The sequence below is a fragment of the Sporosarcina siberiensis genome, from assembly GCF_042681925.1.
Lineage (GTDB): Bacteria > Bacillota > Bacilli > Bacillales_A > Planococcaceae > Sporosarcina > Sporosarcina siberiensis.
The window spans coordinates 57,672-115,342 of record NZ_JBHUGI010000004.1 but is presented as its reverse complement, the minus strand read 5'-3'; the positions used below and the strand labels follow the sequence as shown (position 1 = coordinate 115,342).

Genomic DNA, 57,671 nt, shown 5'->3' with positions numbered 1-57,671 from the left:
GGGTATATGAAACCATTGATGCGAAATACAAAGCAATGGCAAAAGAAGTTGCCAAACGACATAAAACAGGGCAACCCGTTTTAGTTGGAACAACATCCATTTTACAATCCGAAAAAGTAGTTCAATATTTGGATGAATACAAACTGGACTATAATCTACTCAATGCAAAAAGTGTTGAACAAGAGATTCACCTTATTTCACAAGCAGGACAACGTGATCATATTACCGTCGCAACAAATATGGCAGGTCGTGGAACAGACATCGTTTTAGGTGAAGGTGTTGCAGAAAACGGTGGATTATTCGTTCTTGGAACTGAAAAACACGAAAGTCGTCGTATCGATAACCAGCTTCGTGGACGTTCAGGCCGTCAAGGCGATCCCGGAGAAAGCCAGTTTTTCTTATCTCTTGAAGACGATATGTACAAACGTTTTGCGAAGGAAGATATGGAGAAATTCAAGAAAAAAGTAAAATTAGACGAAGATAAACTAGTCCTCAATACAGAAATTGACGATTTAACCGAACGTACACAACGCATCGTTGAAGGTATTCATTATTCTATGAGGGAATACAATTTGAAACTTGACGACGTCATCAATGACCAACGTAAAGTTGTTTACTCTCTTCGTGATGATATATTAGATGATGGAGATTTGCTCAATAAATTGAAAGTGATGTTGGATGAAACAGTCGAATTCGTAGTTCTTGAAAGTTGTCCACAAAACGAAAGTACAGATAACTGGGATTTCGACCAAATTGAGCGCACAATGAATGCACTTCTTCTAAAACCAATTCAAGTTTCACACGACTCAGATAAAACATCGAATATCTTAAAATCCTTCGAAGAACCTGTTTCTGAATTGCTAACGTATATAGATACATTCGCGGATAATGAGCAAGTATTACAATTGATTCCACAAGTAATGCTTTCACATATTGATATGATGTGGGTGAAACATCTTGAAGTGATGACCCGCTTAAAAGAAGGTATTGGTTTAAGATCGTATTCACAAGAAGACCCAATGCGGATTTATCAACGTGAGGGGCTTCAATTATTCGGTAAACATTACCAAAAACTACGTCGGGATATTGCTTCAGAAGTGATTGGTTTTATGAAGCTTATTACTGAACAACAGGAGGCACAATAATGAATCTCTTCTCATTTTTTAAGAAAGCCGAAAAAACCGGTACAGAAAGCACAATTGATTCGAAAGAAATCGTTGAAGATGTTCAAGCTTCAAACGTAGAAAGCGATATTGAAACGACGCTATCCTTTCATCCAGAGTGGAATATTCCGCAAGAACAAGAATACGTCTTTAGATTTCTATCCAATGAACTTGAACCACTGAAACCGAACCAAATTTCGTTATCAGGTATCGATATCGATGTTGAACCTGCAAACGGTAGTTGGCTCGTAAAAGCATTCTTACGTTCTTCTATGGACCAACAAATTTCAGTTGGCGAAGTCGAACTAATGCTTCTTGATGAAGAAGGAAACACACTTGCTTCAGATGAATTCGACCTAAAAGAACTCGGTGATCTCCCAGCACGCAGCGCGCGACCATGGGTATTCGTCTTTGCAAAAGACAATGTGTTTGCAGAAACACCACCTAAAGAAAATTGGAAACTCGCATTCAATGTGCAATCTATGGTTCCTCATAAACTAGAACTTGAACAAGCATGGGAAGACGGTTTATCCGATGAACAAAAAGATGGTCTCGCGAAAGTAGTTGAAGGTCTCCCTAAACTAAAACCACGCGAAGTAAACATCAGCGGATTCCAAGTAAAAGAACAGGAAGACGGCGGAATTGCAGCATCTGTTTTCATTCGAAACGGTCACTCAAAACAAATCAACATCGAAAAGCTTCCACTTGAACTGATTGACGCAACCGGCGATCTTGTAGCAACAGGATCATTCAGTCTCGCTCCCCTTTCAGTGAAAGCAAACACAACAAAACCTTGGACGTTCATCTATCCAAAGGAAATGATTCAAAAAGAAACACCAGACCTATCCAGATGGACCGTCCGCGTTCCAGAACAACAATAATCATTTTAAAAGGTGCATTCCGATCATCGGGATACACCTTTTTTGATTTACTTATCAATAACTGATAACACTCCCCCTAAAATGAACAACCCTAGAGCAGAAGCGTCAAGAATGAGCCGATGCAAGGAAATCGGCAGTGCACTTCTGTCGAGCTCCTTGCGTAAGGCCATCGCAAGCGACAAGCGGTATTGTAAACCACTCACCATTAGAAGCCTCAAAAAACAACTCCCCCTATCTTCATTACCAAAACCGGTTTACAATACCACAGAAAGGGAATACATAAATTAATACAAATTTCAGGAAGGAAGTAGTTACCATGAAGAAGGACGATCGTTTTACGACACATAAAAAGATAGTTAATCCCAACAGTTGGACGGAAACTGCCGCTCATCTTGACCATGCCGCAGGCGAATACGAACCCCTTTCCACTTCCGACTACACAGAACCTGAAAACTCTATCGATCTCGTAAGCAACAATGAAAAAGTTCCAGAAAAATCATTAATGCCTATCGAAAATGAAAATGAAGAGGAATTTCGACAAGAAAAGTCTGCTAAAAAAAGAAACGATGAAATCGAAGACATTCGTTCCTCCTATGACGCACTCGGCCACGATCTCCCTTAAGTAAACAAGACACCATTACAATATAAAAAAATCCCGCACTCTATTCTACTAGTTGTAGAGAGTGCGGGTTTTCTGTCTTTAACTAATGTCTAAATCCGTAATTACGATTACATCATTATGATGAAGAAGTTTTGTAATAGGCCAATCAATCGAAACTTTTCCTTCGAGAAGCTTCGTAATTGCCGCACGTTTCTTTTCACCAAACGCAATCATAATGAGTTTTTTAGCATCCGTAATCGAACTAATGCCCATTGTTAAAGCCGTGTTTGGTATTTTTTCGTCATTCTCAAAGTACTGGCTGTTAACATTCAATGTAGAATCCGTTAGCTTCGCTACATGGGTTACTGATTCAAAAGCTGTGCCGGGTTCATTGAATGCAATATGTCCATTCTCCCCTACCCCTAGCAATTGAATATCCAGTGGATTCTTTTGTAGAAGGGATTCATAACGTGCACATTCATCCTCCAAATCTTCTGCCACACCATTAAGAATATGTGTTTTCTTAAACTTCTTTTTACTAAAAAGATGATCTTCCATAAAAAAGGCATAGCTATTTGGGCTCGAAGCAGGAACACCTACATATTCATCCAAGTTAAACGTTACAACATTTTGAAAGTCAAGATCTGATTCCGTCCATTTATTATAAATAGGAATCATTGTACTTCCAGTTGCAAGTCCCAATACATGAAGTTGGTTGTGCTCTAGTTCATCTTTGATAATTTCAAGTACTTTTTCAGCACCTTCATCGGCACTCTTTACTTTCAGTAACTTAATCGTATTCATCTTATCAACCGACTTTCAATAGATTTAATCTTAATTTTATTGTAGTTTCTAACATCCATAGGGTCAACTATTAGACTTAAATTTCTTACTGACCAAATAAAAACCTTAGAACTGAATTATCATTATTTTTGTCTAACCTAGCAATACTTTGTGAAGAACTTGTGAACTTATCACTAGATATGAACGACATAGGGTTTTCCCTTATTCCTTTAGTATATCTTTTGTTTATGCTTAAGGTAACAGGCATTCACAGCCACTGAAAGGAAGTGATCATATGGGGACTAAAAAACAAAACACAAATCAACCCGATAAGCATGATACATCAGTCAGCTTTAAAGGTACTTTTATAGCAGTTATGTTATTGGGTGTGTTCATCCTCATCGCATGGTTTGGTTCGTACGTATTGTTTCTATCAAGATAAATCAATTGGATTGGAGGAATAACTTTGAATTTGCATAAGTATGAAAAAATTTGGTTGACGTTAGGTTCAGCTTCACTGGTATTATTTTTATTAATTATAGGGTTTGCAGCTTTTTGGAAAGGCACACATCCACAAAGTCATATCGAGACAATCGATCCACAGAACGTTGAAGCTCATGAAGCATTTCAACCGGAAAATCTCGGTTTAACTGAAGTAGAAGATGGAAAATTCATCGTCAATATGGTTGCTTCGGCATTCATGTATGATTTCGGAAAAGACGCAGACGGCAAGCAAGTAGAACGCATTCGTGTACCAAAAGGTTCTACGGTTCTTTATCAAATCACTTCTAAAGATGTCGTTCACGGTTTTCAAGTTGCAGGAACAAACGTCAATATGATGGTTGAACCCGGACATATTAGTCGCTATGAGACTGTTATGAAAAACGTAGGAGAGTTTACGGTTGTCTGTAACGAGTATTGCGGCATCGGACATCATTTAATGTACGGAACAGTGGAGGTGTATGAAGAATGACGTCAAAATTATTTTCATTTTCTAAAAAAGAATCTAGACTCTATATGTCCTTTATGTATGTCACATTTATCTCACTGTTCATTGGTGGTTTAATGGGACTGTTGCAGACGTTCGTACGATCTGGTAAATATACTTTGCCATTCGGAATCGATTATTACACAATTCTTACCGTTCACGGAGTTATTCTTGGTTTAGTTCTAACTACATTCTTTATTATCGGATTCCAATTTTCTCTTTTAGGAAAAACAGTTGGTATTTCGGATAAACAAATTATGGTTGGTTGGATTTCATTCTGGGTAATGCTCATTGGTACAGTTATGGCATCTATTACGATACTTGTTGGCCAGGCTTCTGTACTTTACACATTTTACGCCCCACTTCGGGCACATCCGGCATTCTATATCGGACTTGCACTTGTAATTGTAGGAAGCTGGATTGCGGCATTTGTAAACTTCCGTCAGCTGTATGTATGGAAGAAAGCTCATAAAGGTGAAAAATCACCACTTCTTGCATTCATGGTAACGATCAATATGATTATGTGGGTCATTGCATCTCTTGGAGTTGCAGTATCTGTACTTGTTCTATTCATCCCATGGTCACTTGGTTATGCAGAAACAATTAACGTGCTACTGAGTCGTACATTGTTCTGGTATTTCGGTCACCCACTTGTTTATTTCTGGTTGCTCCCTGCCTATATGGCTTGGTATGCAATTATCCCGAAATTTGTTGGCGGGAAAATATTCAGTGATTCATTGGCACGACTTGCTTTCATCTTATTACTCATGTTCTCTATTCCTGTTGGGTTCCATCACCAACTTACAGAGCCAGGAATTGATCCCACTTGGAAATTCATTCAAGTTGTTCTTACATTCATGGTTGTAATACCGTCTCTAATGACCGCTTTCTCGATTTTCGGCTCATTCGAAGCAGCAGGTCGTAGAAAAGGCTTTACAAGCTTGTTCGGTTGGATTAAGAACCTTCCTTGGAAAGATGTACGATTCCTTGCACCGTTTATAGGAATGGTTGCATTCATCCCAGGCGGTGCAGGTGGAATCATTAACGCATCTCACCAAATGAACGCACTTGTTCATAACACAATTTGGATCACAGGTCACTTCCATTTAACTGCAGCAACGACAGTTATTCTAACGTTCTTTGGAATAACGTATTGGCTTGTGCCACATCTTACAAGTCGACGTTTAACTCCTAAGTTGAATAAACTTGGACTTATTCAAACATGGATTTGGACAATTGGTATGGTTATTATGTCCGGTTCAATGCATATTCAAGGTCTCCTGGGTGGGCCCCGTCGTTCTAGTTTCTCAGAATACGCTGGCGGCGAACAAGTTGCTACTTGGATTAATTACCAAATTGCTCAGGCAGTCGGAGGAACGATCCTCTTTGTAGGGATTATTCTAATGGTTTACATCTTCATACAGCTGTCATTTTTCGCACCAAAGGGTGTAGAGGAATATCCTATTGCTGAAGAAGAGCCAGATGCAGAAAAAACACCTAAATTCCTTGAGAATTGGTATTTATGGATAGGGATTACGATTGCGCTTATATTATTCGCATATACAATTCCAATGATTGATATTATGAAACACTCACCACCAGGTTCCCCGCCATTTGATTGGCCGATTGGTAAATAAATGAATTAGAACTGCTCTGTGTTAGGACATTCTTTGTCTAACTGCAGAGTAGTTTTTTTGTTTACATCGAATAACTGTCGAAATTTTCATTTCACTGTATAATGAAAATAGTATATAATACATATCATTTGCTGGGAGCTGTACCTTTAATGTCACTTCAGAAAAACGCTGTAATCGGACTTATGTTATTCGCACTTTTCCTCGGTGCAGGGAATATTATCTTCCCACCACTGCTTGGTCAAATGGCAGGGGAAAACCTTTTTCCTGCTATGGCTGGATTTTTAATTACAGGGGTCGGCTTACCACTTCTTGCTGTAATTTCTATTGCTAATGCGGGCGGCGGATTGCAAACAATCGCAAGCAGAGTCCATCCCCTGTTCGGTATTATTTTCACTCTCATCCTTTATATAACAATCGGACCCTTTTTCGGTATTCCGAGAACCGCGACCGTTTCATATGAAATTGCTGTTATTCCATTTCTTACGGAAAACCTATTGGACGCCAAATGGATATTGGCTGTTTTCACGCTATTCTTTTTCATTATAACCATAGTTCTTGCTTTGAATCCTGCAAAACTTGTCGACCGAATCGGTAAAATCCTAACACCTATACTCTTTAGTGTTATTGCAGCTTTAGCTTTAAAGAGTATTTTTACGCCGATGGGTACGATCGGTCCAGCAATAGGCGACTACGAAACACAACCATTTTTCCGGAGTTTTATAGAAGGATATTTAACGATGGATGTTCTAGCAGCACTTGTTTTTGCTATCGTCATCATTAATATACTTCGTGATGAAGGGATTACAAAAAAAGGCCCAGTGTTGAAGGCCATGACTATCGCCGGACTTATTGCTGCTGTAGGTCTATCCATTGTCTATATCTCACTTGGCTATATCGGAGCTACGAGTTTAGATGTAATTGGATTACAAAGTAATGGGGGTGCCGTACTCGCTCTCGCTTCGAAGGTATTGTACGGATCTTCAGGAACAGCAATACTGGCAGTTACGATTATATTTGCTTGTCTCACAACATCCATCGGACTTGTCTCAGCGTGCGCACAATATTTTAACGAAGTCTTCCCGAAGCACTCTTATAAGACATATGTGTTTATTATAGCGGGCTTTAGTGCACTCATTTCAAACGTTGGATTAGCCAAACTTATTACAATTTCGCTCCCCGTTCTTATGATGATTTATCCGCTCGCAATCGTTTTGATGCTTCTTTCGTTTATCGACAAATTATTCGATCGAAAACCGATTGTGTATTCATTAGCACTCCTTGCAACGGCGGTCGTAAGCATTTTTGACAGCCTTTCAAATGCAGACATTCATTTTGCAACAGTCGATTCACTATTTTCCTATCTCCCTTTTTATGAGCAGCGAATAGGATGGATTGTTCCAGCTATTGTTGGGGGAATCATTGGTTTTGTACTCACCTTTTTTACTAAAAAAAGAAACTAATGCTATAATGAATACTAATTCATTATTTAGGGGGAAAGCTTTATGACACTGAACTTTGACGAAATGGAAATGACTGCAATTTGGAATGAAATCAATTCAAAATTGAACGAAGAACCCGGTCCTATCGAAGAAATCCATACATCTTATTCTTTTGACCTGTCAGGTGATGACGGTGGATTATTCGGATTAAGGATTGCAGACGGGAAAGCTGAAACACTTATCGGCGATCCTGGTGAAGTTGATTGTGCTCTTTCAATGAGCGTAAAAGATTTTAAAAAATTATTAGCCGGAAACTTAAATTCCACTGCTTCTTATATGCTTGGGAAACTTAAAGTAAAAGGTAATCTCGGACATGCACTTAAACTCGAAAGTTTATTGAAGAAATATACGTTTTAAATTAAATTAGACCGCCAATTCGAATATGAATTGGCGGTTTTTAAATTAAACTTATTCACTGTATATATACAACCGAAGAACAATTTCCAAGTACATTGAAGTAGGAACGAATTAGATTTGTTTCAATAAATTCGCCATTTCTATTGCAGCACTTCCAGCATCCCACCCTTTATTACCAGCCTTCGTACCTGCACGTTCAATTGCTTGTTCGATTGTATCTGTAGTCAATACGCCGAAAATCACTGGGATACCTTCTGACATATTTATTGCGGAAACGCCTTTTGCAACTTCGCTGCAAACATAGTCAAAATGCGGTGTTGCACCACGGATTACTGTACCAAGTGTAATGACTGCATCATATTTTTTAGATGAGGCCATTTTCTTAGCTACAAGTGGGATTTCGTATGCACCCGGTACCCAAGCGATGTCTACATTATTATTATCTACACCGTGGCGACGTAGCGCATCCTCAGCACCACTTAATAATTTCCCTGTAATAAATTCATTAAATCTAGAAACTACAATTCCTATTTTCAAATCCGTTCCTACTAAATGTCCTTCATACACGTTACCCATCTAAATTCCCCCTCAACTATGCAATAAATGCCCAAGCTTATTTTTCTTCGTTTCCATATAACTCTTATTCTCAACTTTCACCGGCATTTCAATTCGAATTCGTTCGGTTATTTCAAGTCCATATCCCGCAAGTCCAGCTACTTTTCGCGGATTGTTTGTCAGAAGATGGATTGATGTTAAACCTAAATCTTGTAAAATTTGCGCGCCGATTCCGTATTCTCTTAAATCGTCTGGAAATCCTAATTTCTCATTCGCTTCAACGGTGTCGTATCCTTCTTGTTGCAATTTGTATGCTTTCATTTTATTAACAAGGCCAATGCCTCGCCCTTCCTGACGCATATACAATAGGACCCCTTTACCCGCTTCTTCAATTTGCGCAAGTGCTGCTTGAAGCTGTGGACCGCAATCACATCGATGTGAACCGAATACATCCCCCGTTAAACATTCTGAATGCACTCGAACAAGAATATTCTCTGAAGACTCAATATCTCCTTTTACTAAAGCAATATGTTCCCGTCCAGTAAGCTTTTCAGTATAGGTAACTGCATTGAATCGCCCGAAATCTGTTGGAAGATCTACTTCAACAACACGTTCAACAAGAATTTCATTTTTCCTGCGATACTCAATTAAGTCTTGAATTGTCAAAATGACTAAGTCCAAACGGTTCGCGATTTCTGTTAATTCCGGACCTCTCGCCATCGTGCCATCGGCGTTCATAATCTCGCATATGACTCCGACAGGTTCAGCACCGGACAATATAGCCAGGTCGACTGCTGCCTCTGTATGGCCAGCCCGCTTCAGAACGCCACCAGATTTCGCGATTAACGGAAAAATGTGACCCGGCCTTCTAAAATCAGAAGGACTGACATTTTCCTCGAGCATTTTCAACACCGTTTCCGAACGTTCAAATGCTGAAATTCCCGTATGGCATTCCGCATGATCAATACTAATCGTGAATGCCGTACCGTGAACATCACTATTGTTTTCAGTCATAAGCCCAAGCCCCAATAGTCTTGATTTCTCCTCATCTATCGGTACACAAATAAGTCCTCGTCCTTCAATTGCCATAAAATTGATCATTTCAGGAGTTGCGTATTTACCAAGTGCAATGAAATCTCCCTCGTTTTCACGATTCTCATCATCCACAACGATAATGGCCTTCCCTTTCTTCAATTCTTCAATTGCTTTTTCTACTGACGCATACATCTACTTCGTCTCCTTAGTCGAGAAATCCACTTTCGACAAGCTTATCCATTGATAAACTGCCAGATGAACTCCCTTTATCGGGTTCCATTAGTCGTTCAATATATTTTGCAAGCATATCGCATTCAACATTCACTTGGTCTCCAATACGTTTTCGACCGATTATAGAATCATCCTGCGTAACCGGGATTAGCGATATAGTGAAACTTTTATCCGTCACACCAAAGACCGTTAGAGAAGTTCCATCTACAGTAACCGAGCCTTTCATAATAAAGTACTTTAGAAAATTCGAAGCAATTCCAATTTCCATATAGATTGCATTTTCTTTTTTCCCGACTGAAACAATTTCTCCGATACAGTCCACATGTCCACTCACAAAGTGGCCACCGAAACGGCCATTCGCACGCATTGCACGCTCCAAATTGACACGACTTCCCGTTCGAAGCGATTGCATTGTTGTTGCTTTCACAGTTTCAGGCATGACGTCAACCGTAAAATGGTTCCTTGAATAATCCGAAACAGTTAAACAAACACCATTTACTGCGATACTATCGCCTTTTTCAACATTCTCAAGAACTTTATCACAACGCAACAATATTCTAAGCGAGTTTGAACCTTGCTGAATCGTTGTCACTGTTCCAATTTCTTCTACAATTCCAGTGAACAAGATCAATCATTCCTCCTATCAATTGCGCCTCGGCGTAATTGCGTCCAGATTTTTTCGAGTTGGCTCGAAAAGCTCACCTAAAAATCTGTGACATCCGCCGGAGGCTTTAACTTAATTCAGCCTCGGTTTGACTTCCGGCTGAATTAAGTTAAAAAGCGCGCATGCAAACGGATATCTTCACCGATTTGGCGCACATCTATAAAGTTTAGGGATTCACTTTCTGACATGAAGTTGCGATCTTTATTTATAAATAGAAGCTTGCCATTACCAATCAGTTTTGGAGCCATGTACAAATAAAGTTCATTTGCAAGACCCGCGTCAATAAAACTCGAATGAATTTGACTGCCGCCTTCTACAAACAACGTCATAATTCCCTTTTTTGCAAGACGACCTAAAACTTCCTCCAAAAAATTCACTTCATTAGAAATCGACTCAACAGTTACGAGTGGAAAATCTAAAAAAGCCGTTTCCGCATTATCGGAATCGTGTGTAAAAATAATGGTTTCTACAGCACCATCAGTGATGACATTTGCTGTTTTTGGCGTCCTTAGATGCCGGTCTAAAATAATACGTTTTGGGTTCTTTCCACCATGGGGCAAACGGGTGGTGAGGAAAGGATTATCATGAAGTACGGTTTGTACGCCGACCAAAATTGCGTCATGGATATGGCGGAGGTGATGGACATCGGTTCTTGCAGCTTCCGAAGTAATCCATTTGCTGTCCCCAGTTCGCGTTGAAAGCCGACCGTCTAGTGTTGCGGCTGCTTTCAAGGTGACGTATGGTTTCCCGTAGTGAATAAAATGAAAAAATGCTCGATTTAACTGCTCTGCCTCGGCTTGTAAAATACCGGTAATCACTTCAATACCGGCAGCTTTAAGAAGCTTGATTCCTTTTCCATTTACAGCAGGAAACGGATCAATAGACGCAACGAAAACACGGCGAATGCCACTCGAAATTATAATATCTGTACACGGCGGTGTTTTCCCGCTATGGGCACATGGTTCGAGTGTCACATAGAGATCTGCACCTACAGATTTCGAGCCTGCCATCATTAGTGCATGAACTTCAGCATGAGGTGACCCGGCTTTTAAATGGGCACCCGTTCCAATGATTTCGTTATCTCTCACACAAACTGCTCCGACTAGTGGATTCGGCGACGTTTGTCCTTCAGCACTGCGTGCCAGTTCAAGAGCAAGTTTCATATAAATTTTAGGTTCCATAACGATTCCCCCTTTCAGGTAGAGGGCAGAGCCTACGAACATAGCATGAATAACCAAACAACTTCTCCCATCCAGACTTTAACTGTCGGTGCTAGATTTACACTAGCTCCACCGTCTTCCAAAAAGGAAGGCCGGGTCACGGACTAACGAGCCATTGCTCGATCACCGTCGGTAAGGAATTTCACCTTGCCCCGAAGAGTTTGTTTATACATACCGATTTAAAGTTACCACATTACTTGGAACATATCAAAAATCATTTTACGAACCGACGAAATACTTCATAAAAGAAATTATTTTTTGAATATTGTAACGATGCTCTTAAAATGCTACTATATACATAGAATCATTTGTTGAAGAAAGGGGAAAATAGATGAATAAGCTTATTATTTCATTCGCTTTAACAATTTCTTTGACAGCATTTCTCATAGTTGGACCTGCAAAGGCAAACACTGAGTTTCACACTGTCCAATTAGGCGATACGCTGTGGAAAATTGCTACAAAGTATAATGTAACGGTGGATGAATTAAAGAATGCGAATGCCCTCGTTTCCGATACCATTCGTTTGGATCAGAAACTGAATATTTCTATGCAAACATCTACTACGCCGAAAGTTCAAATTCCAGTAAAAAGTTCTATTACGGCTTTTCAAGCAGGGAAAAAGGTGACACTACCCGCTCCTGAAAAAGTATTTTCTAAGCCAGTAGCAAATATTTTCACTACACCGACAAAGCCTCTTTCCGGATCATCTCAGGACACTTTCGACAAGGTTATTGAGTTGTCTCATGCCCTATTAGATACACCTTACAAATGGGCTGGTGTGACTGCAGACGGTTTTGATTGCAGCGGTTTCATCTATTATGTTTATAAAGAAGCGGGACTTGACGTTAAGCGATTCGATACGATTGCATTGCATGCTAATTCTATCAATGTCGAAGAACCCGTACCTGGTGATTTACTCTTTTTTGAAAATACATATCGCAGTGGCATTTCACATGCCGGTATTTATATTGGCGATGGACAATTCATTCATGCCGGTTCAAAAAAAGTTGAAATATCTTCTATTAAATCGGGTTATTGGAAAGATAAATTTACAGAATCCAAACGTCTCAATAGTTTTCTAAAATAAGAGAACCTGCCACTAACCACTGTTTTCCGTTCCGAGCGGACGCGTTCCACTAGCGAAGAATATAAACCATTCTTCTTAGGGCCGGGCGGTAAGCCACATCGGAGTGTTTGAGCCGTGGTCAACAGGATGTTGATTATGCAGTCGTTGCGACAGGACGTCGCGTACTTAGACTGCCTCTGCACTCCAATCAGCTATAAAGCCTGGTAAATATAAGTTAGGTGAAAATAGAAAACAAGTAAGATTCTATTTAGAAAACTAGTCGTGCAAAATTATTATACCTTAGGAAAGAAACGGGGTTTTTGGACCAGAAAATTTAAAAAAACAGGAAGTTGTGGATTGATCCACAACTTCCTGTTTTTTTAATACCAGTCTTTTATTAACGTGCTGAGTAGCCACCGTCGATTACAAGCTCTGCGCCTGTGATGTATGAAGCTTCATCAGAAGCTAAGAACAATACTGCATTGACAACGTCAACAGGTTGTCCAAGACGCTGGAGTGGTGTCATTTTAATAAGACCCGCAACCACGTCTTTTGAAGACTCCAGACCTTTTGTCATAGGTGTTTCGATAATTCCAGGGAAAACTGTGTTTACACGAATTCCATGTTTCCCGAAATCTGCTGCGGCTGCACGTGAAATTGCACGAACGGCACCTTTAGATGCTGAGTAAGGATTAAGACCCATTCCAATTAATGCTGTGTATGAGGAAATGTTAACAATTGAACCCTTTTTCACTTTTTCCATATGTGGTGAAACGTGCTTCATTCCAAGGAAAGGTCCAAAACTGTTGATGTCTGAAAGTCTGCGCCAATCTTCTATTGTAATATCATTAATTCCTTTTTCAGTGGAAATTCCTGCGTTATTTACTAATATATCAATTTTTCCGAGCTCAGTGATTGTTTTTTCTACCGCTGCTTGCCAGTCTTCATCTGATGTAACATTTAGTTTTACGATGGATACTTGTTCATTTTTGCCCCACTTTTCTTCAAGTGCTGCTTCGTTAATGTCTGCTGCGATAACCTTTGCACCTTGTGCTGCAAACATTTCAACCATTAATTCTCCCATTCCAGATGCTCCACCTGTAACAAATGCTACTTGATCTTGAAACTTTTTCATATAAAACTCTCCTTCATAAATATACTTTGACGTCTAAATAGTATACCCGTTTACTACTTAATGCAAACCATTTGTATTACATCCTAAACTTATATCATCTTGTAGATTTATCACTTTATTGATATACTATAGGTAGGAAGTTACAAAAAATCTATATATATCTTGAGCGGAGTGAAAATTGTATGTTCAAGGACAACCGATATCTTAATTATAATGCTGCTGGATTCCAAAAGGATCTAATCGCAGGTATCACTGTCGGTATTGTAGCCATTCCTCTGGGGATGGCTTTTGCGATTGCGTCTGGAGTCAAGCCGGAATATGGACTTTATTCAACTATAGTTGCTGGCTTACTGGTAGCACTGTTTGGAGGATCACGTTTCCAAATTGCCGGTCCTACCGGAGCCTTTATCCCAATACTACTGGCTATCGTTTTACAATACGGATATGAAGATTTATTAATCGCAGGATTTCTTGCAGGTGTTTTTCTCATTATTATGAGTCTTGCAGGTATTAGTAGTTTAATACATTTTGTTCCCAGGTCTGTAACCATTGGTTTTACAACTGGGATTGCAGTTATTATTTTTACAGGTCAATTGGGGAACTTTCTTGGTTTGACCGGAACTAAGCAAAATGAATTTTTTCATGAAAACATGATTGGCCTCACACAACAATTTCATACAATAAACTTTTACAGTATTGCAATCGCCCTTATTGGTTTGGCCGTTATTATATTTCTTCCAAAGATTGCACCACGAATTCCTATACTGCTCGTTGCGCTTTTAATACCTACAATTGTTTCAGTGCTTGTATTCCCTGGAAAATTGGAAACGATTGGCACAGCATTTGGTGGGATACCTAATTCGTTTCCGCCATTCAAAATTCCTGAATTTACTTTCACAAAAATATTGAACTTATGGCAACCCGCGCTTATTATAGCGTCACTCGGCGCCATTGAATCTCTTTTATCAGCGGTCGTTGCAGACAGCATGAATGAAGGCGAAAAACACAATTCAAAACGTGAATTAATGGGTCAAGGGATTGCAAACTTAATTACCCCTTTATTTGGCGGAATACCTGCAACAGGCGCCATTGCCAGAACAGCGACAAATATTAGATCTGGTGCAGTCAGTCCAGTTTCTGGTGTTGTACAAAGTGTTTTTGTGCTTGCTTTCCTATTACTTTTCGCGCCGTATGCTTCCTATATCCCACTGGCAGCGATGGCTCCAATTCTAATGTTTGTGGCATGGAATATGAGTGCACGAAAAGCCTTTACACATATTCTATCAATTCGTACTGGAGATTCTCTTGTTCTTCTCATAACATTTCTACTCACAATTTTTGTAAACTTAACCGTTGCGGTTCAAGTTGGACTTCTAATATCCGCTCTATCATTCCTTCGTAAAATGAGTGGTAAACTTTCACTATCTGAAGCAAAACCCTCAGAAGTTGAAATTGTAAAAGTTGCTTTTGGTAATAAAGATTTGTTGGATAAATATATAATCGAAGGTCCGTTGTTCTTCGGGACTGCCAAAGTTTTTGAAGATAAATATCCAAAAATCTTTACAACAAATGCAACAAAAATCATACTAGATATGGAGCATTTATCTGTCCTAGATGCAACAGGTGAAGCAGTTTTGTTCACACTATTAGAGGATGCAGATAAATCCGGAATTCAAATCATTATAAAACGACTACCAAAAAGCAAAATAGCATTGTTCAAGAGTAGTGGGCTGTATGATAAAATCGGAGAAGAAAACTTTTTCATGTAAAATAATCTGTGTAAACAAAAAGGAAGGTTGCCAGTACAGGCGACCTTCCTTTTGTTGTTTAGTATGAAACTCTGAGACGCTTCTCGGCAATCTCTTTACTATCGTCTTTTCTTCTACTTTGTACAAACAATATGAGCAGCACAAATCCAAGTCCGACTCCACCTGAAAGGAGTCCTGGAATAATCAACATCATTCCAGCTCCAAAGAGTATTAAACGTTCCCAAACTCTTGAAGTTCGAATAAAGTATCCAATTACCGCACTACTAACCGCAACCATTCCAAGGATAGCTGTAGAAACACCAAGTATTAGTTTAATCGGTGTCGCATCTACCATGACAAGGATTGGATTGTAAATAAAGACATATGGGATAATGAAGGCCGCAATGGCAAGCTTAACCGCTGTGACCCCAGTCTTAAACGGATTGGCTTTGGCTATCCCCGCCCCAGCATAAGCAGCTAAACAAACAGGCGGTGTGATATCCGCTACAATTCCAAAATAGAACACAAACATATGAGCAGCAAGTGGAGCTACACCAAAATCATTGATAAGAGCCGGTGCAGCAATTGTTGCAGTTACAACATAGTTTGCCGTCGTAGGTAATCCCATACCTAGAATAATACAGGCAATCATCGTAAAGAAGAGTGCCAATATGAGATGACCGTTTGCTAAAGCGATAATTCCAGCAGCAAATTTTGAACCGAGACCGGTTATACTTACAACACCTGCGATAATTCCAGCTGTCGCAACAGCTGAAATAACTGGAAGCGCTACTCGAGCACCTTGTTCTAACACATTGATGACTTGACGGAAGTTCATCCGTGATTCTTTACGAACGTACGACACTAAAAATGCAGATAAAATACCAAACAATGCTGCACGTTGAGGTGTGTATCCAATCATAATCGTTCCAATTATAACGAATAAAGGAATCAGCATATATCCATTTTGAATCATCAATTTCCTGAAAATAGGAAGTGATTCTTTTGGCATTCCTAGAATTCCAAGTCTTTTCGCTTCAAAATGCGTTCCAATGAAAATTCCAGTAAAATATAGAAGTGCTGGTATCAACGCTGCAAGCATTATTGTACCGTAAGAAACACCTAAATATTCCATCATGATGAAAGCTGCTGCTCCCATCATTGGTGGCATAATTTGACCACCTGTTGATGCCGATGCTTCGGTAGCTCCTGCAAATTCTGGTGTAAACCCAGCTTTTTTCATCATCGGGATTGTAAATGAACCCGAAGCAACTGTGTTACCAACAGAACTACCGGATACGGATCCTTGAAGAGCACTTGCGACAACTGCCGCTTTAGCTGTTCCTCCAGTGAAGCGTCCTGTTAAAGAGAAGGCGATATCATTAAAGAACTTACCAATTGGCGTGTTAATGAGAATAACTCCGAAGAATAAGAACAGATAAATGAATTTCGCCGATATTTGAATTGGTGTTCCAAATACTCCACTTTCTCTAAACCATAAATTTGGTCCCAGTCGATCAATCGCAAAACCAGGATGCGAAAGTATTTGTGTTGGAATAAAATTACCAAAAATAGCATATAAGATTGCAGCACTCGCAACGAGTACGATTGGTAAACCAACCGTTCGACGAGTCGCTTCCAAAACGAGTATGACTCCGAGTATGGAAACAATTATATCAATTGTGCTGTAACCTGAAATTCGGCTTTGCAATATTGAATCGAAAAAAAATATTTTATGGTACGTCACATACATCGCCGTTATAGCAAGAAGGACATCATACCAGGGTACTGTCTTTTGCGTTCTCATCCATTCTCTTTTTGCAGGGTATAAAAGAAATACAATTCCAAGCGCAGTCCCAAGGTGAACTGCACCTTGTTTCTGCGTTGGAAGTGTACCAAAGTAGCCTGTATAAAGATGAAACAATGTAAGTGAGACGCCTAGAAACATGACAACCCAAGTCCACTTCCCTATTTGAGTGCGGAATTGGTTTTCCTTATCATACTTTTCTAGTATCGCTTGTGCATCTAAATCTTTATTCTTTGTCATTCGGCGTCCTCCTTACATTTCAGTAAACGATAGTTCATATTATTTCAGATCACCAAAAGTATTGATTTTTGTCTTTTCACGTGTCACGATTTGAACAACTTCAGGATAGATATGTCCGATAAACGCTGCGTTTGGTACTTCGCTTCCGGCAAACTCTCCTTCACCATTCTGTGCAAGTAGTGCAGGAACGTGTACAGTCATTCCAACGTCCATAAGTCCATCACGAATTGAAGCAAGGTTTTCAACTGAAGCACCAGTTTCAGTGTTTGTTACGTTAACTCCATCGATATATTTATTCCAAAGTGACGCCATTTCTCCACCAAGTGGATAGTACGTTCCACCTTGACTACCTGTTCCAAGAATAAATTCTGATTTACGGCTTCCTTCATCTGCTGTTAAATCTGCAACTTCAGCATCTACTGTTAAGCCCATTTCTTCATAATAACGTTTTGCACCAGGGTGAATCTTAAGACCCTCTAAACCACGTAAAGCATTTTCAAGTGTCATTTGTTTTGCTTGAGCATGTGTGTTTTCACTCGCATTTTCAACCATACTCTTCGCTAACTCATAACCAAGTTGGTCATCGATTGTATCTGTATTACCAACCAAAATCGCGTAAGCTGTTACTGTTTCTACATCTTCCGTCATGAAATCATACGTATCTTTCGGAATTGTTAAGCGCTTATAACCTGAGTTTTCTTCGATATACTTAATCGCTTCATCTGAAAGGCTAAGCATTTTCACGTCTCCTGCAGAAGCTTGTAAACTCTCAATGCTTCCTGCTGGTAATCCTAGAATACCAATTGAAACGTCGATATTACCATCTTGTACGCCATCTGCTGCATCTCCAAATCCTTCTTGGAATGCTTTGTAGTCGTCGTCTCCGATATCATAAGCTTTTAAAATTAATTTTGAAACGTTATTTGTTTCACTTGCTGGTGGTCCTATTGCTACGTTTTTCTTTCCGCCCCCACACGCTGCTAAAATAAGCATTAAACCCATTACTAAAATTAACAATCCACCTAATTTTCTGTTTTTCAAAATTGAATCCCCCTTTTTTATTGTACGTTGAAACCGCTTCCAAACTCTTCGAAGCAACTTTTACATGTTGCTCTTTTCATGTTGAATACTGATTATATCATTATACTCATAACTTAGGTAGTACTATTTTATCTTTTCGCAATAAAGTTACTAATCTTTCAAAGCATCCACCAATTTCCCATTGTATGAATTGCTCGTCCTATATATACTTCATTTCATTATTAAGTACAAAACGAAACCTTTGAATCTCTAAGCTAGAAATACAAAGGCTTCTTTCTTATACTCAATCCACTTTATCAATCAGTATTGTTGCAATTTCTGGGAAGAATGATAAAACAACCATAAATACAACCATTATAATAGCATACGGGATTACACCTTTTACAATTTCATTGATCGTATTCGACCGATCCAGCCCTTTTAAGACAAAGAGATTCAGTCCCACAGGTGGTGAAATAAGCGCCAATTCCATATTAATGATTAAGATGATTGCAAACCAAATCGGATCGAATCCGAGTGCAATAATAATCGGATACAATATTGGTAATGAAATTACGAGAATAGAAACAGTTTCAAGGAACATTCCAAGTATTAATAAAGCGATGTTTATTAAAATGAAAATGATCCAAGGTGAAATGTCCTGTGAAGTAGCTGCACTCACAATTGTCTGTGGGATTCTTAAAATGGTTAAAATGAATCCTAAGAGCATTGCACCAACGATAATGAATAGAATCATTGTATTCGTTTTGACTGTAGCTAATATGATCTTTTTGATGTTTACCATATTTAAATTTCGATACACCAAAGCCGAAATTGCGAAAGCTAGAACAACACCGACTGCAGCTGCTTCTGTTGGCGTGAAAATACCAGTGTAAATACCTCCGATAACGATAACGGGAAGAATTAAACCCCAAATAGCTGTTTTCGATGCATCAAATCTCTCTTTCCACGTAGCGGGTATATCTTTAATATGTCGTGTCTGATAAGCCGAGAAAATCATAAAGGATATCGTCAAAATCGCACCTGGAATAATCCCTGCTATAAAGAGTTTCCCTACGGATTCTCCTGTTACAGAACCATAAATAATCATTGGAATACTTGGTGGAATTAAAATACCAAGCGTTCCACCAGCTGCTAACAATCCAAGAACATGTCGTTTTGCATAGCCGCGCTTCACCATTTCAGGAAGCGCAACTGAACCAACAGTTACAGCTGTAGCAACACTGGACCCTGAGATTGCTGAGAATATTGTACAACAGAAGAGTGTCGCAATTGCAAGTCCACCCGGTAAATGACGGAACCATCTGCTCGCCATTTCATAGAGGTCTTTCCCTACTCCACTCACAAGAAGTACTTGACTCATTAACACGTACATTGGTAGAGCCGTTAGTGAGAAATCATCCAAAGATTTATACGCAATAATTGGTACTTGCATAAAGGCGAATGTACCGCCATTAAAGAAAAACATCCCAAGAATAGCGAGTAATCCAAGAGTAAACGCTACAGGCAGGCCAAGTAAAAGGAGAGTCCCCATACCTCCGACAAAGAAGATGTTCATAAATTCTCTCCTCCTTTATGAATGCCGCCATCAATAATTTGCATTGTAAATGCGATACATAAGAGAGCTCCACCGATTGGAATAGCCATCTCTGGAATGTACATTGGAACACGTAGAAGTGACGAAGACGTCACTTCTAAACCAAAAGTCTTCATCACATGTAAATAACCATACAACGTGAAGATGATGCTGAATACTAGACCAAGGGCATTTGAAATGTATGCCAGTACTGTTTTCATACGATCGTTTACATTATTTATTAATAAATCTACTGTTATATGAGAATAGGTCCGCACTGCATAAGCACTGCCTAAAAAACAACTCCAGATTACCGCATAGATCGACAACTCTGTAGCCCATGTTGTAGGCTTATGGAAAAATGATCTTGAAATGACCTCATAAAACACCATTGCTGTCGTAATAATTATCAAAATCCCAGCAATATACGCTCCCAACCGAATGAGCCTATCTAACATGGCGTATACCTTTTTCATTAGCGGACTCACCTCCTTTGATACCCAACTAAACTTAGTTTCCGTCTACCATATCAAGCAATTCTTTACCAAGTTCACCCGCATTATCAACGAAGATTCCGCGAACAGGTTCAGCCGCCTCTTTCCATACAGCTAACTCGTCTTCTGGTACATAATACACTTGCATGCCTGCTTCTTCTAAAGCCTTAGCTGAATCGACATCTTCTTTTTCAGCTTGTGAACGAATCCATACTTCCGCTTCTGCTGCTGTTTCTGAAATCAATGCTTGTGACTTTTCAGGTAGTTTATCCCAGAAGTCTTTGTTTACAGTTAAAAGGAACTCAAGGTATGCATAATTATTGATAGTCAAATACTTAGTTACTTCATCATATTTACGTTGAAGCATTGCAGTTGTTCCAGATGTAGCACCATCAACTGTATCTCTTTGAAGAGCCATATATACTTCTCCGCCACCCATGAATACAGGTGATGCGCCGTATGCTTTAATTAATTCAGAAGGAAGGTCACCGATACTTCTGATTTTCAAACCTTTGAAATCTGCTGGTGATTTAAGTTCAAGTTTGTTATTTGCGAATTGTACAAAACCATAGTCCGCAAACATTAATACTTCAGCGCCTTTATCTGCCATTGCACTGCGTAATTTATCACCGAATTCTCCGCCTACTGCTTCACCTACAGCTGAATAGTCGTTAAATACGTAAGGAACATCGAAGATTCCCATAGCAGGAACTGTAGAAGACCAAAGTGTTGATGAGTTTACACCCATCTCAACTCCACCTGATAATAGAGATTGGTTCATATCTTTATCACTTAAAAGTTGACCTGCTGGAAATACTTGCATATCAATCTTTCCGCCTGATTTTTCTTTAACATCTTCTGCGAACTTTTCAATTCCAATCGAAATATGGTGATCTTGTGGAAGGTTGTATGCAAGTCGAATTGTCGATTCTTCGTATTCATCGCTTTCAGCCTCAACTACTGGATCCGCTGCACCATCTGTTTTTTCAGGTGTTTCTGTTTCTTCCGCTTTGTCTCCACCACATGCTGTCAAGACCATCATTGCCATAATCATAAACACGATTCCTGTTAGCCACTTTTTCATTTTGCCATCTCCTCTTATTGTTTTTGTTTTCGTTCTACGTGCCGTATTCTTCCTAACGGATTTTTCGATGATAGGCTTGCAGCAAAATCAGCTGCATCTAATAGCTTTTCAAAATCAATGCCTGTACGAATATTCATGCGTTCAAATAAGTAGACCAGATCTTCAGTTGCCAAATTCCCCGCAGCTCCTGGTGCAAAAGGACATCCGCCGATACCGCTAGCGGCTACTTCAAAGATTTTCACACCTACACCATAAGCCGCATAAGCATTAGCTGAACCAAGCCCACGCGTATCATGGAGATGAATTGCTACCGGGATATCTCCTGCTTCTTGCAACACCTTCTTCATCAATCGTTCGACGTGATCCGGTGTTGCTATGCCGATTGTATCTGCAATGCTGATACGATCGGCCCCAGCTTCAATCGCCCTTCTTAGAACACTCAGAACTTGTTCTTCTGAAACATCCCCTTCATATGGACAACCAAAGCTTACGGCGATCGAGAAACATGTCTTGATACCGTCTTTTTTTGCTTGCCCAACAAAGCTGGAAAACTGTGAAATGCTTTCATCGATTGTCATGCCAATATTTTTTTCGTTAAATGTTTCCGTCGCTGAACTTACCCAGTTTACTTCAGACAAGTTATGAAGCCTGGCTCGTTCAAACCCTTTTGTATTTGGAACGAGCGCAATTGCATCCAAAGTGGGCAAATGTTTTACACCGTCTAAGACGTCTGATGCATCTGCCATTTGAGGTACTTTTTTCGGATGAACAAACGATGTTGCTTCTATCTTAGTGATGCCTGATTCAACCAACAATTCAACAAGTTTTATCTTATTCTCTGTAGATACTAAAACGGGTTCATTTTGAAGTCCATCACGCGGACTGACGTCTATTATTACGACATCTGACATTTAAATCACTCCCTTTTCTTTCAATTTCACAAAGTCTTCGAAAGAAAAATCCATAAATTCCGTATATATTTCTTCGTTATGCTCGCCCAGTTTAGGCCCACTCCACATAATGTCTCCAGGTGTCCTTGATAATTTCGGGACGATTCCGGGAACCAACATTTCTTCACCACTCGGTAATGTTACTTTTTGCAACATATCACGAGCGATGTAATGTTCATCTTCCACTATGTCTTCAATGCCGTAAATCGGACCTACCGGAACAGATACATCATCTAATTTTTGTTGCACTTCTTTTAAAGTATGAAGTTTTGTCCATTCCTCAATCGTTGCATCTAGAAACTCAACATGATCTGCCCGTCCTTGGTTTGTTCCATATATCGGATTAAAAGCAATATCTTCTTTCCCCATTGCCTTCATGAGGCGTTCAAATATACGATCACCGTTTCCTCCGATGACAACATGTTTTCCGTCTTTACATAAATAGGTGTTTGAAGGTGCAATGCCAGGTAATGTGCTACCTGTTCGCTCTCGAACTTCACCTTTTAAATCGTATTCCGGAAGAATTCCCTCAAGTAAACTAAAAACAGATTCATAGAGCGCTACATCGACAACTTGACCAATCTTCTCTGGATCTTCATCACGAGCTCGTAACGACATTAGCGTTCCAATGACCGCATAAAGGCCCGCAACCATATCCCCTAGAGCAATCCCTACACGTACGGGTGGGCGATCGGGATAACCTGTTAAATATCGCAAACCGCCAATCGCTTCTGCAACACTTCCAAAACCCGGTTTCTCTTTATAAGGACCCGTTTGTCCGTAACCCGAAATACGCGTTAGAATAATGGAAGGGTTAATTTTTTGCAATTCCTCAAAACCAAGTCCCCATTTTTCTAATGTCCCGGGCTTAAAATTCTCTAGTACAACATCCACTTTTTTGACAAGCTTTCGAACGATGTCTTGGCCTTCTTTTTCTCTCAGGTTTACAGTAACCGACTTTTTATTTCTTCCTTGAACATACCACCATACGGATGTTTCTTTATCCATAACTCGCCAGTTTCGTAAGGGATCTCCTTTTGTCGGCTCTTCAACTTTAATTACTTCTGCTCCAAATTCTGAAAAGATTTTTCCAGCGAATGGTGCGGCTACAATGTTTCCTAATTCCAGTATCCTAATTCCATCCAATGGCTTTTTATTCGCCAAAACAAACTCCTCCTACTTCTTCGCAAACAATTCCATAAACACCTTATAATCTCTTTTCACATGTTCTCTCATAAGATGTTTTGCTCCATCTGCATCTTGGTGAACAATCGCTTGGTATATTTTCTGATGGTCCAGAAACGCATTTTCTGTGTGCATTGGATCGCCTTCAAGAATTGCCTTTCTATAAAAACTACTCACCCCACGCAATTGGATAATCATCGATATTAGAAATGGATTGCCTGTTGCTTCTACTATTGATTCGTGAAAACGATGATTGGCGTCATTGATTCTCCTTAGTGTCATTTCGTCAGAAGTTCGATGCGCTTGGATAAAGCACGATTCAATCTCTTCCAACATCTTAGGTGAACGCCGTTGTGCAGCGTAATAAGCAGCTAACGGTTCGATTTCAACTCGACATTCAAAAAGACTTCTATAATCCTCAATCGTAGGTTTTACAACAGTAACCCCACCTGACTTATTTACTGAAAGCAAGCCGTCTTTCTCCAACATTCGAACTGCTTCTCGAATTGGACTGCGACTCACATTTAATTCCGATGAAATTTTCTCTTCAATTAAACGATCTCCAGGTTCGATCTTCCCATAAATAATGGCTTCTTTTAAATACTCATACACTTGTGATTTCAAAGTTTCACGTTTCCGCACTATTGGCTTGATTGTTAACACCCCCCGGCACTTCGTCGACGGTATACAATTATGTCTTCATTCAGAATATACAAAGGAATTGCATTAGTCAATAATATTTTTATATATTAATTCTTTAACTTAGTATTTTTTTGGATAATGGGTATAGAGTAGAGAAAGAAGCTTTTTAAAGGAGTGTGTTTTTATGAGTACAACGTTTGATGAAATGCAAAAACGAATGAACCATCTGGGTAATTTAAATAACTTTATTGAGGATTTGTTTGAAAAAATCCCTGGCAACTTGATTTCAAAAAAACAGCAGAAAAAATTAATGGATGTCGTGATGAACGATGATGAGCTTAAGCTGTTATTGGAAGGTCTGAAGAACCCAAGACCCCCTCGCTTTGTCCTTGTCGGTCGGACGGGTGTTGGAAAAAGCAGCTTCATTAATGCCATGAGTGGGCATTATTTAGCGGAAGTTAGCGATGTTGAAATTGGAACGAAGGAAGCGCGTCGCTTCACATACGAATCCGATGGACAAGTGTATTTTGAAGTCATCGACACACGTGGAATTGGGGAGTCTGAAACGTTTAAAGTAAAAGCTGAAGAAGATTTGCTAGAAGTCATTCGCGATTTTAATCCAGACGCCTTGTTATTTCTACAAAAGGCAACGGAGCGCGCACATATTGATAAAGACATTGAAATTACAAAACGGATCATAAAAAAAGCCAATGTCGAACTTCCTCTTGTAGGAATCATTACGCATATTGACGAATTGCATCCTTCACGTGAAAAAAAACCAGCAAATTATCCTACCGAAAAAAAGGAATTGATTCGTGAAAAGAAAGCTCAATTGATGCGGATTTTCAATGAATACGATTTAAAGTACTCTGCAATTATTCCCGTTTCTTCCTATATTGAATGGAGCGGAACGTCCGACAATCCAGAGATGAAACAAACGATGGATTTTGACGGACGCTACGGAATCGAGGAACTGCTCGATTTTTTGGAAAGCAGTATCGACGTGAGAGCAGCAATCCACCTAGGAATGACGATTCGGCTCAATAAAGTTGCTGAGAAAATTGCAAATCGCTTTATTAAAGTGTTTTCAGCGGTTGCAGCTACCGTTGCACTCAGCCCAATTATTGCGACCGACATCGCAGTCCTATTAGCTCTCCAGACGATACTTTTGATGATCGTTGCCTATTTATCTGGCCGGGATTTGGAATTCAAAACAGCACGTGAACTGCTCATATCGATCGGTGGAATCGGAGCGACTGGATTTACCCTTCGAATGATTGCACAACAAGGTAGTAAATTCGTAAACTTAGTATTGCCGGGCGCGGGATCCGCAATTAGTGCCAGCATCGCAAGTGGCGGAACGTATGCAATCGGAAAAGCAGCCGTTGCCTACTATTTAAAAGATGTTCCAGAATCCAAATTGAAAAATATTGTTAAAGAAGCACGTGAAGAGTTTGATGGATTGAGTGAGTAGTGGTTTGGTAGGTATTTTGTTGGCGTGTTGCGAAGTTTTGTGGAAACGTTGAGAGGTTTTTCCGGAGTGTTGCGAAGTTTCACGAAAACGTTGCGAGGTTTAGCAATCAAAAATCAAAATAAAACAGGCTCCCCACCCTCAAGTAATTCGAGGGTTGGCGAGCCTGTTTTATTATCGAACGCATTATTTGATAATCGATAAGTTCCATTTCCATTTCGCATAATTGGTGAGCATTATGAATGCTCTTCCACATTCTTATCACAAATTTTTTTCCGTTTAAATAGATATAGGATCAAGTGGTTTTATAATAATCTGCACACGATAACCACCAATATCCGCAGCAAAAATCCATTTTGCAATTCCAACTTATGATTTGTGTTCTTCAAAATGAACCGACTGAATATTTCTCCTCATTTAGACTTGCTTCTATATTAAGAAGTTAGATATATTACGACAAATTCCATAGCATATGTGTTGAACTAGTCTTCACTCTATTTATTTTCATTTCGACACCCTTTACAAAACGTTTTCTAACAATCTATTAATTTTTATAAGACAACTCAAGTGCCCCATCGCTTAAATCCTTTTTCTACTACAAGTAATGCTAAGTTTAGAGACCTAGTAAACACAAATGACCGCTAGGATGAACGGGTTTTCCGTCTACCTTGCGGTCATTCTATTACAAATAGTAACAATAATACGCGTTTTGTAACCTACTTGTAATATAACTGTAATCTAAACACAAGGTTGTCTATGTTAAGCTAGTTTCAGATATAGCACACTGACTATAAAAAATACGTAGCCGTGCGAAAGGGGAATATGGGATAAATATGAAACGTTTCTTCTATTTAATTATTGCAAGTTTAATAATATCAACAGCAGTACCTACTGGGGCATCCGCAAGTACAGTCACATCTTTAATTAGTTCTGCGAATAATTATAAGGGTACACCTTATAAACTCGGAGGTACAACAACTGCTGGTTTCGATTGTTCCGCATACGTCCAACGCGTATTTAAGGACAACGGATATTCAGTTCCACGTGATACACGTTCTCAGTACGCAACAGGAACTCCGGTTTCTAAAAGCAACTTACAAACTGGCGACTTAGTATTCTTCAATACTAGTGGAAAAGGTGTTTCACATGTTGGAATTTACATAGGTGCAAGCAACTTCATTCATGCATCAACAAGTAAAGGTGTTATGATTTCATCAATATATGATCCTTATTACTGGGGAAGTAAATACGTCGGAGCACGTCGTGTACAAAACTTTACAACGCCAGTTCCAACTCCTACTAAAACAGATGTAGCAACAGTTACTAAACCAAAAGCTGAAGTAGTTGTGCAACCTGCGAAACCGACTCGTGCAGACATTGCTCTTACAATTGCAGAGGTACTTGATTTAAAAGCAACGAACATCCAAATAGCATTTAACGATGTTTCAGAGGATCATCCACAAATTGCAGCAATCGCAGCAGTTTCTGAAGCTGGAATATTTACAGGTAGCGAGGGTTCATTTAAACCCCAGGATAACTTAACGCGTGCAGAACTTGCTATAGTTCTTGTTGAAGCTTTCGGACTTGAAGGTCGTTCAGATATTTCATTTGCTGATGTATCTGAAAGTCATTGGGCTAAAGAATACATCGATATTCTATATCACAACGGCATTACAGTAGGTTATGCAGACGGCAGATTTGGTGTAGAAGAATATGTCTCAGCTGGACAACTCAAAGCATTCATTAATCGTATTGTAAATCTTTGATAGTTTGAAAATTGGAGTCTCCTTTTAGGAGATTCCAATTTTTTATTTTGTCATTTACACTTGTAGAATGATAGTCGGTAAGTAATGGACTTAGTATCTTTAAGATGAATACAATTAAAACAATCAAATATACAACTTTATTAATCCTATTTATTTCACTCGTTTCTTATTAAACACTTATTAAACCGAAGTCAAATTTCTCTGTTTGTAGTACGTGTAAATAGTGATAAGTATCTTTACCCGTAAAATATCCTGAGCAAACACTTTTTACTTCTTTTACAAAAGTAAATAGAGAAAGATCTACTTTAAATATTCGTTCTACACCATCTGCCAGCAGTAATACAATCATCGATAAACTAAGTACCGGAGATATCGCTGAGGTATTGGGTACGTTAGATGAATGGCTACAACAATCAAAGAGCTTATATCCACGGTAGCTTTACCGTCAAAGTCTACTCTCTTCCCCATATCTTTGGTCCTGAAATTTCCCGCTGTGCTAGAGCATGCCATAAGTGGTTGAACCCGAGCCAGAGACTGATGCTCCCCGAAGTTCCCGTTACAGCTTCCTCCAAAGGAGCCGAGGTATGGTTCCATACATCCCCCAATCCAAACGGCGCTGAAAGTAAAGTTCTTGCAACTAAGATTCAAAACAACATTGTAAGAAATGCAAAAATGGCGAATATAACAAACGATACTCTGATTTTCGGAAATCATGAATTTAAACTAAGTGGTTCTTCTAGTTTCTATAAACCACTTTGGGAGCTCGTTAAAGCAACACTTCTCGCTATCGCGAGAAGTGAATACAGCTTTCTGAGGAGGAACGCCTATTTGGCAGTCAGCATCCTTACACGACTTCTAAAGGATACTTCAGAGCAACATAGATTGAGTAGTAATATAAATAATATTAAAACAGCTTTTTTACAAAGTTGGTAAGTTAAGATGTTCAATCGCCCATTTTTCATCATAGATGGCATTTGAACCTGCATCTTTTAGTGGTATAACGTGGTATCGATTTTGTGCGTCTTTCGTTACTGCTGTGGGAAAGAAAACAGGATTATCAACAACAGTAATCGATTGTCCTCCAAATACTGTTTTCGCGGCAGTCACTCGCGCAATTCCGCCGATATTTGTTGAATCGAATTGCTGCGCAGAATAGAAATTACCAAGCGAATAAAAAACCTCTGTATGGTCAATCGTATCGTGTTTTTGTAGAACATGGGGATGATGTCCAAAAAGTACGTCTGCCCCTTTTTCCGATACAAACTGAGCAAGATCCATTTGTTCTTTGGTCGGTTCAAGTTGGTATTCATTTCCCCAATGCAATGAAACAACAAGCACATCGACAAGCTGTTTAAGATGTGTGATTTCTTTGTCCATCCGCTCTCGATCAATAAGCGACACTAAATACTCTTTTCCTTGGGGCACAGGAATTCCATTTGTACCATACGTATACGCAAGAATTCCCAATCGAACACCGTCGACTTCAACGATTCGGTCTTCATCTTGATCTTCAATAGATGTATACGCACCGACATAAGGCATTTCGTATTCGCCCATATTTCGAATCGAATTCATAACTCCCTTTTCATTCCGGTCAATCGTATGGTTATTCGCAATAGACAGCATGTCTACCCCATTCGCTTTTAAATCTCTGATAATATGTTTTGGACTATTAAACCTCGGAAAGCCTGACAATCCAAGCTCAGTACCCCCGGGCATCGATTCTTGATTGGCAAGAAGAAAATCGATACTTGTCAACATCTCCTTAACTTCCGAAAAAGCAAAATCATAATTTTCATACGTATACAAAGGATGATGAAGAAGAATATCACCAATCATTCCAATCGAAATTGTTGTTGAATGAGAGTCTATTTGTGAAATGCTAGGTACGTTTTCTCGTTCAGTAAAATCAGTTGGAACTTCGACGGATTCAGTATTTTGTGTCTGGCAACCTACTAGAGTGGCTATTAAAAAAAATAGCCGTAAACTATTTCTGCTCAACCGTCCATCCCCTATCCTACTTAAAGTATTACTTCCATTATAAAGTATTGCAATAATAATAACAGGCTAATTAAAAGCCATGCCCCGTCTACTTATCAAAGAACGATTGAAGTGGAGGTACTCATTTATCTGATATTGATAGATCCGACTTTGTCCATAATCACTTCGAGGATAAATCCTTAAACTTGTTACTACATACTCGCAATTTTATTTACAGTTTCTCTTGTAGCCATTATATATTTCTTATATGCAGTGGATTTTGGAAAAGCGGGTCCTGTCAAAAAACGTTTGACACTTACCGTTCCTGAAAACTTACACGATGAAACAACATTTGATAAAATTCTCAGTGAACACTTGACGTTCCACGCTCTTCGGTCGATTCAAACATCGAACCAAGGAACAATGATTCAACTGGAATATGTTGTACAAAACAAGCCAGGCGTTATTGATAAAACCGTAATTGATTCCCTTCGTAAAGCAAACGGCAATTTAAAAGTTGCCATTAACTATTTAAGTACAGAAGTTTATTATTAATATAGAAGCAACTTGGTTATTCTTTTGAATAGCTGTGTTGCTTTTTTTTTATTCATTATATATAAAAAGCTCCCCTGCTCATTTATGCTAGGGGAGCTTTCCAAGTTATTTAGACATTCGCGTACATGGCCTCTTTGAAAAGCTCTACCGCTCTTTCCGTATTTGCTTTATGACCCATTTCATTTAGTGTTTGGCCAATCAATTCAATGGCTTTTTCCAGCATTTGTTCCGTTGTATTTCCCATATGACCAATTCGGAATGCTTTACCCGCTAAATGTGCAAGTGAACCCGCTAGAATTACTCCTTTTTCCGCAAGTGCTCCACGGAATGCTGCGTCATCTACCCCTTCAGGATATAGAATACAGCTTAAAGTTGAAGCTGCAACTCCTTCATCCGCAAGAGCTTTCATGCCGTATTCTGCAAGACTCGCTCGAACTGCCTTACCATATGCAGAGTGTCGAATATAACGGTTTTCAAGACCTTCTTCTAAAACAAGTCTCATACCTTCCGCATAAGCGTAAATCAAATTCACCGGAGGCGTTGCAAAGTATTTGGAAGGATCATTCATAATCGGAATCCAATTGTTAATATCTGTATAATAGGCCGGAATGCGACCCAGTTGTTTCCGAACTTCGAGTGCTGACTGATTGAACGCAACAACCGCAAGGCCCGGTGGAACGCCTATCGCCTTTTGAGATCCTGTTAACACGATGTCGATTTTATAATCCGGATGACCAAAGCATTTACTCATATCTTCCTCAATCGCTGCCGTTGCAACGACTCCGTCTAGTATTACAAGCGCACCGTGTTTCTTAATAACTGGAACGAGAGCATCTAAGTCCGCTACAACACCCGTTGACGTATCTCCGTGTGTTATCGTAACCGCCTTATAGCTCTTTTCTGACAATTTATTTTCAACATCTTCTACATTTACTCGTTTTCCCCACTCCGACTGAAGTACATCTACTTCAATGCCAAAAGCTTCTCCAAGTTTAATGAATCAATCTCCGAAGTATCCGTGACTAATGACTAAGATTCGTTCGCCAGCCGCAACAGTATTGACGAGCGCCATTTCCATTACAAGCGTTCCAGAACCAGCTATTACAAATACTTCCCCATCGGTCTGAAACATCTCTTTCGTCTGATCAATTGCACGTTTATAAACTTCCACAAATCTCGGGTCTGTATGACTCCGTGTTTCCGATGCCAATGCATCATAAATCGAATCCACGACAGGCGTTGGGCCAGGTATTAACAACATATCTTCGTTCCTCATCATCCATCCCCCTAATGTTCTTTAAACCATTCTAGCCTATATCCATTCCATAATCGACAACAGTCTCCCTTTAACTTGGCGCCGATCGATTGTTCTGTGATGTGTCGACGGAAGTGTGGATCGAAAGTCCTTACTTGCAAGCAAATACTGGTGGAGTGCAAGCAAATAGCCCGCGAATGCAACCAAATGACGGCCGAGTGCAAGCAAACGGCAGCGGAGTGCGAGCAAACGACAGCGGAGTGCAAGCAAACCAAATCTTCCGCAAATAAAAACGACTTTCTTCCACTATTCGGAAAAAAGCCGTTTCTAGCACAACTTCACATTGGGCTAGACATGGAATATAGTTTGTACAATTTATCGTATACTTTTCACGACTACTCCATCCATTATTACATTGACAATATTATCATTGTTCTCGAGTACTTTAATATTATCCAATGGATTGCCGTTAACGATAATGATATCTGCAAGTTTACCCTCTTCTATTGTCCCAATTTTATCTTCCCAACCCATACATTCAGCCGCCGTTTTCGTAGCGGAGATAATGGCTTCCATTGGTGTCATACCAATTTCGCATAGTAGGTTCAATTCGCGTAGATTGATACCGTGTGGGAAACAACCCGCGTCCGTACCCATCGCTATTTTCACTCCAGCTTTATAGGCTTTTGCAATACTTTCTTTATGGAACTCTACTACTGACATTGCTTTTTTAACTGCATATTCCGGCATATTTCCTTTTTCAGCAGCTGACTCCAACACACCTATCGGAGCAAGTAATGTAGGAACTAGATATGTTCCGTGCTTTAGCATAAGTTCAATTGTTTCATCGTCCAAGTAAATCCCGTGTTCAATGGAATGTATTCCAGAGCGGATGGCATTTTTAATTCCTTCCGAACCTTGAGCATGAGCCATTACCTTTTTATTCATATGAAAAGCAGCTTCCTGTACAATAATCGCTAATTCCTCTGGCGAATATTGTGTATATTCCGGATGATCTGTCGGGCTTAGAACACCGCCAGTGGCATGTACTTTTATAATATCTGCTCCTGCTCGCAACATTTCCCTTACCTTTTTACGAACCTCTTCCGGTCCATCACAAAGCCCGCTTGGCGACCCTGGGTATTCAGGATTTGATAAATCGATTCCAGATAATGTCCAAGAATCTCCGTGCCCGCCCGTAGTCGTAAGTGCATCAATTGAAATTTGCATTCGAGGCCCGTCGACAAGTCCAGATTCCACAGCCTGTTTTAATCCAGCATCCGCACCGCCCGCATCTCGCACCGAGGTAATACCAGCATTAATGGTTGACTTCATATACTCAATGGCTTGATAAAAACGCATGGAGAACGGTGTCTGTGTTTTCTCCTGTATGTCAGTTAATTGAAAAGTCAAATGAACATGTGTATCAATCAGCCCTGGAAGAATAAAACCTCCTTTGGCATCCACCTTAGTAATTTGTCCCTCTTCTGGAAGCGTTAACTGACCTTGCTTTCCAATTGCTTCAATTCGATTGTTTTTCAGTAGTATAGCAGCATTTTCAATGGGTTCTCCCCCATTACCGTCTATTAATGTTCCATTCTCAATCAATGTATATTTCAAGTACTATCCCTCCAAAGGTTCAACTTATTTCAACACTTTTGTATTCCATAATACAGGACCCTCAAATGTAGTCATTCCTTCAACTTTACTCGTTGATCCAAAGAAATCGTAGTAGAATCCGTAGTCTGTGACAGGTAGATATTCATTCCAACCGTATTCTTGTATATCGCTAAATAGTTTCTGAGACTCCTCAACTGAAGTAGAAACCGCAATATCTTTCAATAATTCAGCGATTTTCTTATCGTCTGTATATCCGTGCTGATTATTTGTTAAATAAAGTATTTGAGATGGTGTTGTAACAGTAGAAAAACCAATCGTGAGCATGTCCCAAGATCCAGCGTCATTCTCTTTCTCTAACAACGTTGGCCAATCATACACTGCCAATGTGACGTTTATTCCCGCCTTCTCAAGTTGTTCTTTCGTTACCACTGCTGTTTTATACATATATTCATAATCTCTTGTTGTCATAAGAGTAACTTCTTCACCGTTGTACCCTGCTTTTTTTAAATATTCTTTTGCTTTTTCAGTATCTGCAAGATTATAAGATTCCTTCCCAGATTCACTGTACCAATTCTTCTGGAACTTGTTCATATAACCATGATTAAGCTCAAATAAATCTTTATTGGCTAAGGCACCAAGCATTGCTTCTTCAGAATCAATTGCTGCATTAACAGCTTTACGCATATTTACATCTGTAAATAGACCTTCCGCTTTATTATAAACCAAAGCTAAATTCCCATATAAACTCAAGTACGTTTTCATATCCGAGTTTGCCTTCACCTGTTCGTAACTATCTTGTGGCAAAGAAAGTGAAACATCGTATATCTCCGTTTGAAGTCCTGCCAAGTGAATAGATGGATCTGCAACAATATCAAAATACAAATCTGTTACGAGTGCCTCTTTTTTCCCACTTAATCCACTTGCTTCTTCTTCTAATCCTTGATAATCGTCAAACTTAGTAAAATGAATATATTGATCTTGTTTCCATTCTACAAATTTAAAGGGTCCAGTACCGATATATTCTTTAGCCCCTTCAGGTCCTGCCGCATCAGATATTTCTTTTGGCATAATTCCCGCAAACTGTTTAGGAGTTGCCAATACATCTAATGCTTCAGAAGAGATTGTTTCAAGTTGAATGAAAACTTTATAATCGCCTTCACTCTCAAACTTTGAATCTCCAAATACTGACTTTGCTACCGGAGATAGCTCTATCCAACGATTCATAGAAGCAACAACGTCCTCGGACTTCATTTCATTTCCATTATGAAATTTAACCTTTTCGCGTAAAATAAATGAATAGGTTTTTCCATCCTCACTAATTTCAAATGACTCCGCCAACATTGGAACTGGTTGGTATTCTGAGTTTACTGTAAGTAGGGACTCGAAAATATGACGAGCCGTATACTTTGTCGGAGCACCTGGAGTTACAGCTGGATCAAGTGATGATGGCTGTCCACCTAGAGCTACGCGTATTTCTGACTTCGTCTCCTCATCCGAACTTTCGGGTTTTTCAGAGCCTTCGGGTTTCTCCGTATTATCGTTGCAACCAACTAACAAGAATGCCATTAACAAAAAAAGTAGCACTTTAATATTCTTCATCATTTTCATCCCCCTTCCTCTTTTTCAAATTGAGTTTCTTCTACATTCAAAGCCCTTCTACAGGCCACTTGAAAAAGCAAAAAACATTTTTTATGTTTTCTAGCTTTTAATAGATAATACCTCTTATATATTAGCAGAATAATAATAAAACCACAATGGCAAATCTTCTGAAGATTTAGGTTTCGATATTTTCAACCTGTATATCTATTTCATTACACAAAAGACTATCCTTGCGTACAACGAAAGACCCAACTTGCAAGCAAATACTGGTGGAGTGCAACCAAACGACAGAGGAGTGCAAGCAAACCAAATCTTCCGCAAATAAAAACGACTTTCTTCCACTATTCGGAAAAAAGCCGTGTCTATTTCATTCTTCGTGTGAACCGATGCAGCGTTCACATTCATATAATGAAGATTCTACTTGTTCGATGATTTCACAACCGCACTCACGACAGATTTTCGTCGCTTGCTCTGTATTCGTCATACCAGATCCCCTCCCTCTCTTTTATCGAACACTCTGTTGCTCATTCAGGGCAACACGTTTTTTCGCTTTTGCTTCAATACGACGTTTGTGTAAAATGGGTTCGGTATATCCATTTGGCTGGTCAATTCCTTTAAACACCAAATCGCAAGCTGTGGAGAACGCAATGGATTCATCATAGTTCGGGGTCATAGCTTCATAATAGTTATCTCCCGCGTTTTGCTCGTCGACAACTTTGGCCATTCGTTTCAGTGTTTCCAGTACTTGTTCTTCGTTACAAATGCCGTGGTATAGCCAGTTGACAATATGTTGACTGGAAATTCGTAACGTTGCACGGTCTTCCATAAGTCCGATATTATTGATATCCGGCACTTTTGAGCATCCTACCCCCTGGTCAATCCAACGAACGACGTATCCTAAAATCCCTTGAGCATTATTGTCGAGTTCTGCCTGAATTTCTTCTGAAGTCCATGTCGGATTTTGGGCAAGTGGGATTTCCAATATTTGATCGTTCAACTCTACGAAACGATCGACACTTTTTTGGACATTCTCAACATTCACTTCGTGGTAATGAAGGGCGTGTAAAGTTGCAGCAGTTGGTGATGGAACCCAAGCTGTACTCGCTCCAGATTTCGGATGAGCAATTTTCTGTTCGAGCATCGCACTCATTAGATCCGGCATCGCCCACATTCCTTTTCCGATTTGGGCATGACCCGGTAACCCACAATTGATGCCGACCGCCACATTGGACGTTTCGTAAGACTTGAGCCATGATGTTGTTTTCATTTCATTTTTTCGAATCATCACACCTGCCTCCATTGACGTATGGATTTCATCTCCAGTACGATCTAGAAAACCGGTGTTAATAAATGCAATGCGATCTTTCACTTCATGAATACAGGCTTTCAAATTCAAGGAAGTTCGACGTTCCTCATCCATCAAACCGATTTTCAGTGTGTGCCGTTCCAACTCTAATAGATCTTCAATCGCATCAAAGAGTGTGTTCGCAAATGCTGCTTCTTTAGATCCGTGCATCTTTGGTTTTACAATGTAAATGGAACCTTTTTCTGAGTTTCTAAATTTCACGTCCGCACCTAAATTATGTTTGGCTATTAAAGCCGTCATCACACCATCCAATATACCTTCTGGGATTTCATTTCCATCTTGATCTAGAATCGCATTGTTCGTCATTAAATGTCCTACATTTCGAACAAACATAAGAGATCGACCCGGTAACGTAAGGATTTCACCTGTTGGCGAAGTATACGTTCGGTCCGCATTCAGCGTACGTGTAACAATGTTTCCACCTCTGCCAAAAGTTACAGTTAGATCCCCTTTCATCAACCCAAGCCAGTTGCGATAGACAGCCACTTTATCATCTGCGTCAACAGCCGCAATTGAGTCTTCACAATCCATAAGTGTAGATAATGCAGATTCTAAATAAATATCTTTTACGCCGGCAATATCGTATTGACCTATTTTATCCGTAGTATCAATTTGAATTTCAATATGCAAACCGTTATTTAATAGAAGGAGTGCTGTCGGTTTTTCTTCTGTTCCTTGATAACCTGCGAACTTTTCGATTTCAATTAAACCCGTTCGTTCTCCGTCACAAAGTGTTGCAAACAGTTCACCATTCACAACTTGATAGTTTTCAACATTGCGATGAGATCCTCTTGATAAAGGTGCGGCAGTATCGAGAAACGTTTTGGCATACGTAATTACCTTCGCACCGCGCAGTGGATCATAGCCTTTTTGATACAATTCATCTTCACCACCCGGAATCACATCTGTTCCGTAAAGTGCATCGTACAAACTTCCCCAACGTGCATTCGCGGCGTTTAACGCATACCGTGCATTATCAATAGGAACAACCAACTGAGGTCCGGCTTGACTCGCTATTTCTCGGTCTACGTTTTGAGTCGTGACATTGAAATCTTCCACAGATTGTTCCAGATACCCAATCTCATGTAAAAACGTTTTATATGCCTCAAAATCATTTGTTCCTTTATTTGCTTTATGCCAGCCATTGAGTTCTTTTTGAATTCGTTCACGTTCTGATAGCAACAACTTATTTTCTGGAACCAAATTGTGAATGAGTGTATCCAAATTGGACCAAAACAGTTCTTGTTTTAAACCAGTCCCAGGAAGCACTTCTGTATTTACGAAACGATAAAGTACTTGTGAAACTTGGATCCTTCCTTTTTTTATATAATTCTCCATATGTCACATCCCCCAAAATGATTTAATTTATAAATGAAAGCGCCTCCGATCCTTTAGTAGGGACAGAGACGTTTTCAGTTATCCTTCATGCTTACCGATACAGCGCTCACACTCATATAAAACCGATTCTTGTTGTTCAATAATTTGGTTTCCACACTCGCGACACTCTTTTTCGTTCTGCTTTCTAGTTATCTTCTTCGTCATTTTTCTTCTCATATGAATCTCCTCCATTTTTTGTAGTAGTACTCCTTCAGACCTCAATCTGAAGGAGATTTTACTGTTTATTTTATAGCAAATTGCGCTTCTTCAGTTGAACCTTTCATTGCAGTTGTGGATGATGTTCCACCTGAAATCACTTGAGACACTTCATCAAAATATCCTGTACCCACTTCACGTTGATGTCTTGTTGCTGTGTATCCTTTAGATTCACTCGCAAATTCAGCCTGTTGCAATTTCGAGTACGCCGCCATGCCATTGTCTTTATAGTCATGTGCCAGTTCAAACATTGCATGATTCAAAGCATGGAATCCGGCAAGAGTAACGAACTGGAATTTATAGCCCATTTTACCAAGCTCTTTTTGGTAGTTTGCAATTTCTTCATCATTCAATTTCGCTTTCCAGTTAAACGATGGTGAACAATTGTACGCAAGAAGTTTACCAGGGAATTCTGCATGGATTGCATCGGCAAATTTTTGTGCTTCTTTCAAATTCGGATCCGACGTTTCACACCAAACCAAATCTGCATAAGGAGCATACGCAAGCCCTCTTGCAATCGCTTGGTCAATACCTGGTGTTGTACGGAAGAAACCTTCTGGCGTGCGATCTCCTGTTATGAATTTATGGTCCAGTGGGTCAATATCACTTGTAATTAAGTCTGCAGCGTCTGCATCTGTTCTTGCAATAATAATCGTTGGAACACCCATTACATCTGCTGCAAGCCTTGCGGAAATTAAGTTCCGGATTGCATTTTGCGTAGGAAGGAGTACTTTACCACCCAAGTGACCGCATTTCTTTTCAGAAGCCAATTGATCTTCAAAATGAACACCCGCTGCTCCCGCTTCTATCATTGCTTTCATTAATTCAAAAACGTTTAGGGGTCCGCCAAAACCAGCTTCTGCATCTGCGACAATCGGTGCGAACCAGTCAAAACCGTCTGTATTTTCCACATGGTCGATTTGGTCTGCACGTTGAAGTGCTTGGTTAATTTTCTTCACAACATTTGGAACACTGTCTACTGGGTACAAACTTTGGTCCGGATACATTTGACCTGCCGAGTTTGCATCTGCAGCTACTTGCCAACCGCTTAAGTAGATGGCTTTTAGACCCGCCTTTACTTGTTGTACTGCTTGATTTCCAGTAAGTGCCCCAAGTGCGTTGACAAAATCTTCTTCATGGATGGACTTAAACAGTCTCTCTGCACCTCTTCTTGCAAGTGTGTGTTCAATTTGAATGGAACCTCTTAGTTTTACAACATCTTCTCCTGTGTACGTTCGTTCAATTCCATTCCATCTTGCATCATTTAACCAATTCTCTTCCAACTGTGCCGCCTGCTCTTTACGTGTAACCATATCTACCACACCTTCCCATTTTTTTAACGCTATTGTTTAATAAAAAAAATAATTAACTCTCGCTGTTTCATAACAGTTGGAGTTGTTATATACTAATGTATAACAGAATATTTAATTTGTCACAAAATTACGACAAGACGACTTATTACGAGACAGATGTGAATAGAGAGAGATGAAATCAAAATTATTTAAAGGGGGAAAACGTGTGGAGAATAAAGAACTGAACCAAATCAAAACGATTTTAGAAGATTGGATTCCGAAAGATGCGTCCATCGCAATTGCCGTTAAGGGGCGCTACATTCACTACAGCGCCGGCATTCCAAACATTCATCTATCCAAAGGAGAAACCGTTAAAGAAGGAAGCATTGCGGAAATGACCTTTAAAAAGAATTGCAAAGTGGATGCGTTAGTGGATGATTCTGTATTCGGTGTTTCCTATTACGGCATTGGGTACCCCATTCATGTGAAAGATGAGCCTGGTGTGTTAGTCGTTATTTTGCCGCCATCGCATTTTCTTAAAAATGAACCTCTACATCTACTTACCGGCAAACATGAAGAAACATGGTGTCCTGTTCCGCTTGAACACATCTCCCATATAGAAAGCTTGCAAAAGAAAACATGGTTTTATGCTGCCAATAAAACCTACAGCGCCATTCACACTTTGAAAAATCTAGAGACTCGTTTACCGAACTCCTTCTTACGTATTCATCGTTCGTACATCGTTCACATTCCATTCATTCAGTGCATTTCAAGGGATTTCTCATCTGGCTTGGTCATCAAACTAAAAGACGGAACAGAACTTCCCGTGAGCCAGACGTATGTTAATCATGTTCGAAAAAGGCTTGAGTTTTAATTAAACTGCTCCACTCAAAATTCACCAATTTACAGACTTCACCCACTTTTCCGAAAACTACCTGTTTTTATTAATGTAATCGATTACAATAGAGAGTATGAGAACATATGGACGAATGAAGGATGATTCGAAATGGTTGCTAAATATATTCATAATATAAAATTACAAACTAAAATTGTGATGCTGATCTTCAGTTTGTTTTTAATGATCATCATTGTATTAGGCACAATATTCAATACGATTTTGTCAACTTCTATTGAAGAACATATCGGGTTAAGGGCCCTTGACTTAGCTGTAACTGTTGCCAGCATGCCATCCATACGCGACGCATTTGACTCTCCACATCCCGAAGAAGTGATTCAGCCATTTTCCGAAAATCTTCGCATGAAAACAGGCGCTGAATTTATCGTAATCGGAAATATGGACAGCATACGCTATTCACATCCAAACCCCGATCAAGTTGGGAAAAAGATGGTCGGCGGGGATAATGCACTTGCATTAGAAGACGGCATTTCTTATATATCACAGTCGGAAGGGACGCTTGGACCTTCCTTAAGAGGAAAGGCTCCTATATTAAATGAAACAGGTCAGATCATCGGACTTGTTTCTGTTGGCTTTCTAAATATTAATATGGAAGAAATTATTCAGCAATATGAAAACAAAATCATTTTAACAGTACTTCTGTTCTTAGCCATAGCCATTATTGCATCGTACCAAATTGCTAAAGGCGTGAAAAAAGCGATTTTCGGATTGGAACCAAAAGAGATTGGCCGTTTATTTGAAGAAAGAAGTGCCATTTTGCAATCCGTCCACGAAGGGATTATTGCAATCAACGACAAAGGAAATATTTCAATGATAAATGATGCTGCTTACACTATTTTAGGTATTCAGCCAAGAGAAGATATTTTACAAACACATATTTTAGAAGTGTTACCGAATACAAAAATGCTTAATGTTCTAACCGATGGAGAAACCCAATTTAACAAAGAAATGATGATTGGAGACAATCATGTCATTGCTAGTCGTGTCCCCATAATTACGGACGGAAAAGTGACAGGTGTCGTATCCAGCTTTCGTAAAAAAACCGACATCGAACAACTATCAAACGAACTGTCTCAAGTTCAACAATATGCAGAGGTTCTACGTTCTCAGACGCATGAGTATTCCAATAAACTTCACACAATTTCTGGTTTGATTCAATTAGGCTCCTATCAAGAAGCGCTTGGAATTATTATTAAAGAGACCAGCAACTATGAGGAACTGATTCACTTTTTACTAGGTGCTGTTCCCGATACATTAATAAGTGCTTTTCTATTAGGCAAATATACACGTGCACATGAATTGAAAGTAAACTTCATTATCAATAAAGACAGTTCACTCGGTACCCTACCTAAAGATTTTCAACGTGAAAAACTAGTGACCATTTTAGGAAATTTACTAGATAATTCCTTTGAAGCTACTTTGGTATCCAATAATCCGAAAAGTGAAGTTCATTTATTTATGACGGATTTGGGAAATGATTTCATTTTTGAAATTGAAGATTCCGGCGTTGGCATTGAAGAGGATATGTTTGAATTGATATTTGATAAAGGATTTAGCACAAAAAATGAAGAAAACAGAGGATTTGGCCTGTATTTAGTTAAAGAGTCCTTGAAAGACTTAAACGGTTACATTACGGTGTCCAAGAATGAAATGGGTGGGGTTGTTTTTGTTGTAGTCATCCCAAAGACAGGAGGAAATGAACTTGCAGAAGATACGCGTACTCATAATGGAAGATGATTTCCGGGTAGCAGATATCAATAAAAAATTCACCGAACGATTAGAAGGCTTTGAAGTATGCGGGATTGCCTCCACGATAAAAGAAGCGAAAGAAAAGCTTCTCACATACAAACCTGATTTAGTATTTCTAGATGTTTATTTTCCAGACGGAAATGGGATTGACATGCTTTGGCATATACGCAACCATCATCGTTCAACGGATGTTATTTTAATCACCGCTGCGAAAGAAATTGAAACCGTTCAAGAAGCGATTAGAGGAGGCGTCATCGATTACATTATCAAGCCCGTACTTTTTGAGCGCTTTGAAAAAACGCTGGCCAAATATGTAGAAAACCGACTTCAAATGACGACCATTGATGACGTGGATCAAGAAGATGTCGACCAGTTGCTTCATAATAAAAGAAAAGAATTGGCGTATGAACAAGAGATACCTAAAGGAATCGATCCTCTCACTCTAAAAAAGATCCGAGGAGAAATAAGTGCTTTTACAGGCCAAGGCGTGACGGCAGAAGACTTTGGAAAACACGTTGGAATGAGTCGAACAACCGCAAGACGTTATTTGGAATATATGGTTTCAATAGATTCAATCACTGCGGAACTTGCATATGGACAAGTCGGTAGACCCGAAAGACTTTACCGAATAAATGAGAAATAAAAAAAGGGGAGAATGTTCTCTCCCCCCACTTTATAAAACACCTTTCATCCTATTTTTCCGAATGATATACTTCCGAATTAAAACAGGTATTAACAGTGAAGCAAGTGCCACCACTATTAACGTTCCTGAAATCGGACGTTGCATAAAAATGAGTAAACTACCATCTGAGATTGTTAGTGCTTGCCGGAATGATTGTTCCATCATACCGCCTAAAATGAAGGCCAGTATGAACGGCGCTGCCGGGAATGATAGTAAGCGCATCGCATACCCAATTACACCAAATATAATCAGCACATACAAATCAAACTGACTAAAACTCACACCATATACACCAACTAAACAAAATATGAGAATCAGTGATATCAACATCCCTTTTGGAATGTAAAGGATTTTAGCAATATAAGGAATCAACGGTAAGTTCAATACAAGCAACATAACGTTTCCTATGTACATACTCGCAATAACTCCCCAAAAGATATCGGGATGATCATTCAACAACATGGGTCCTGGTTGAACACCTACTACTAGTAACGCTCCTAACATTATCGCCGTAGTTCCAGACCCTGGAATTCCGAGTGTTAATAACGGAACGAATGATCCTCCTGCCGCTGCATTGTTTGCGGATTCAGGTGCCGCTACTCCAACGACGTTTCCTTTTCCAAATGAATCTGGATTTTTAGCAATCCGCTTTTCAAAGAAATAAGCTAAAAACGACGCAATTGTCGCACCCGCACCAGGCAACACTCCTACGAAAAAGCCGAATACGGATTGTCTGCTTACAGGTCCTGCCATTGCTTTAGCTTCCGCTTTTGTAATCCTTAAACTTCCGATACTGCTTCCACTTTTAAAGAGACTTTCCTTACGCGTAATGATTAAGGACGTAACTTCTGCTAATGCAAATAATCCTAAAGCAATTACTAAAAAATCAATCCCATCAAAAAGTTTTGCATTGCCAAACGTAAAACGTTGCGTACCCGTTTGACCATCAATACCAATGGTTGCTACCATAATCCCAACAGTTGCGGATATAAATGCCTTTATCGTAGATCCTTCAGACAAAGATGCAATTGCAGTTAAACCTAAAAGCATTAATGCAAAATACTCTGTCGGACCAAAGGTAATCGCAACTCTTGCAAGTTGGGGCGCCACTAACATTAAACCTATCGTTGCAACGGTTCCTCCAACAAAGGATGATAGTGCTGCAATCGCTAATGCCTTTCCTGCTTTCCCTTGCTGTGCAAGTGGATAACCGTCGAAAGTTGTCGCTACAGTAGAAGCGATTCCCGGTGCATTTAATAGAATAGAAGATGTAGACCCACCAAAGATTGCACCGTAATACACACCAGCCATTAAAATCAATGCAGATGCAGGATCCATTCCATAACTTAAAGGAATCATTACTGCAATAGCACTAATTGGCCCCAAACCGGGCAACATTCCAATGATTGTTCCCGCTAATACTCCGATGAAAACAAACATGACGTTTTGCCAAGTAAGCGCTACTTGAAATCCGTATAGTATACTATCAAATGTCTCCATTAATGATCATCTCCTTTTAAAATGGCAGAATTCCCTGAGGGAGATAAATTTTGAGTACGTAATTGAATGAGAAATACAAAATAAGTGCAAAAACAATGGAAACGATAATACTGCGTGTCCAATTTCGATACTCAAACATTCTCATCGTAACGATTAAGAAAATAACGGTACTTAAAACAAATCCAAGTATTTCTAAAAAGAAAACAAAGAGTAAAAGAGCAATCAATGTATAAATCAACAACATTTTATCCTCTTTTTTCAAAGTTCTTTTTTTAATCTCCTCTTCTGTTTCTGGATTGTTATGAATAAATAGTAGAACAGATAATATAAGAAGTAAAAAACCCAAGCCCTTAGGCAATGCATCTGCGTCTATTTCGACAAATGCAAAATCAGGAAGTTGGTAAGATAAAATCAAGTAAAAAACTGCAATAGCCATAAGAATTAACGCAACTTTTCGATCCATATTTCGTATAGACATACACTCACTCCTCACTAACGTTGTCAAAAAGAACAAGAAGGATGGTGCAAATGACCACCCTCCAGGTATAAATATCTGTTAGTTTCTTAGTCCAATTTCCTTCATTAACTGATCCATAATGTCATATTGCTCATCCAGGAAAGTACTGAATTCTTCACTACCCATCCAGTTAGACTCCCATCCGTAACGCTCGAGCTCAGCTTTCCATGCATCTGATTCTGACATTTCTTTTAAAGCGTTTTCATAAAACTCTGCAGCTTCAGCACTCATATTGCCCGGCCCCATAATTCCACGCCAAACAACGAACGTATCATCGATTCCTTGTTCTACAAGTGTTGGGAAATCCTTTACAACGTCACCTGTAAGACGTTCTGCCGCTGTAATACCTAGAACGCGGACATTTCCTGCGCGAACTTGTTCAATCGCTTCACCCATACCAGTAGAATAGACTTGAACTTGTCCTCCTAAAAGCATTGTCATACCTGCACCGTCTTGTGAAGATACATATTTAACGCCTTTTGCATCTACACCTGCCGCATGAACTGCTTTGATGAACTGCATGTGATCCATACTACCCGGCGCTGAATCTCCTACAACTACCACTGAACTTGGATCCGCTTTCATTGCATCGACCAAATCATTCATATTTTCAAAAGGTGAATCCGCTTTCACGATAAATGCAGCATAGTCGCCTGTAAGTGCCGCAAGTGGTGTGAAATCTTTATGTCCTAAATCGGATTGTCCATTTAAAGGCACAAACATAATTGGTGGTGATGTTGGAAATAGTAAATGATCATCTGTATCTTTTTCATTAATGTATGCCCAACCAATTGCTCCTCCACCGCCTGGCTTATTTACAACTGCCATACGCTGTTCCACAATTTTTTGCTCTTCCATAACTTTTGCTACTGTTCTTGCCGTTGTATCCCATCCACCGCCAGCACCTGCTGGAGCAATGAACTCAATCGGCTTACTTGGTTTCCAAGCTTCTTCTTCTTCTGTTTCTGCCTCTGTTTCTGTTGTTGTTTCAGTTTCTGCTGCATCTGCTTTATCTTCTTCTTTTGGTGCCTCTGCCTTATCCGAACTACAAGCTGCTAATATTGTTGCCATTACTAATGCAAAAACTAGTAAAAATAAATTGCGTTTCATCATTGATGTATTCCCCCTTTTTATCGTTCTTATTTAGTATATATAAACTCTGCCAATATAGAATGTTCTGAAAATAGTGTTTATAATGTTTTTATAAATCATTTTGTTCATAAAGTTCACGGTTATTTATTACTTTAAGAACCTATTGATACTATCAGCTGCTTCACCAACATGAACGGTAGAAATATCCTTATGCAGCACTAATCTTATATGCTGGCCATCAACTTCTTTTACAAGTACACCTTCTTTTTTCAACCCGTTTACAAATTCACGCAGATTCATTCCAGAAGTGGAAATGTCAATCTTAATTATATTTGTCTGAATAGAAGCATCATTGATTCGAATCAATGGATTATGGGCAATCGCCTTGAATAACATCTGTGCATGTGAATGATCATCCTTCAGACGGTCAGCATCCTGTAAGGCAATAATCCCAGCAGCAGCTACAATACCCGATTGCCTCATATTTCCACCAAGTGCCTTTCGTGTCTTACGCGCTTGTGTAATGAATTCCTTGGAGCCACAAAGAACGGACCCGACTGGTGCACCCAGTCCTTTCGATAAACAATACATAACCGTATCTACCGATTTAGTAAGTTCCGAAACTTTTTCATTTAAATGAACAGCAGCATTAAAAATACGAGCCCCGTCGAGATGAACGGGAATATTATGCTTCTGCGCCTCAAAACAATAATCCGCAAGTTCTTCCGCAGTTAAACAAGTTCCGCCGTAAAAACCAAGTGTGTTTTCAAAACAAAGCAATTGTATTTGCCGCCTTTCGATTAAATTCCGTACATCCGACATTTCCGGGCGTCCCATAGAATTCGCTCTGTAAAACTCTGCTTTTCTACCAAAATAGTCCTCCATAAAGATGGATGTCTCCGAAGAATAAATATGTGAATTCGGATCGATTCCAATTCGTTCCCCGCGCTTCACATGCGTTAAAACCGCAACGATATTGGCCATCGTCCCACTATTACAAAATAACGCAGCTTCCTTTCCAAATATTTCAGCGGAAAGCTCCTCCAACTTCGCAACTGTCGGATCCGTTCCTCTTCCATCATCACCCACCACAGCATTCTTCATCACCTCACGCATCTCATCCGTCGGCAACGTTCCAGTATCACTTCGCAAATCAATCATTTTGAAATCTCCTTATAATGAATTTCGTCTTGCCGTAATTCCAGATAAAAAAAGACAATGATTCAATTGAATCATCGTCGTATTAGTTCTCCAAAGAAAGCAATAACGTCTCTTTAGCAACCGTTAAATTACGCATTATGTGTTTCCGCATTTCCTCTTCAACCATATCCGCATTTCTCTCACGAATATATTTCATAATTTCTTCATGTTCATGCACCGGTAAAATCGGACTGTACTCTGGATTTTTATACCCGCTAATTCTCCGATAACGTTCAATTTGACCATCCAACTGTTCCATTAAACGCTTCGCTGTTTGATTTGAACTTAATGCATATAACTTCGAATGAAATTCACTACCATACATAATCGTATGTTCAATACGTCCCTGCTCAGCCGCAAGCTTCATCAAAACCAATACATCCTCTAACTGATGAAGTTTTTCATCCGTCATATTGAGCGTTGCCTCTCGCGCCAATAATCCCTCAATCACTTCACGGACTTTATATACTTCCTCAGCTTCCACCAACGTAATCGGAGCAACATGCATCCGACCATTTGCCTGTTTAATAATTAAACCTTCCAATTCAAGCCGATAAAGTGCTTGCCTAAGAGGCGTCCTACTCACGTTCAACTGAGCCGACAATTCTTCCTCCACAAGCTGTTTCTCAGGAGCATACTCCAGTTCAATAATCTTAATCCTAACTGCATCATATGCAATATCTGCAGATGATTTTCTTTTCACATTCATATTTATAATCGTCCTTCCTTAATTTAAAACAAATACCAATACCACAAAAGCAATATTGAGTGGACAAGGGTGCAACGCAAGAGGGAACTGAAAAAGTCCGTTAATATAGTGTGGTCCATAATCTCAGTTGATTTGCGTTCCGAGTGGACGCGTTCCATGGGGCGGGCGTCGAGCCTCCTCGATCGCTATCGCTTCACTGCGGGGTCTCGACTGTCCCGCTAATCCCATTGGAGTCGCCACTCTGCACTCCAATCAACAGGACATCCTAAAAGTAAAAATGATGAGTAGAGTCACAATCCCACAAACCAATAATTCCCTAATCCAAATCATAATAGAAACCTCACAAATAAAATCCTATTACAATGAACTAAACTAGCGCAGAAGCGTCAAACCTAAAGGAAGGCAGCCAAAGTGCGCCGCGTCCTGCGGCAATAGCTGCACACCTGCATCCTGCAGGCGCCGAAACCAGGCCATCGCAAGCGCCAAACGGTATTGGAAACCACAATCCACGAGAAACCCTAACTCAGAAGCTCCTGCATAACAGACGGCAAGATTCCACCATTCCTATAATACTCAACTTCAATCATACTATCCAATCTCACAACTGCATCAAACGCACGAACAGCACCATCCACATCCGTCACCTGAACACTCACAAGCTGCCTCGGTGTCGGCATCTCCGTTAACCCAATAATATCATAACGCTCCGTTCCATCTAAACTAAATCCAATCGCACTCTCCCCAGCACAAAACTGCAGCGGAAGAACACCCATACCAACAAGATTATCTCGGTGAATCCGCTCGAAACTCTCCGCCAGTACAACTTTCACACCTAGCAAAGCAGTCCCCTTAGCAGCCCAGTCCCTAGAACTTCCGGTGCCGTACTCTTTCCCCGCAATTACAAGAAGGTTTTTATCCATCTCCTCATACTTCATAGCCGCATCATAAACAGGCAAGATTTCGCCACTCGGCAAAAACTTCGTAAAACCGCCCTCTTTTCCATCCGCAAGACCATTACGCAAGCGCACATTCGCAAACGTTCCGCGCACCATCACATTATGATTTCCCCTTCGAGATCCATATGAATTAAATTGCCTCGGTGAAACACCTTGTGTCGTCAAGTAACGTCCCGCAGATGACGTGATTCCAATATGCCCTACTGGTGAAATATGATCCGTCGTAATCGAATCGCCCAACAGCAACAACACATTCATATCCCTCATATTAGACTCCAACACTTCGTTTTGATTACCAGCCTTAAAGAAAGGAGATTCCTGTATGTAAGAAGATTCCTTGTCCCATTCATATAATGGACCTACAGGTGCTTCAATGGCATCCCATCGTTCATTGCTGAAAATATCGGCATACTGACGCTTAAACAAATCTGAGTCAATGGTAGACGCAATGACTTTTTCGATTTCTGTTGATGAAGGCCAAATATCGCGCAAATAAATATTCTGTCCTTCTTGATTCACACCTAAAGGTTCCGACACTAAATCCTTTTGAACCGTCCCAGCAATTGCATAGGCAACGACTAAAGGAGGGGAAGCTAAATAATTCGCTTTTATAAGAGGATGAACGCGACCTTCAAAATTCCGATTACCGCTTAATACAGACGAAACAATGAGCTCATTTTCTGTAATCGCAGTTTCCACTTCTTCTGAAAGAGGTCCCGTATTTCCGCAACAAGCACCGCAACCATACCCATCCACATAAAATCCGAGCTTCTCTAAATAAAACAGCAACCCAGACTCCTGTAAATACTTCGTAACAACAGTAGAACCTGGTGTAAGACTCGTCTTCACATAACTTGGCGTGAAAAGACCCTTTTCAAATGCTTTTTTTGCAAGTAAACCCGCCGCAATCATTACATGGGGGTTCGATGTATTAGTGCAACTCGTAATGGCTGCAAGCACGATGGATCCTGTATTCAATTGCTCTTTAGATTCGTTCAATTGTACAGTTCGTTTCAATTCCGTACTTGGTAAAGCATAGCCCTGATCCGTTAACGGCGCTGAAATCGAACGCGTAAAGGCTTCCTTCATATCCGAAAGACTTACTTTGTCTTGAGGTCTTTTAGGTCCTGCCAATGTTGGACCAATTTTAGACAAATCAATTTCAACTACATCGGTAAATACAGGATTAGGTGTTTCATTTGTGCGATAAAGCCCCTGTGCTTGGTGATACGCTTTTGAAAGCTCGACATATCGACCTCTTCCAGTGAGTTTCAAATAGTCCATCGTCACGTCATCTGTCGGAAAAAAGGACATTGTTGCGCCGTATTCAGGAGCCATATTTGAAATTGTTGCTCGGTCCGCCAAAGAGATTTCGCTTAATGAAGGGCCAAAAAATTCAACAATCTTTCCGACAACTCCTTTTTTGCGAAGCACATTTGTTACTGTTAATGCTAAATCCGTTGCCGTTGAACCTTCAGACATTTCCCCGTTCAGTTTAATTCCAACAACTTGTGGTACGACGAAAAAGAGAGGTTGCCCGAGCATCGCTGCTTCAGCTTCAATTCCACCAACACCCCACCCGATTGTGCCAAGTCCATTGATCATCGGAGTATGTGAATCCGTTCCGACAACCGTGTCTAAATAAACATCCGTTCCGCCGTTTTGCTCTTTTGTAATGACGGAAGTTCCTAAATGCTCCAAATTGACTTGATGGACGATTCCAGATGCGGGCGGAACAACTCTAAATTGTTCAAAAGCCTGTTGTGCCCATCGTACAAAACGATAACGTTCCGCATTTCGATCGTATTCGAGCTCCAAGTTTAAATGAAATGAGTTTTCATTACCAGAAGCTTCGGTAATAATGGAATGATCGACAACCAAATCTACAGCAATTTGTGGATTGATACGGCCGATGTCTCCACCTAAATTTGTAACCGCACTTCTCATTGCAGCAAGGTCGACAATTGCCGGGACTCCCGTGAAATCCTGTAACACAACTCTTGCAGGTTTAAACGGAATTTCGCTGTTGCTATACTGAGTCTTGTGCCAGTTCGCAATGAGTTGTATATGTTCATCCGTAATATATTTCCCATCAAATTGACGCACAGCACTTTCAAGCAATGCTTTTATAGAAAACGGCAGAGTAGAAATTTCTCCAATACCTTCATTTTCCAGCGTTTCAAGTTGGAAATAACGATATACTATTTTATCTACTTCTAATGTAGAATATGTTTTATCTTTAATCTCAGAGTACTTCACCCGAATCCAACTCCTCTTCAATCCAAAATCGTTTTAGAGATTGTGCTGTCTAATTCTTCATACTCGAAATAGTTAAGGGTTTCATAAAGCTCTTTACGTGTTTGCATTTTTTCAACCGCATCTTTTTGCGACCCTGTTTCTTTAATTAATTGATAGACGTCTGAAATCGCTTTCGATGCAATGCGTAATGAAGTCACTGGATAAATGACCATTTTATAGCCCCATTCTTCGAACTGTTGTGCGCTGAAATAAGGCGTTTGCCCAAACTCAGTCATGTTCGCAAGTAGAGGTGCATCCACTTCCTTCGCAAAACGTCTGAACTCTTCTTCTGTTTGAAGTGCCTCTGGGAAAATCGCATCGGCTCCAGCTTTTATATACGCCTTTGCTCGCTCGATTGCAGCATCTATTCCTTCAACACTTTTCGCGTCTGTTCGTGCAACAATTACGATGTCTGGACTGGCTTTTCGTGCGGCAATCACTTTTTGAACCATATCTTCTGTTGAAACAAGTTTCTTACCGTTTAAATGGCCACATTTCTTCGGCAATTCCTGATCTTCCATTTGAATCGCCGCCGCTCCAGCATCCATCAATTCTTGAACAGTTCTTGTGACATTTAAAACACTTCCGAATCCAGTATCTATGTCTACTAACAGCGGTAATCCCGTTGCACGTGTAATTTCTCTAGTCCGCATCGCAAGTTCAGTGAGTGTAATTAACCCAAGATCTGGTAAACCTAAACTTGCTGAAAATGCAGCACCTGAAAGATATAATGTATTGAATCCTTGCTCCTTCGCAAGTAACGCGGCCATTGCGTCATGCGATCCGGGAATTTGAATAATTCCAGTATCTGAATTAAGTAAATTGCGTAAAGTAACGATTGGATTTTCTTCTTGGTTTCGTACGAGCCAGCTCATACAAGCACCTCCGCTTTTCTATGAAAACAGTTTACAAGCTCTTCGTAATCTGTTAAATTCTCAAAGTCTTTCAATATATTCAATCCTTTTATTTGTTGTTCTTCAGTAATAAAGTTCTGTGTTAAACGGAAAAACTTCTCTTCGATCTTTTCATCCGAAAATGGATTACCACTATGACCTGCAGGATGTTTCACAATCTCTACCAACTTTCGTCCGTCTTTCATCAATAGCGTAATTCGATTTGGATTTCCGTCCGGATAACCAGCGTTCATTTCATCCGTTACTTCAATAGTCATGATGGATTTCAAACGACTTAATGTTTTCTCAACCGAAAGTCGTTCTGGTGAAAATGTATCTAGATTAATTCCACCGTCTTCAAGTGCTGCCATAACAATAAAAGGAAGCGAGTGATCCGCAGTTTCTCTAGTTTCTGGAGCCCATTTTTGCTCGTCTTTCGCTAAAATATCATAAGCCATTTGGAACGTTTCAATATGCACTTGTTCAATGTCATCTGCAGAGTCAATTTGTTCATATAAAGTCAAAGCAGCTTCAATTGCACTTTGCGTCATGTATTCTACTGCCCAATTTTTCACGTACGTCTTTAAAATTCCTTCTGGACTGACAACGTTTTCGAACTTTTTCCCAACAGCTTCCGCGTCTAACTTTTGAGCGAGCATTTGATAATTCATTCCCATCGTTCCTTCAAACGGTTCAAAAGGTCCCTTCATTCCGCATTCAGCAAGTTGTATTGCAAAAACAGCATTACGTGCCGCATTGGCTGCTGCCGCTGCTTTCCACATGGAAATTTCACCGTTTCTCGTTTGTCGCATTGCCGCATGAGGAACAATTGCGAGTGCTAGAGCTTGTTCTGTTTGTTCTGTCGTAAAATCAAGCAAGTTCGCTCCGCCAACAACCGTTGCAACCGTTATATAATTTACATGATCCCAACCATTTGACTTCAAGCTTGCTGAATCACAGAAATTAACGCCCACTTCGTAAGCCGCTGCAATTGCAGCGATTAATTTCTTACTTGAAATTTTACGTTCCTCAGCAAGTGCGAATAGAGGTGCAATAACATCACTTGGATGCAATGGCTCTACCGATAAATACGTATCATTGTAGTCCAAATAACGAATCGCTGTCCCATTTGCAAACGTTGCATAATCGACCGCAACCTTTTTATCCGTACCAATAACAGAAGCCCCGCCTTGTTTCTCATACAGGTAAGAAAGCTTTCTTGCCGCAGTAGATGCATCAAATTCATATCCCGACATCAAACAAGCAAGTGTATCAATAACACGCCTCTTTACTTCCGCAACAACTGGTTCTGACAAGCTTTCATACGTTACCCCTTTTGCAAATTCAGCTAATGATTTTGTAATACGATCCGACATATTTATTCCTCCTCATTTTTTTCGGGAATATATATATTCCCCTTCATTATTCTCCGTGCTGTTCGTTCAAGTCCTACAGATTCCACATCTGTACTTTCATTGTTTAACTGCACTTGTACCTCCGCAATTCCATCTGGATGACCGATTCGAACGACTCGCATCTTTCCAGTATCCGTCATTCCAGAACAATCATTTGGAACCGTCCCAGGTAGAAGCGTTGCTGCCGCTAAATTGTATAAACCACTTCCAGCAAACGTCCTGTGAAAACGTCCCATTGAAACCATCTTTGCAACAATGTCTATTTCTTCTTTCTTTATTTCTCTTCCTGAAGACGTCACATAATCATGCGGGGGGGAAACAAGTGCGATTTTAGGTATTGCCGGCGCAACGGTTGCTTCCTCTATTGAATTCGTCAATCCCGATTGAACCGAAATTTCACATCTTGTTGATTCAAGGAAAGCCAGTAGTTCTTCCTCTGAAAAGTGTTTTACGGATTCCTGACTTATATATACAAACGGATTCACAATATCCACTACAGAAACATGAAGGTCTTTTTCATTAACAACAATGTCTGTTGATGTTCCTAAAGGAAATGTGCTGCCCGTTTTCCCGCCACCTGGCGATAATATATCCACATTGTATTTAGCCCCCGATAAAGTGAGTCCAGACATTTGATAATCCCCCGTTACTCGGGCCTTGCCGTTTATAATAGGCACTCTTATGCGGATCATCTTATCGATATTTGTATTGAACGCATTCACAAGCACATCCGTATTTCCACCTGCAGCAACCATTTGTTCGTCAACGGCATAAGCACCCACCGCTGCCATTAAATTTCCGCAAGTGCCTTTATCATCAACGACTTCTTCGCCAATTCCAATTTGATAAAACGTATAATTAATATCTGCCCCATCAACTGAAGGAGGGCCAATCACAACCACTTTACTCGTATGAGAAGTTCAGCTTCCCAGTCCATTTACTTGGGATACATTATAGGAATCAATACCATTTATAAAGATTTGTTCCATCTCTTGCCGATCATCGGGTAAATCCTTCGCATCGAAAAACAATCCTCTACTCGTTCCACCTCTGTAAACGACACATGGAACTGAAAACTGGCTCATGCACTCACTCCTTCATGTCTATATGTATAATTGTATACAATTATACATATTAGTTCAAGACAATCTTTTGAATTCAATGCATTTGGCCAATTATCACTGATTCTTTAGAATTGTTTTGAGGATATAACTGTTGAAGTGTCGGATACAATGCCAGAACTGTCGGATTTTCTTCGCTCAATGTCGGATATAATGTTCGAACTGTCGGATAACCAAAAAAACGCGTCACAACTGATTCAACTCAGTTGTGACGCGTCTTATTTTTTATTTTACAGTTGGAATCTCTCGTACATAATCTCCGTGAACAAAGAGTTCATTATACTCTAGCGAATCTGAAGCAATATCCAAATGGCTTCCAAGGCTTTAAAATACTGTTTTCAGGTTCTATACATGGAGTTACGCTTACACATTTATGTGAAAATCCACTAGAAAAACCAAACTCTATTGGGAGTGAATCGTTTGGAAGTTCTACTTGTAAGTATTTTTCGGCATTAGATTGTTAATAAAGGAATCGTATCTTTTTTAACCAATTGATAGAAATGGACTCTGTCGGTTGAGAGCTTGACCGTGACTACGCAATAACCAGCACTAAACAAAGTTTGAAAGATTTCTCTTGTTTTCATGCGCCAATCGAGGGCGAGTTCAGGTTCGTTTTTCTTGATGAACTGGAAGTCATGCGGGACTGGAACTTCAATTCCTTCGAGGTTGGTTGGAATTTCTACGACGGTAAGTTCAGGATTCCCTTGTTCGCTGTAATGGATTGGAAAAGGACATTCGTACGTTGAAATATCCGGGCTCCACTTTTCCTGGACGCGTTCACTCGTAATCCACCAGTCGATATTAAATCTGTCTGATGGTAGACCATGGTTCAGTCCGTCTTCCATCTCGCCGTAGCAATTTTCTAAGTACGTATCGCAAATCCCGTAAAGTTTTGAAATGTTGAGATAAGCATTTAGACTTTCAAGTGGATCAAATGTCCATCTTATAAGATCGTAGCCCAGTTCTTTTGCTTGAATCAGTTGTTCATCTTTTAATGCTTTGCCAATGCCCCGTTGTTGGTAATCAGGATGAATGCCCAACATATGAGAACATAAATGAAGCTTCCCATTAATCACTCCAGGAAATCCGTAGGAGAACCCCACAATTTCATTGTTAATGAAAGCACCTAACATTAATCCCCCATTTTTCGTGGAGGTAAATGTTTGGTGCACTGGAACCGGCTGAACTCCCCAAATAATTGTTTCTAGGCTTTGTATCAGTTTCATTTCCGTTGTTGTTTTCAAGCTCCGAACCGTTACAAATTCAGTCACGTAAACACTCCCTCTTCTTCGATTCGTTCGAAGGATAGAATTACTGCTCGCGCTAGGATTTCAATGCCCGTTACGATACTTTCTTTATTAAACGTCATTTTCGGGTGATGCAGTCCTGGGGATAAATCACAACCGAGTCCGAGCATTGTAGCTTTTACATTCGGTCTTTTTAATGTGTAGTAATGGAAATCTTCTCCGCCCGGTGTAACAATTGGTTCTGTCAGATATTCTTCACCCACAGTTTCTGTAATAGCTTGTGCCATCATTTCAACGGCCGCTTCATCGACCTCGGCTGCTGCGATTTCAGAACCAATTTCATAATCGATTTCAACGCCTGTCATCGCGGCTACAGAACGAACTACTTTCTTCACTTTATTCATTAATTCAATCATGACCGTGTTTGTTTGCGCTCGAAGATCCAAGCTGAAGACCGCGTTTCCTGGAATAATATTCGCCGATTCTCCGCCCGCTTGGAACATCGTCATTTTTACCGAATGCGGAACCATTGGATCTAAATGGATTGCTTTCAGTCCTTGTACAAGAAGTGAACCGACTTCAATCGCATTCTCACCAAGATGAGGTCTCGCACCGTGCGTATCTGTTCCTGTTATTGTTCCAGAGACCATTTTTGCAGAACCGTGCATAATTGCAGGTGATGAATAGCCGTGGCCAATTTCTTGGATGGGGCGTAAATGAACACCATACAAATAATCCACGTCATCGACAATACCTTTTTCTACGAATGCGAGTGCGCCTTTTCCTTTTTCTTCAGCAGGTTGGAAAATCGCTTTCAAGCGCCCCTCTTTTGGATAGCCCAATTTTTTCAAAACGAGCATCACACCTACACCTATCGTCATATGTGCATCATGTCCACATGAATGATTCGCTTGGTATACACCGTCTACTTCTTGCCAAAGTGCATCGATGTCTGCGCGAATTCCCACACATTTCCCACCAGATCCCACATTCACAACTAATCCTGTCGTATCGTCAAAAGTCGTTACATCAAAGCCTTCTTTTTCCATTAAACCTTGTAAATAGTTCGTCGTCTCAAATTCTTTCCAACTTATCTCAGGGTTCTTATGTAAATGGTCAAATACCTCTTCAACTACTGATCGTACTTCTTCAATTGCACTCTTCATCGACCATCAGCTCCTTCGCTCATTAGTTTCTAAGTTCCGTATCTTCATAGTCAATTTACCATATCTTGAATTGATTCACAAACCATTTTCTGAAATATCGGAATCCTGTTGAAGCGAACGAATTCATTCGAACATGCATTTTTAGTACGTATTCACTTTGAAATATTCTTTTGTTCCTTCTATAAACCTTAGAATTGCTGGCGAAAGATATCTATTTTTCATATATGTTAAATAAACGGTTCGGTTTAATGTTGGCGAATCAATTTTTTTACGAATAATTTCATGATCTTGTGGCCCTTCTAGATAACTTTCGGGAATCAATGCAATCCCTAAATTTTCACGCACCAAACTTAATGCCGTTTCAAAACGGTTAATTTCATATTTTATCAATGGAGTAACTTGTTCAAACTGAAATGCTTTTAATACATCATCTCTCGTTTGAAAACCTTCGCTCGTTATAATGAACGAATCATTTTCAAGTTCTTTCAGTCCAATTGTCTTTTCATTTGCGAGTGGATGGCTTTTATGTACAACCAGAACAAGATTTTCATTATACAGGGGAACCGTTTCAATATCGGATTCATGAATCGGTTGATTTGTAATGATTGCATGTGTTTCATATTTTCGTAAAGAGCGTTTAACATCCGCACCGCTTAAAACTTCCATAAGTTTAATTTTCATATTTGGAAACTCTTCATTATAATGGACAATAACTTTCGGTATCCACTGCTTAACCGATTCAATCATTCCGATTTCAAGTTCTCCATTCCCAATAAGTTTTACCTCTTTCATTTCCTTCTCAACAATATCCATTTCCAACAATAAATGAAGTGCTCTACCGTACAAGACATTTCCTGCTTCTGTTAATTTGATTGTTCTTGTACTTCGCTCAAGCAGCTGAAAACCCAGTTCACTTTCCAAGTTTTTAATCGCATTGCTTAATGAAGGCTGGGAAATATGCAATTTATGTGCTGCTTTTGAAAAACTCATATGCTCAACAATTTGTACAAAGTAATTCAATTGTTTTAAATCCATGTTTATTCTCCTTCCACACTTATAGGTACAGGCTATCAATTCATATCAATACTATATTAGATTTTATAAGTTTGCTCATATATAATTTAGAACAAC

General features: G+C 39.8%; 53 protein-coding genes, 1 pseudogene and 1 riboswitch (1 of these 55 only partly in view). Of the genes and pseudogenes, 18 read left to right on the top strand and 36 right to left on the bottom strand.

Translation table 11 applies throughout. The features are described 5' to 3' along the window. Positions 1–1,145, top strand: partial view of an accessory Sec system translocase SecA2 gene (gene secA2, locus ACFSFY_RS01935; RefSeq protein WP_381535489.1) — the final stretch only. The gene continues 1,216 nt to the left of window position 1, outside the view; 1,145 of the gene's 2,361 nt are visible here — the last part of the coding sequence; its start codon lies off the left edge, out of view; it ends in the stop codon at positions 1,143–1,145. Continuing rightward, a complete protein-coding gene (locus tag ACFSFY_RS01930) occupies positions 1,145–2,044 on the top strand; it encodes an accessory Sec system S-layer assembly protein (RefSeq protein ID WP_381535488.1) in 900 nt (299 codons plus the stop codon). Before secA2 ends, ACFSFY_RS01930 begins: the two co-directional genes overlap by 1 nt. A 47-nt stretch (positions 2,045–2,091) precedes the next feature. On the opposite strand, the gene ACFSFY_RS01925 is transcribed toward ACFSFY_RS01930, so the two are convergent. Further along, positions 2,092–2,262: a hypothetical protein gene (locus tag ACFSFY_RS01925; RefSeq protein WP_381535487.1), complete on the bottom strand. Its 171-nt coding sequence runs from the start codon at positions 2,260–2,262 to the stop codon at positions 2,092–2,094. Between the two features lie 98 nt (positions 2,263–2,360). Here ACFSFY_RS01925 and ACFSFY_RS01920 point away from each other — a divergent pair, with 98 nt between their 5' ends. Next, positions 2,361–2,666 carry a hypothetical protein gene (locus ACFSFY_RS01920; protein ID WP_381535486.1) on the top strand — a complete coding sequence of 102 codons (306 nt, stop codon included), beginning with the start codon at positions 2,361–2,363 and terminating at the stop codon, positions 2,664–2,666. 78 nt (positions 2,667–2,744) lie between these two features. Here ACFSFY_RS01920 and ACFSFY_RS01915 read toward each other — a convergent pair whose 3' ends face one another. Further along, positions 2,745–3,449 (bottom strand): glucosamine-6-phosphate deaminase, encoded by a 705-nt coding sequence (locus ACFSFY_RS01915; protein ID WP_381535485.1) that lies wholly within the window; start codon positions 3,447–3,449, stop codon positions 2,745–2,747. A 274-nt stretch (positions 3,450–3,723) separates the two neighbouring features. On the opposite strand from ACFSFY_RS01915, the gene ACFSFY_RS01910 reads away from it, so the two are divergent. The 5 genes from ACFSFY_RS01910 (at position 3,724) to ACFSFY_RS01890 (ending at position 7,909) form a co-directional block, all read left to right on the top strand. Continuing rightward, positions 3,724–3,870, top strand: coding sequence for a cytochrome c oxidase subunit 2A (locus ACFSFY_RS01910; RefSeq protein ID WP_381535484.1), 147 nt, complete (start codon positions 3,724–3,726; stop codon positions 3,868–3,870). Positions 3,871–3,894: 24 nt separating this feature from the next. After that, complete coding sequence (locus tag ACFSFY_RS01905) at positions 3,895–4,401, top strand: cytochrome c oxidase subunit II (protein ID WP_381535483.1); 507 nt, start codon at positions 3,895–3,897, stop codon at positions 4,399–4,401. Continuing rightward, complete coding sequence (locus ACFSFY_RS01900) at positions 4,398–6,053, top strand: b(o/a)3-type cytochrome-c oxidase subunit 1 (protein WP_381535482.1); 1,656 nt, start codon at positions 4,398–4,400, stop codon at positions 6,051–6,053. The genes ACFSFY_RS01905 and ACFSFY_RS01900 overlap by 4 nt, the downstream gene beginning before the upstream one ends. 149 nt (positions 6,054–6,202) lie before the next feature. After that, positions 6,203–7,513, top strand: coding sequence for a branched-chain amino acid transport system II carrier protein (gene brnQ, locus ACFSFY_RS01895; RefSeq protein WP_381535481.1), 1,311 nt, complete (start codon positions 6,203–6,205; stop codon positions 7,511–7,513). A 42-nt stretch (positions 7,514–7,555) separates the two neighbouring features. Next, the gene (locus tag ACFSFY_RS01890; protein WP_381535480.1) at positions 7,556–7,909 is read left to right on the top strand and encodes an SCP2 sterol-binding domain-containing protein; all 354 of its coding nucleotides are present in this window, start codon (positions 7,556–7,558) and stop codon (positions 7,907–7,909) included. 111 nt (positions 7,910–8,020) lie between these two features. Here the strand turns inward: ACFSFY_RS01890 and ribH are convergent, their stop codons facing one another. The 4 genes from ribH to ribD form a co-directional block, all read right to left on the bottom strand. Continuing rightward, entirely contained in the window at positions 8,021–8,485 is a 465-nt protein-coding gene (ribH, locus tag ACFSFY_RS01885; protein ID WP_381535479.1) for a 6,7-dimethyl-8-ribityllumazine synthase, read from the bottom strand. Positions 8,486–8,497: 12 nt separating this feature from the next. Continuing rightward, entirely contained in the window at positions 8,498–9,691 is a 1,194-nt protein-coding gene (locus tag ACFSFY_RS01880; RefSeq protein ID WP_381535478.1) for a bifunctional 3,4-dihydroxy-2-butanone-4-phosphate synthase/GTP cyclohydrolase II, read from the bottom strand. Between the two features lie 13 nt (positions 9,692–9,704). Beyond that, positions 9,705–10,355 (bottom strand): riboflavin synthase, encoded by a 651-nt coding sequence (ribE, locus tag ACFSFY_RS01875; protein ID WP_381535577.1) that lies wholly within the window; start codon positions 10,353–10,355, stop codon positions 9,705–9,707. A gap of 143 nt (positions 10,356–10,498) precedes the next feature. Then, positions 10,499–11,575: a bifunctional diaminohydroxyphosphoribosylaminopyrimidine deaminase/5-amino-6-(5-phosphoribosylamino)uracil reductase RibD gene (gene ribD, locus ACFSFY_RS01870; protein WP_381535477.1), complete on the bottom strand. Its 1,077-nt coding sequence runs from the start codon at positions 11,573–11,575 to the stop codon at positions 10,499–10,501. A 55-nt stretch (positions 11,576–11,630) separates the two neighbouring features. Beyond that, positions 11,631–11,778: riboswitch (FMN riboswitch) on the bottom strand. 167 nt (positions 11,779–11,945) lie between these two features. Between ribD and ACFSFY_RS01865 the strand changes: the two genes are divergently transcribed. Beyond that, a complete protein-coding gene (locus ACFSFY_RS01865; protein WP_381535476.1) occupies positions 11,946–12,701 on the top strand; it encodes a C40 family peptidase in 756 nt (251 codons plus the stop codon). Between the two features lie 376 nt (positions 12,702–13,077). On the opposite strand, the gene ACFSFY_RS01860 is transcribed toward ACFSFY_RS01865, so the two are convergent. Further along, positions 13,078–13,815, bottom strand: coding sequence for an SDR family NAD(P)-dependent oxidoreductase (locus ACFSFY_RS01860; protein WP_381535475.1), 738 nt, complete (start codon positions 13,813–13,815; stop codon positions 13,078–13,080). Positions 13,816–13,997: 182 nt separating this feature from the next. Here ACFSFY_RS01860 and ACFSFY_RS01855 point away from each other — a divergent pair, with 182 nt between their 5' ends. Next, positions 13,998–15,584 carry a SulP family inorganic anion transporter gene (locus ACFSFY_RS01855; RefSeq protein WP_381535474.1) on the top strand — a complete coding sequence of 529 codons (1,587 nt, stop codon included), beginning with the start codon at positions 13,998–14,000 and terminating at the stop codon, positions 15,582–15,584. A 58-nt stretch (positions 15,585–15,642) separates the two neighbouring features. Here the strand turns inward: ACFSFY_RS01855 and ACFSFY_RS01850 are convergent, their stop codons facing one another. The 8 genes from ACFSFY_RS01850 to ACFSFY_RS01815 form a co-directional block, all read right to left on the bottom strand. After that, positions 15,643–17,610 (bottom strand): TRAP transporter permease, encoded by a 1,968-nt coding sequence (locus ACFSFY_RS01850; RefSeq protein WP_381535473.1) that lies wholly within the window; start codon positions 17,608–17,610, stop codon positions 15,643–15,645. A 39-nt stretch (positions 17,611–17,649) separates the two neighbouring features. Then, on the bottom strand, positions 17,650–18,651 hold the full coding sequence (locus ACFSFY_RS01845) for a TAXI family TRAP transporter solute-binding subunit (protein WP_381535472.1): 1,002 nt from the start codon (positions 18,649–18,651) through the stop codon (positions 17,650–17,652). Positions 18,652–18,934: 283 nt separating this feature from the next. Beyond that, complete coding sequence (locus tag ACFSFY_RS01840; protein ID WP_381535471.1) at positions 18,935–20,209, bottom strand: TRAP transporter large permease; 1,275 nt, start codon at positions 20,207–20,209, stop codon at positions 18,935–18,937. Then, positions 20,206–20,703, bottom strand: coding sequence for a TRAP transporter small permease (locus ACFSFY_RS01835; protein WP_381535470.1), 498 nt, complete (start codon positions 20,701–20,703; stop codon positions 20,206–20,208). The genes ACFSFY_RS01840 and ACFSFY_RS01835 overlap by 4 nt, the downstream gene beginning before the upstream one ends. Before the next feature lie 34 nt (positions 20,704–20,737). Beyond that, the gene (locus ACFSFY_RS01830; protein ID WP_381535469.1) at positions 20,738–21,805 is read right to left on the bottom strand and encodes a TRAP transporter substrate-binding protein; all 1,068 of its coding nucleotides are present in this window, start codon (positions 21,803–21,805) and stop codon (positions 20,738–20,740) included. A 14-nt stretch (positions 21,806–21,819) separates the two neighbouring features. Further along, entirely contained in the window at positions 21,820–22,716 is an 897-nt protein-coding gene (locus ACFSFY_RS01825; RefSeq protein ID WP_381535468.1) for a hydroxymethylglutaryl-CoA lyase, read from the bottom strand. Then, complete coding sequence (locus tag ACFSFY_RS01820; RefSeq protein WP_381535467.1) at positions 22,717–23,919, bottom strand: CaiB/BaiF CoA transferase family protein; 1,203 nt, start codon at positions 23,917–23,919, stop codon at positions 22,717–22,719. It lies immediately after the preceding gene. Positions 23,920–23,931: 12 nt separating this feature from the next. Beyond that, complete coding sequence (locus ACFSFY_RS01815) at positions 23,932–24,603, bottom strand: GntR family transcriptional regulator (RefSeq protein ID WP_381535466.1); 672 nt, start codon at positions 24,601–24,603, stop codon at positions 23,932–23,934. Positions 24,604–24,766: 163 nt separating this feature from the next. On the opposite strand from ACFSFY_RS01815, the gene ACFSFY_RS01810 reads away from it, so the two are divergent. From ACFSFY_RS01810 to ACFSFY_RS01800, 3 genes are all read left to right on the top strand, one after another. Then, positions 24,767–26,056, top strand: a complete 1,290-nt coding sequence (locus tag ACFSFY_RS01810) for a GTPase family protein (protein ID WP_381535465.1) — start codon at positions 24,767–24,769, stop codon at positions 26,054–26,056. A gap of 830 nt (positions 26,057–26,886) precedes the next feature. Beyond that, positions 26,887–27,819 (top strand): C40 family peptidase, encoded by a 933-nt coding sequence (locus ACFSFY_RS01805; RefSeq protein ID WP_381535464.1) that lies wholly within the window; start codon positions 26,887–26,889, stop codon positions 27,817–27,819. A 396-nt stretch (positions 27,820–28,215) separates the two neighbouring features. Then, the gene (locus tag ACFSFY_RS01800) at positions 28,216–28,752 is read left to right on the top strand and encodes a hypothetical protein (RefSeq protein ID WP_381535463.1); all 537 of its coding nucleotides are present in this window, start codon (positions 28,216–28,218) and stop codon (positions 28,750–28,752) included. On the opposite strand, the gene ACFSFY_RS01795 is transcribed toward ACFSFY_RS01800, so the two are convergent. Continuing rightward, complete coding sequence (locus ACFSFY_RS01795) at positions 28,738–29,820, bottom strand: CapA family protein (protein WP_381535462.1); 1,083 nt, start codon at positions 29,818–29,820, stop codon at positions 28,738–28,740. The two genes, ACFSFY_RS01800 and ACFSFY_RS01795, sit on opposite strands and share 15 nt — an antisense overlap. Positions 29,821–30,072: 252 nt before the next feature. Here ACFSFY_RS01795 and ACFSFY_RS01790 point away from each other — a divergent pair, with 252 nt between their 5' ends. Beyond that, complete coding sequence (locus ACFSFY_RS01790; protein ID WP_381535461.1) at positions 30,073–30,354, top strand: hypothetical protein; 282 nt, start codon at positions 30,073–30,075, stop codon at positions 30,352–30,354. Positions 30,355–30,463: 109 nt separating this feature from the next. On the opposite strand, the gene ACFSFY_RS01785 is transcribed toward ACFSFY_RS01790, so the two are convergent. Both ACFSFY_RS01785 and ACFSFY_RS01780 read right to left on the bottom strand, forming a co-directional pair. Further along, positions 30,464–31,351, bottom strand: a complete 888-nt coding sequence (locus ACFSFY_RS01785; protein WP_381535576.1) for a pyridoxal-phosphate-dependent aminotransferase family protein — start codon at positions 31,349–31,351, stop codon at positions 30,464–30,466. Between the two features lie 3 nt (positions 31,352–31,354). Beyond that, a complete protein-coding gene (locus ACFSFY_RS01780; protein WP_381535460.1) occupies positions 31,355–31,630 on the bottom strand; it encodes a pyridoxal-phosphate-dependent aminotransferase family protein in 276 nt (91 codons plus the stop codon). Between the two features lie 113 nt (positions 31,631–31,743). Here ACFSFY_RS01780 and ACFSFY_RS01775 point away from each other — a divergent pair, with 113 nt between their 5' ends. After that, a complete protein-coding gene (locus ACFSFY_RS01775) occupies positions 31,744–31,899 on the top strand; it encodes a hypothetical protein (protein ID WP_381535459.1) in 156 nt (51 codons plus the stop codon). Between the two features lie 85 nt (positions 31,900–31,984). Here the strand turns inward: ACFSFY_RS01775 and ACFSFY_RS01770 are convergent, their stop codons facing one another. The 6 genes from ACFSFY_RS01770 to aceA form a co-directional block, all read right to left on the bottom strand. Then, positions 31,985–33,229 (bottom strand): metal-dependent hydrolase family protein, encoded by a 1,245-nt coding sequence (locus ACFSFY_RS01770; RefSeq protein WP_381535458.1) that lies wholly within the window; start codon positions 33,227–33,229, stop codon positions 31,985–31,987. A gap of 24 nt (positions 33,230–33,253) precedes the next feature. Beyond that, positions 33,254–34,831 (bottom strand): ABC transporter substrate-binding protein, encoded by a 1,578-nt coding sequence (locus ACFSFY_RS01765; RefSeq protein ID WP_381535457.1) that lies wholly within the window; start codon positions 34,829–34,831, stop codon positions 33,254–33,256. A 364-nt stretch (positions 34,832–35,195) separates the two neighbouring features. Continuing rightward, positions 35,196–35,312: a YhfH family protein gene (locus ACFSFY_RS01760; protein WP_381535456.1), complete on the bottom strand. Its 117-nt coding sequence runs from the start codon at positions 35,310–35,312 to the stop codon at positions 35,196–35,198. A gap of 21 nt (positions 35,313–35,333) precedes the next feature. Further along, positions 35,334–37,532, bottom strand: coding sequence for a malate synthase G (locus ACFSFY_RS01755; RefSeq protein WP_381535455.1), 2,199 nt, complete (start codon positions 37,530–37,532; stop codon positions 35,334–35,336). 78 nt (positions 37,533–37,610) lie between these two features. Beyond that, a complete protein-coding gene (gene yhfH / locus ACFSFY_RS01750; protein ID WP_381535454.1) occupies positions 37,611–37,748 on the bottom strand; it encodes a protein YhfH in 138 nt (45 codons plus the stop codon). 65 nt (positions 37,749–37,813) lie between these two features. Further along, the gene (gene aceA, locus ACFSFY_RS01745) at positions 37,814–39,100 is read right to left on the bottom strand and encodes an isocitrate lyase (protein ID WP_381535453.1); all 1,287 of its coding nucleotides are present in this window, start codon (positions 39,098–39,100) and stop codon (positions 37,814–37,816) included. Positions 39,101–39,305: 205 nt separating this feature from the next. Between aceA and ACFSFY_RS01740 the strand changes: the two genes are divergently transcribed. From ACFSFY_RS01740 to ACFSFY_RS01730, 3 genes are all read left to right on the top strand, one after another. Continuing rightward, positions 39,306–39,953 (top strand): LytR/AlgR family response regulator transcription factor, encoded by a 648-nt coding sequence (locus tag ACFSFY_RS01740; protein ID WP_381535452.1) that lies wholly within the window; start codon positions 39,306–39,308, stop codon positions 39,951–39,953. A gap of 132 nt (positions 39,954–40,085) precedes the next feature. After that, entirely contained in the window at positions 40,086–41,732 is a 1,647-nt protein-coding gene (locus tag ACFSFY_RS01735) for an ATP-binding protein (protein ID WP_381535451.1), read from the top strand. After that, entirely contained in the window at positions 41,698–42,387 is a 690-nt protein-coding gene (locus ACFSFY_RS01730) for a response regulator (RefSeq protein WP_381535450.1), read from the top strand. Before ACFSFY_RS01735 ends, ACFSFY_RS01730 begins: the two co-directional genes overlap by 35 nt. Positions 42,388–42,417: 30 nt before the next feature. Here the strand turns inward: ACFSFY_RS01730 and ACFSFY_RS01725 are convergent, their stop codons facing one another. From ACFSFY_RS01725 to ACFSFY_RS01670, 12 genes and pseudogenes are all read right to left on the bottom strand, one after another. Next, a complete protein-coding gene (locus ACFSFY_RS01725; RefSeq protein ID WP_381535449.1) occupies positions 42,418–43,926 on the bottom strand; it encodes a tripartite tricarboxylate transporter permease in 1,509 nt (502 codons plus the stop codon). Positions 43,927–43,942: 16 nt separating this feature from the next. Then, a complete protein-coding gene (locus ACFSFY_RS01720) occupies positions 43,943–44,404 on the bottom strand; it encodes a tripartite tricarboxylate transporter TctB family protein (RefSeq protein ID WP_381535448.1) in 462 nt (153 codons plus the stop codon). 78 nt (positions 44,405–44,482) lie between these two features. Continuing rightward, positions 44,483–45,556: a tripartite tricarboxylate transporter substrate binding protein gene (locus tag ACFSFY_RS01715; protein WP_381535447.1), complete on the bottom strand. Its 1,074-nt coding sequence runs from the start codon at positions 45,554–45,556 to the stop codon at positions 44,483–44,485. Positions 45,557–45,682: 126 nt separating this feature from the next. Then, positions 45,683–46,696, bottom strand: a complete 1,014-nt coding sequence (locus ACFSFY_RS01710) for a threonine aldolase family protein (RefSeq protein ID WP_381535446.1) — start codon at positions 46,694–46,696, stop codon at positions 45,683–45,685. An 82-nt stretch (positions 46,697–46,778) separates the two neighbouring features. After that, the gene (locus ACFSFY_RS01705; RefSeq protein WP_381535445.1) at positions 46,779–47,444 is read right to left on the bottom strand and encodes a GntR family transcriptional regulator; all 666 of its coding nucleotides are present in this window, start codon (positions 47,442–47,444) and stop codon (positions 46,779–46,781) included. 518 nt (positions 47,445–47,962) lie between these two features. Then, the gene (acnA, locus tag ACFSFY_RS01700; RefSeq protein WP_381535444.1) at positions 47,963–50,659 is read right to left on the bottom strand and encodes an aconitate hydratase AcnA; all 2,697 of its coding nucleotides are present in this window, start codon (positions 50,657–50,659) and stop codon (positions 47,963–47,965) included. Between the two features lie 17 nt (positions 50,660–50,676). After that, on the bottom strand, positions 50,677–51,573 hold the full coding sequence (gene prpB, locus ACFSFY_RS01695; protein WP_381535443.1) for a methylisocitrate lyase: 897 nt from the start codon (positions 51,571–51,573) through the stop codon (positions 50,677–50,679). After that, positions 51,570–52,967 carry an MmgE/PrpD family protein gene (locus tag ACFSFY_RS01690; RefSeq protein WP_381535442.1) on the bottom strand — a complete coding sequence of 466 codons (1,398 nt, stop codon included), beginning with the start codon at positions 52,965–52,967 and terminating at the stop codon, positions 51,570–51,572. The genes prpB and ACFSFY_RS01690 overlap by 4 nt, the downstream gene beginning before the upstream one ends. Before the next feature lie 2 nt (positions 52,968–52,969). Next, positions 52,970–54,091: pseudogene (locus tag ACFSFY_RS01685) on the bottom strand (PrpF domain-containing protein). A gap of 488 nt (positions 54,092–54,579) precedes the next feature. After that, entirely contained in the window at positions 54,580–55,398 is an 819-nt protein-coding gene (locus ACFSFY_RS01680; protein WP_381535441.1) for a GNAT family N-acetyltransferase, read from the bottom strand. Next, on the bottom strand, positions 55,395–56,540 hold the full coding sequence (locus ACFSFY_RS01675; RefSeq protein ID WP_381535440.1) for a M20 peptidase aminoacylase family protein: 1,146 nt from the start codon (positions 56,538–56,540) through the stop codon (positions 55,395–55,397). The genes ACFSFY_RS01680 and ACFSFY_RS01675 overlap by 4 nt, the downstream gene beginning before the upstream one ends. 141 nt (positions 56,541–56,681) lie before the next feature. Beyond that, positions 56,682–57,575, bottom strand: a complete 894-nt coding sequence (locus ACFSFY_RS01670; protein ID WP_381535439.1) for a LysR family transcriptional regulator — start codon at positions 57,573–57,575, stop codon at positions 56,682–56,684. Positions 57,576–57,671 lie beyond the last annotated feature (96 nt).

Coding starts and splice junctions, on each gene's coding strand:
- ACFSFY_RS01800 (WP_381535463.1), top strand. CDS start 28,216: ATGAATGGCTACAACAATCAAAGAGCTTATATCCACGGTAGCTTTACC.
- ACFSFY_RS01765 (WP_381535457.1), bottom strand. CDS start 34,831: ATGATGAAGAATATTAAAGTGCTACTTTTTTTGTTAATGGCATTCTTG.
- ACFSFY_RS01880 (WP_381535478.1), bottom strand. CDS start 9,691: ATGTATGCGTCAGTAGAAAAAGCAATTGAAGAATTGAAGAAAGGGAAG.
- ACFSFY_RS01705 (WP_381535445.1), bottom strand. CDS start 47,444: ATGAATGTGAAAAGAAAATCATCTGCAGATATTGCATATGATGCAGTT.
- yhfH (WP_381535454.1), bottom strand. CDS start 37,748: ATGAGAAGAAAAATGACGAAGAAGATAACTAGAAAGCAGAACGAAAAA.
- ACFSFY_RS01780 (WP_381535460.1), bottom strand. CDS start 31,630: ATGAGGAACGAAGATATGTTGTTAATACCTGGCCCAACGCCTGTCGTG.
- ACFSFY_RS01690 (WP_381535442.1), bottom strand. CDS start 52,967: ATGTCGGATCGTATTACAAAATCATTAGCTGAATTTGCAAAAGGGGTA.
- ACFSFY_RS01825 (WP_381535468.1), bottom strand. CDS start 22,716: ATGTCAGATGTCGTAATAATAGACGTCAGTCCGCGTGATGGACTTCAA.
- ACFSFY_RS01725 (WP_381535449.1), bottom strand. CDS start 43,926: ATGGAGACATTTGATAGTATACTATACGGATTTCAAGTAGCGCTTACT.
- ACFSFY_RS01900 (WP_381535482.1), top strand. CDS start 4,398: ATGACGTCAAAATTATTTTCATTTTCTAAAAAAGAATCTAGACTCTAT.
- ACFSFY_RS01755 (WP_381535455.1), bottom strand. CDS start 37,532: ATGGAGAATTATATAAAAAAAGGAAGGATCCAAGTTTCACAAGTACTT.
- ACFSFY_RS01830 (WP_381535469.1), bottom strand. CDS start 21,805: ATGAAAAAGTGGCTAACAGGAATCGTGTTTATGATTATGGCAATGATG.
- ACFSFY_RS01735 (WP_381535451.1), top strand. CDS start 40,086: ATGGTTGCTAAATATATTCATAATATAAAATTACAAACTAAAATTGTG.
- ACFSFY_RS01855 (WP_381535474.1), top strand. CDS start 13,998: ATGTTCAAGGACAACCGATATCTTAATTATAATGCTGCTGGATTCCAA.
- ACFSFY_RS01850 (WP_381535473.1), bottom strand. CDS start 17,610: ATGACAAAGAATAAAGATTTAGATGCACAAGCGATACTAGAAAAGTAT.
- ACFSFY_RS01835 (WP_381535470.1), bottom strand. CDS start 20,703: ATGAAAAAGGTATACGCCATGTTAGATAGGCTCATTCGGTTGGGAGCG.
- ACFSFY_RS01715 (WP_381535447.1), bottom strand. CDS start 45,556: ATGATGAAACGCAATTTATTTTTACTAGTTTTTGCATTAGTAATGGCA.
- prpB (WP_381535443.1), bottom strand. CDS start 51,573: ATGAGCTGGCTCGTACGAAACCAAGAAGAAAATCCAATCGTTACTTTA.
- ACFSFY_RS01720 (WP_381535448.1), bottom strand. CDS start 44,404: ATGTCTATACGAAATATGGATCGAAAAGTTGCGTTAATTCTTATGGCT.
- ACFSFY_RS01670 (WP_381535439.1), bottom strand. CDS start 57,575: ATGGATTTAAAACAATTGAATTACTTTGTACAAATTGTTGAGCATATG.
- ribH (WP_381535479.1), bottom strand. CDS start 8,485: ATGGGTAACGTGTATGAAGGACATTTAGTAGGAACGGATTTGAAAATA.
- ACFSFY_RS01865 (WP_381535476.1), top strand. CDS start 11,946: ATGAATAAGCTTATTATTTCATTCGCTTTAACAATTTCTTTGACAGCA.
- ribD (WP_381535477.1), bottom strand. CDS start 11,575: ATGGAACCTAAAATTTATATGAAACTTGCTCTTGAACTGGCACGCAGT.
- ACFSFY_RS01840 (WP_381535471.1), bottom strand. CDS start 20,209: ATGAACATCTTCTTTGTCGGAGGTATGGGGACTCTCCTTTTACTTGGC.
- ACFSFY_RS01910 (WP_381535484.1), top strand. CDS start 3,724: ATGGGGACTAAAAAACAAAACACAAATCAACCCGATAAGCATGATACA.
- ACFSFY_RS01915 (WP_381535485.1), bottom strand. CDS start 3,449: ATGAATACGATTAAGTTACTGAAAGTAAAGAGTGCCGATGAAGGTGCT.
- ACFSFY_RS01760 (WP_381535456.1), bottom strand. CDS start 35,312: ATGACGAATACAGAGCAAGCGACGAAAATCTGTCGTGAGTGCGGTTGT.
- ACFSFY_RS01890 (WP_381535480.1), top strand. CDS start 7,556: ATGACACTGAACTTTGACGAAATGGAAATGACTGCAATTTGGAATGAA.
- ACFSFY_RS01675 (WP_381535440.1), bottom strand. CDS start 56,540: ATGAAGAGTGCAATTGAAGAAGTACGATCAGTAGTTGAAGAGGTATTT.
- aceA (WP_381535453.1), bottom strand. CDS start 39,100: ATGGTTACACGTAAAGAGCAGGCGGCACAGTTGGAAGAGAATTGGTTA.
- ACFSFY_RS01805 (WP_381535464.1), top strand. CDS start 26,887: ATGAAACGTTTCTTCTATTTAATTATTGCAAGTTTAATAATATCAACA.
- brnQ (WP_381535481.1), top strand. CDS start 6,203: ATGTCACTTCAGAAAAACGCTGTAATCGGACTTATGTTATTCGCACTT.
- ACFSFY_RS01920 (WP_381535486.1), top strand. CDS start 2,361: ATGAAGAAGGACGATCGTTTTACGACACATAAAAAGATAGTTAATCCC.
- ACFSFY_RS01810 (WP_381535465.1), top strand. CDS start 24,767: ATGAGTACAACGTTTGATGAAATGCAAAAACGAATGAACCATCTGGGT.
- ACFSFY_RS01930 (WP_381535488.1), top strand. CDS start 1,145: ATGAATCTCTTCTCATTTTTTAAGAAAGCCGAAAAAACCGGTACAGAA.
- ACFSFY_RS01710 (WP_381535446.1), bottom strand. CDS start 46,696: ATGATTGATTTGCGAAGTGATACTGGAACGTTGCCGACGGATGAGATG.
- ACFSFY_RS01860 (WP_381535475.1), bottom strand. CDS start 13,815: ATGAAAAAGTTTCAAGATCAAGTAGCATTTGTTACAGGTGGAGCATCT.